47 protein-coding genes, 3 tRNA genes, 1 other RNA gene and 1 pseudogene (1 of these 52 running past the window's edge) are annotated in these 57671 nt (G+C 68.0%); 21 read left to right on the top strand and 31 right to left on the bottom strand.

Annotation, left to right across the window (positions count from 1 at the left end):
- On the top strand, nt 1–992 hold the 3' portion of the coding sequence (locus F8S13_07565; GenBank protein ID KAB8143760.1) for a fumarylacetoacetate hydrolase family protein. It extends 34 nt beyond the left edge of the window; only the last 992 of its 1026 coding nucleotides appear in the window; its start codon lies off the left edge, out of view; its stop codon occupies nt 990–992.
- Nucleotides 993–1045: 53 nt separating this feature from the next.
- Here F8S13_07565 and F8S13_07560 read toward each other — a convergent pair whose 3' ends face one another.
- From F8S13_07560 to F8S13_07545, 4 genes are all read right to left on the bottom strand, one after another.
- The gene (locus F8S13_07560; GenBank protein ID KAB8143759.1) at nt 1046–1726 is read right to left on the bottom strand and encodes a response regulator transcription factor; all 681 of its coding nucleotides are present in this window, start codon (nt 1724–1726) and stop codon (nt 1046–1048) included.
- Nucleotides 1727–1932: 206 nt separating this feature from the next.
- Nucleotides 1933–3873, bottom strand: a complete 1941-nt coding sequence (locus F8S13_07555) for a YegS/Rv2252/BmrU family lipid kinase (protein KAB8143758.1) — start codon at nt 3871–3873, stop codon at nt 1933–1935.
- 47 nt (nt 3874–3920) lie between these two features.
- The gene (locus F8S13_07550) at nt 3921–4448 is read right to left on the bottom strand and encodes an NUDIX domain-containing protein (protein ID KAB8143757.1); all 528 of its coding nucleotides are present in this window, start codon (nt 4446–4448) and stop codon (nt 3921–3923) included.
- A 74-nt stretch (nt 4449–4522) separates the two neighbouring features.
- Entirely contained in the window at nt 4523–5974 is a 1452-nt protein-coding gene (locus F8S13_07545; GenBank protein ID KAB8143756.1) for a HAMP domain-containing protein, read from the bottom strand.
- 261 nt (nt 5975–6235) lie between these two features.
- Between F8S13_07545 and F8S13_07540 the strand changes: the two genes are divergently transcribed.
- On the top strand, nt 6236–8989 hold the full coding sequence (locus F8S13_07540; GenBank protein ID KAB8143755.1) for a beta-galactosidase: 2754 nt from the start codon (nt 6236–6238) through the stop codon (nt 8987–8989).
- 75 nt (nt 8990–9064) lie between these two features.
- On the opposite strand, the gene F8S13_07535 is transcribed toward F8S13_07540, so the two are convergent.
- The 3 genes from F8S13_07535 to mnmE form a co-directional block, all read right to left on the bottom strand.
- A complete protein-coding gene (locus F8S13_07535) occupies nt 9065–10012 on the bottom strand; it encodes a class I SAM-dependent methyltransferase (protein KAB8143754.1) in 948 nt (315 codons plus the stop codon).
- A 509-nt stretch (nt 10013–10521) separates the two neighbouring features.
- Complete coding sequence (locus F8S13_07530; GenBank protein KAB8143753.1) at nt 10522–11784, bottom strand: DUF58 domain-containing protein; 1263 nt, start codon at nt 11782–11784, stop codon at nt 10522–10524.
- 278 nt (nt 11785–12062) lie between these two features.
- Nucleotides 12063–13436, bottom strand: coding sequence for a tRNA uridine-5-carboxymethylaminomethyl(34) synthesis GTPase MnmE (gene mnmE / locus F8S13_07525; GenBank protein KAB8143752.1), 1374 nt, complete (start codon nt 13434–13436; stop codon nt 12063–12065).
- Between the two features lie 323 nt (nt 13437–13759).
- Here mnmE and F8S13_07520 point away from each other — a divergent pair, with 323 nt between their 5' ends.
- The 15 genes from F8S13_07520 to F8S13_07450 all read left to right on the top strand — a co-directional run bounded on the left by F8S13_07520 (nt 13760) and on the right by F8S13_07450 (nt 35220).
- Entirely contained in the window at nt 13760–15052 is a 1293-nt protein-coding gene (locus F8S13_07520; GenBank protein KAB8143751.1) for an AAA family ATPase, read from the top strand.
- 2 nt (nt 15053–15054) lie between these two features.
- A complete protein-coding gene (locus tag F8S13_07515; GenBank protein KAB8143750.1) occupies nt 15055–15813 on the top strand; it encodes a hypothetical protein in 759 nt (252 codons plus the stop codon).
- 1096 nt (nt 15814–16909) lie between these two features.
- Nucleotides 16910–18415 carry an alpha-N-arabinofuranosidase gene (locus F8S13_07510; GenBank protein KAB8143749.1) on the top strand — a complete coding sequence of 502 codons (1506 nt, stop codon included), beginning with the start codon at nt 16910–16912 and terminating at the stop codon, nt 18413–18415.
- 112 nt (nt 18416–18527) lie between these two features.
- Complete coding sequence (locus tag F8S13_07505) at nt 18528–18926, top strand: hypothetical protein (GenBank protein ID KAB8143748.1); 399 nt, start codon at nt 18528–18530, stop codon at nt 18924–18926.
- 51 nt (nt 18927–18977) lie between these two features.
- On the top strand, nt 18978–19820 hold the full coding sequence (locus tag F8S13_07500) for a maleylpyruvate isomerase family mycothiol-dependent enzyme (protein ID KAB8143747.1): 843 nt from the start codon (nt 18978–18980) through the stop codon (nt 19818–19820).
- A 157-nt stretch (nt 19821–19977) separates the two neighbouring features.
- Entirely contained in the window at nt 19978–22764 is a 2787-nt protein-coding gene (locus tag F8S13_07495; GenBank protein KAB8143746.1) for a DUF4132 domain-containing protein, read from the top strand.
- Nucleotides 22765–23197: 433 nt separating this feature from the next.
- A complete protein-coding gene (locus tag F8S13_07490) occupies nt 23198–24454 on the top strand; it encodes a DUF4132 domain-containing protein (protein ID KAB8143745.1) in 1257 nt (418 codons plus the stop codon).
- 51 nt (nt 24455–24505) lie between these two features.
- Entirely contained in the window at nt 24506–26029 is a 1524-nt protein-coding gene (locus F8S13_07485; GenBank protein KAB8143744.1) for a DUF4132 domain-containing protein, read from the top strand.
- Complete coding sequence (locus F8S13_07480; GenBank protein ID KAB8143743.1) at nt 26030–27136, top strand: AAA family ATPase; 1107 nt, start codon at nt 26030–26032, stop codon at nt 27134–27136.
- Between the two features lie 501 nt (nt 27137–27637).
- Nucleotides 27638–27988, top strand: coding sequence for a hypothetical protein (locus tag F8S13_07475; protein ID KAB8143742.1), 351 nt, complete (start codon nt 27638–27640; stop codon nt 27986–27988).
- 1 nt (nt 27989) lies between these two features.
- Complete coding sequence (locus F8S13_07470; GenBank protein ID KAB8143741.1) at nt 27990–30290, top strand: hypothetical protein; 2301 nt, start codon at nt 27990–27992, stop codon at nt 30288–30290.
- Nucleotides 30283–31404, top strand: coding sequence for a VWA domain-containing protein (locus F8S13_07465; GenBank protein KAB8143740.1), 1122 nt, complete (start codon nt 30283–30285; stop codon nt 31402–31404). The genes F8S13_07470 and F8S13_07465 overlap by 8 nt, the downstream gene beginning before the upstream one ends.
- A 1-nt stretch (nt 31405) precedes the next feature.
- Nucleotides 31406–33409 (top strand): hypothetical protein, encoded by a 2004-nt coding sequence (locus F8S13_07460; protein KAB8143739.1) that lies wholly within the window; start codon nt 31406–31408, stop codon nt 33407–33409.
- Between the two features lie 399 nt (nt 33410–33808).
- Entirely contained in the window at nt 33809–34105 is a 297-nt protein-coding gene (locus F8S13_07455) for a hypothetical protein (GenBank protein KAB8143738.1), read from the top strand.
- Nucleotides 34106–34113: 8 nt separating this feature from the next.
- Complete coding sequence (locus tag F8S13_07450; protein ID KAB8143737.1) at nt 34114–35220, top strand: hypothetical protein; 1107 nt, start codon at nt 34114–34116, stop codon at nt 35218–35220.
- A gap of 81 nt (nt 35221–35301) precedes the next feature.
- Here the strand turns inward: F8S13_07450 and F8S13_07445 are convergent, their stop codons facing one another.
- The 14 genes from F8S13_07445 to F8S13_07380 form a co-directional block, all read right to left on the bottom strand.
- The gene (locus F8S13_07445) at nt 35302–36195 is read right to left on the bottom strand and encodes a radical SAM protein (GenBank protein ID KAB8143736.1); all 894 of its coding nucleotides are present in this window, start codon (nt 36193–36195) and stop codon (nt 35302–35304) included.
- A complete protein-coding gene (locus tag F8S13_07440; GenBank protein ID KAB8143735.1) occupies nt 36192–37511 on the bottom strand; it encodes a coproporphyrinogen III oxidase family protein in 1320 nt (439 codons plus the stop codon). The genes F8S13_07445 and F8S13_07440 overlap by 4 nt, the downstream gene beginning before the upstream one ends.
- The gene (locus tag F8S13_07435; GenBank protein ID KAB8143734.1) at nt 37508–38314 is read right to left on the bottom strand and encodes a sulfatase-like hydrolase/transferase; all 807 of its coding nucleotides are present in this window, start codon (nt 38312–38314) and stop codon (nt 37508–37510) included. The genes F8S13_07440 and F8S13_07435 overlap by 4 nt, the downstream gene beginning before the upstream one ends.
- A gap of 4 nt (nt 38315–38318) precedes the next feature.
- On the bottom strand, nt 38319–38957 hold the full coding sequence (locus tag F8S13_07430) for a class I SAM-dependent methyltransferase (GenBank protein ID KAB8143733.1): 639 nt from the start codon (nt 38955–38957) through the stop codon (nt 38319–38321).
- 99 nt (nt 38958–39056) lie between these two features.
- Nucleotides 39057–39380, bottom strand: coding sequence for a carboxymuconolactone decarboxylase family protein (locus F8S13_07425; protein ID KAB8143732.1), 324 nt, complete (start codon nt 39378–39380; stop codon nt 39057–39059).
- 304 nt (nt 39381–39684) lie between these two features.
- Nucleotides 39685–40242, bottom strand: coding sequence for a hypothetical protein (locus tag F8S13_07420; GenBank protein KAB8143731.1), 558 nt, complete (start codon nt 40240–40242; stop codon nt 39685–39687).
- A 502-nt stretch (nt 40243–40744) separates the two neighbouring features.
- Entirely contained in the window at nt 40745–41893 is a 1149-nt protein-coding gene (locus tag F8S13_07415; protein ID KAB8143730.1) for a hypothetical protein, read from the bottom strand.
- The gene (locus tag F8S13_07410; protein KAB8143729.1) at nt 41890–42822 is read right to left on the bottom strand and encodes a hypothetical protein; all 933 of its coding nucleotides are present in this window, start codon (nt 42820–42822) and stop codon (nt 41890–41892) included. The genes F8S13_07415 and F8S13_07410 overlap by 4 nt, the downstream gene beginning before the upstream one ends.
- Before the next feature lie 20 nt (nt 42823–42842).
- On the bottom strand, nt 42843–43781 hold the full coding sequence (locus F8S13_07405) for a hypothetical protein (GenBank protein ID KAB8143728.1): 939 nt from the start codon (nt 43779–43781) through the stop codon (nt 42843–42845).
- A 68-nt stretch (nt 43782–43849) separates the two neighbouring features.
- On the bottom strand, nt 43850–45229 hold the full coding sequence (locus F8S13_07400; GenBank protein ID KAB8143727.1) for an SDR family NAD(P)-dependent oxidoreductase: 1380 nt from the start codon (nt 45227–45229) through the stop codon (nt 43850–43852).
- Nucleotides 45230–45291: 62 nt separating this feature from the next.
- A tRNA-Asp gene (locus tag F8S13_07395) sits at nt 45292–45363 on the bottom strand.
- A 46-nt stretch (nt 45364–45409) separates the two neighbouring features.
- Nucleotides 45410–45482, bottom strand: a tRNA-Cys gene (locus F8S13_07390).
- 16 nt (nt 45483–45498) lie between these two features.
- Nucleotides 45499–45570 (bottom strand) — tRNA-Met (locus F8S13_07385).
- A 104-nt stretch (nt 45571–45674) separates the two neighbouring features.
- Entirely contained in the window at nt 45675–46343 is a 669-nt protein-coding gene (locus F8S13_07380) for a GntR family transcriptional regulator (protein ID KAB8143726.1), read from the bottom strand.
- A 68-nt stretch (nt 46344–46411) separates the two neighbouring features.
- On the opposite strand from F8S13_07380, the gene F8S13_07375 reads away from it, so the two are divergent.
- The gene (locus F8S13_07375) at nt 46412–46825 is read left to right on the top strand and encodes a DUF2000 domain-containing protein (GenBank protein ID KAB8143725.1); all 414 of its coding nucleotides are present in this window, start codon (nt 46412–46414) and stop codon (nt 46823–46825) included.
- Between the two features lie 115 nt (nt 46826–46940).
- Here the strand turns inward: F8S13_07375 and F8S13_07370 are convergent, their stop codons facing one another.
- Nucleotides 46941–47768 carry a TIGR02452 family protein gene (locus tag F8S13_07370; protein KAB8143724.1) on the bottom strand — a complete coding sequence of 276 codons (828 nt, stop codon included), beginning with the start codon at nt 47766–47768 and terminating at the stop codon, nt 46941–46943.
- A 73-nt stretch (nt 47769–47841) separates the two neighbouring features.
- On the opposite strand from F8S13_07370, the gene F8S13_07365 reads away from it, so the two are divergent.
- Complete coding sequence (locus tag F8S13_07365) at nt 47842–48546, top strand: hypothetical protein (GenBank protein ID KAB8143723.1); 705 nt, start codon at nt 47842–47844, stop codon at nt 48544–48546.
- Between the two features lie 49 nt (nt 48547–48595).
- Here F8S13_07365 and ssrA read toward each other — a convergent pair.
- The 7 genes and pseudogenes from ssrA to F8S13_07330 all read right to left on the bottom strand — a co-directional run bounded on the left by ssrA (nt 48596) and on the right by F8S13_07330 (nt 53202).
- Nucleotides 48596–48961: a transfer-messenger RNA gene (gene ssrA, locus F8S13_07360) on the bottom strand.
- Between the two features lie 42 nt (nt 48962–49003).
- The gene (locus tag F8S13_07355; GenBank protein KAB8143722.1) at nt 49004–49759 is read right to left on the bottom strand and encodes a class I SAM-dependent methyltransferase; all 756 of its coding nucleotides are present in this window, start codon (nt 49757–49759) and stop codon (nt 49004–49006) included.
- Nucleotides 49756–50220 (bottom strand): hypothetical protein, encoded by a 465-nt coding sequence (locus F8S13_07350; GenBank protein ID KAB8143721.1) that lies wholly within the window; start codon nt 50218–50220, stop codon nt 49756–49758. Before F8S13_07350 ends, F8S13_07355 begins: the two co-directional genes overlap by 4 nt.
- Before the next feature lie 10 nt (nt 50221–50230).
- Nucleotides 50231–50905, bottom strand: coding sequence for a thiamine diphosphokinase (locus F8S13_07345; GenBank protein KAB8143720.1), 675 nt, complete (start codon nt 50903–50905; stop codon nt 50231–50233).
- A gap of 3 nt (nt 50906–50908) precedes the next feature.
- Nucleotides 50909–51199 carry a thiamine-binding protein gene (locus F8S13_07340; GenBank protein ID KAB8143719.1) on the bottom strand — a complete coding sequence of 97 codons (291 nt, stop codon included), beginning with the start codon at nt 51197–51199 and terminating at the stop codon, nt 50909–50911.
- A 616-nt stretch (nt 51200–51815) separates the two neighbouring features.
- Nucleotides 51816–52280 (bottom strand): annotated as a pseudogene (locus F8S13_07335) (hypothetical protein).
- Nucleotides 52273–53202, bottom strand: coding sequence for a UV damage endonuclease UvsE (locus F8S13_07330; protein KAB8143718.1), 930 nt, complete (start codon nt 53200–53202; stop codon nt 52273–52275). The pseudogene F8S13_07335 and the gene F8S13_07330 overlap by 8 nt, the downstream one beginning before the upstream one ends.
- 179 nt (nt 53203–53381) lie before the next feature.
- Between F8S13_07330 and F8S13_07325 the strand changes: the two genes are divergently transcribed.
- Nucleotides 53382–54209, top strand: a complete 828-nt coding sequence (locus F8S13_07325) for a metallophosphoesterase family protein (protein ID KAB8143717.1) — start codon at nt 53382–53384, stop codon at nt 54207–54209.
- Nucleotides 54145–55038 (top strand): DMT family transporter, encoded by an 894-nt coding sequence (locus F8S13_07320; protein KAB8143716.1) that lies wholly within the window; start codon nt 54145–54147, stop codon nt 55036–55038. Before F8S13_07325 ends, F8S13_07320 begins: the two co-directional genes overlap by 65 nt.
- Here the strand turns inward: F8S13_07320 and F8S13_07315 are convergent.
- A complete protein-coding gene (locus F8S13_07315) occupies nt 55035–56024 on the bottom strand; it encodes a GDP-L-fucose synthase (GenBank protein ID KAB8143715.1) in 990 nt (329 codons plus the stop codon). The genes F8S13_07320 and F8S13_07315 overlap by 4 nt on opposite strands.
- Before the next feature lie 166 nt (nt 56025–56190).
- Nucleotides 56191–57321 (bottom strand): glycosyltransferase family 2 protein, encoded by a 1131-nt coding sequence (locus F8S13_07310; GenBank protein KAB8143714.1) that lies wholly within the window; start codon nt 57319–57321, stop codon nt 56191–56193.
- Between the last annotated feature and the right edge of the window lie 350 nt (nt 57322–57671).

The following is a 57671-nucleotide window of genomic DNA, read 5'->3' as shown; positions in this document are numbered from 1 at the left end:
GTCCGCGCGTGGGGGTGCAGCTTGGCGGCGCCGTGATCGATCTTTCTGCTGCCGCCCCGCTGGTGTTCGAGCATCTGGAGCGCCCGCACTGGACGCTGCTGGACATCTTGCAGGGCCAGCCCGACGGTATGGGCGTTGATGGGGCCGCCGAGATTGCCGCTGCGGTGCTCGATCAGCTGGGGATCTATGGGGCGGATGCGCTTCAGGAAGCGCCAGATCTGGTGGAGGACATGTCGAGCGGGCCGCTCTCGATTGGCGGGGCCGAGATGGTGCTGCCGCTGGATGAGGTGCGGCTGCTGGCCCCGCTGCCGCGCCTCGGCACGCTGCGGCTGTTCAATGTGTTTGAGGAGCATGCCCTGGCAGCGGCCAGCCTGCGCCACGGCGGGCTGCTGCCCGAGTGGTATGAGCAGCCGCTGTTTGCCTTTGGCAACCCCAATGCCATCCTCGGCCCCGCCGAGGAGCTTGACATGCCGCAGACCGCGGCGCTTGACTATGCGCTGGGCGTGGCCTGCGTGATCGGGCGCGCTGGCCGCGATATCGGCGAGGATGAGGCCGAGCAGCATATTGCGGGCTATATGGTGATGAACGGCTGGTGCGCGCGCGACCTGGAGCGGCTGGAGCTAGCGGCGGGCTATGGCCCATCCAAGAGCCGCGATTTTGCCAGCTCGCTGGGGCCGGTGCTGGCCACGCCCGACGAGATCGAGGAGCGCCTGCTTCCCGATGGCCGCTATAACCTGGCCATGGTGGCGCGGGTCAACGGCCAGGAGGTCTCGCGCGGGAACATGCGCGACGCCTCGTTCACCTTCGCGCAGATGATCGCCAGCGCATCGCGCGATGCCACGCTATACCCCGGCGATGTGCTGTTCAGCGGGGCGGTGGGCGGCGGCTCGCTGCTGGAGCAGACCGAGGGCCGTGGGCCGTGGCTTGAGCGCGGCGACGAGGTGGAGCTGGAGATCGGTGGGCTGGGGGCGCTGCGCACGCCGATCCGCTAGGCATCCGATGGCAGCACAAAGGGGGCGCGTACACACGCGCCCCCTTTGTGCTGCTAGGCGCTGAGCACATAGGGTGTGGCGATCGTGGGCACCTCGTCCTCTTCGTCCTCTTCGTCCGCAAAGGGGATGGGATCGGCCAGCGACCAGCGGGTCCACCACATCACCAGCGACACCGGCGAGTTCACGCCGACCTTACGGCAGGCTCGGCTCAGCGTGTCTTGCACGGCCTTGATCGAGATGTTTAGCTCCTCGGCCACGGCGCTCTCGCTGGCCCCAAGCGAGTAGAGCGTCACCACCTCCTGCTCGCGCTTGGAGAACTCGAGTGGCCCGCGCAGCATGGACTGGGCCAGCTGGTGCGAGCGCACGCATGTGGCAAAGCCGCCCTGCACCGCGATGTCGAGCAGCGGCAGTAGCTCGGGGATGGTGATGCCGGGCATAATGTAGCCATTGGCGCCGGCGTGAAAGGCGTTCATCTGCCGGTTGAGCGCTGGTGCGGTGTCGAAGATCACCATGGGGATGGATGCCACCGAGGTGAAGAAGCGGTGCATCTGCAGCGATGGCGTCTCCTGTGCGGCGACGACCAGCAGCGCCGCGCTGGGATCATGCCTGGTTTTGTTGTTGATGACATTCCAGCGACGGCTAGTCTGGAGATGGGTGCGGAGTTCGCCAGGGAGCAGCTGGTGAGGGTCTAGAATAATAAGATATGAGCGTTGGTTTGATGTATGTGTTGTCATGAAGACCGTACCTACGAAAACGTTGACAGCCTCATTAGTATAGCACTCTGCTTGTTTTATTACTAGAACCTAACCGCATATCCTTTTATCGATACGGGCTTGGTTGGCCATACGCTCTTCTAGCTAGGATGTGTCAAGCGATATATGAGTTCCTGCCATGCCAAGCCCGAGTGTTACTTAAATTTATGCCTAACTATGTTTATAGCCTAGCGCCGTATCTGTCGCTTCACACCCTTCCCCACCAGCCGGAACAGCTCGGCCAGGGCCATGCCCACCCCCGCGCCGCTCACCACATCGCCAGGGTAGTGCGCGCCCAGGTAGACCCGCGAGAACCCGACCAGCCCGGCTAGGCCAAACAGCAGCGGCGCAAGCCTGGGGTGGTGGCGCGCCAGAAGATAGGCACCGCCAAACGCCGCCGCGCTATGCCCCGAGGGGAACGAGTAGTTGCCGGGCTTGCGCCCCACCACCACCGCCCGCACCACCGAGATAAACGGGCGCTGCCTGCGGAACACCTGCTTGATCGGCCCCTCCACGGTGGCGGCGGTGAGCCAGAGCGCGGGCAGCACCTCGCGCAGCACCTCGCGCTGGCGCGAGTCGCGCAGCGATGCCGCGATCAGGCCTGCGGCCCAGGCGTCGCCGCGGTTGAATGCGGTGGTAAGGCCGATAAAGAAGGCGTCGGCCAGCGGCGGGTGCGGCAGGCTGTTGATGGCAAGAAACACGGCGGTATCGAGCTTGCGCAGCGGCCCAAGCCGCCGCAGCAGCGCATCCTGCAGCAGCTGCCGCTCGTGTGCGGGCGCGGCGGGGTGATCGGCGCTAGGCTGGGTGGCCTGCTGCACCCCCTTGGAGAGCGCCTCCTGATCCTGCGGGCTGGGCGCGGCGGCGATCTGGGCGGCCACCTCGCCGATCACGGCCTGGGGGCGCTGCTCGGCAGGTGCCTTGGCTGCCTGCTCCACCTGCTCGGCGGCGGCCTTGGCGCTCTCGGGTGTGGGCACCTGCTGGGCCACGGTGTGCTCGCTCACGCCCTTGGACATCTGCTCAAGGTCGTCGATCACCTTGTCGGCCTGCTCGGGCGTGCGGATGCTGCGCAGGGCCTGCTCGATGCTGTGCTGGGTCTGCTGGGCCGCCTGCTCGTCCTGCTGGGTCATGCCATCTTCCCCTTGCTGTTGGGCCTGCCCGGCCCGCCGCATCATGCCGATGATCGGCGAGGCCTGCGCCGCGTGCGGCACCACCACGCGCACGGCCTTGGGCACCACCGAGACGGTGATCGGCGTGGTGCCGATGATCTCGCCGTCGGCCTGCACGGGCAGCGGGCGGTCGCTGGCGATAGTCGCCGAGCGAAAGATCTTCTGGTAGGCGATGTTGGTGCTGTTGGGGTGTCGCCCGCTGAGGAACTGGTAGATCACGCGGGGGTAATCCACTAGCGTCCGCACTTTCACCACACATAGGTCGAGGTGGCCGTCGTGCGGCTGGATGTGCTCGCCCCAGGTCAGCGGCTTGGCCCCCAGCGTGCCGGCGTTGGCCACCAGCACCTGGGCGGCCCGTGGCCGCAGGCGCTTGCCATCCACCACGATCGTGAAGCGCGGCGATTCGAAGCCGAACACGTTGCGGGCCAGCGTGCGCATGTAGGCCCAGCGCCCCAGGGCGCGCTTGGCCTCGCGGTCGGTGTCTTTGATCATCAGCGCATCCAGTCCCACCCCGATCTGCAGGATGAAGTGCTGCTCGCCCAGCTTCATCATGTCTAGCTGGCGCTGGGTATGATCGCCCGCTAGCAGCGCCGCTGCCTCGGGGATGGTGCCTGGGATGCCCAGCTCAAGCGCCAGCACATTGGCGCTGCCCGCCGGGATGATGCCCAGCGGCACATCGCTGCCCACCAGCGCATCGGCGACCATCGAGACCGTGCCGTCGCCGCCGGCGGCCACCACGATATCGCAGCCCTCGTCGAGGGCGCGGCGCACTTGGCTGCGCACATCGTCCTCGGGCTGGGTCTGGTAGATCTGGTAGGCCCAGCCCTGCGCGGGGAATGCCTGCTCCAGCGCCGCCGTCACCGCATCGGGCGTTGTCCTTCCCGCCACTGGGTTGAGCACCACAAACGCCCGCCGCACCGCCACATCTTGCTCGGTCATCGCGCTTCCTCCCGCACAGAGCATCGCTTCTGGCTGAGCTAGAAAGCAAATAGAGTGCCACAGAGCGCAGGCTATGCCTCTAGCGGTCGCACCTCGCCATGCTCGCGCAGCTGGTGGAAGTAGAGCGCGGCGGCCTGGGTGTGCAGCGGGAAGGCCAGCTCGGCTGGCGCGCTGAGGATGGCCAGCTCGCTCACTTCGTCGTTGGGGGCCAGGGTGGGCAGGGCCTCGCCGGGCAGGGGCGGCGCGACCCCGAAGACCAGAAGCATACCGTCGTCGGCGCTCAGCACGGTGAGCGGGCGGATCTGGGCCGGGTCGGTGGCGATGCCGGTCTCCTCGGCGAGCTCGCGGGCGCAGGCGTGCTGCCACGACTCGCCCGCGTTGATGAAGCCGCCGGGCAGGGCCAGCTCGCCCAGCTTGGGCGGGATGGAGCGGCGCACCAGCAGCAGCCCGCCGCCCACCGGCAGCAGGGTGACGGCCACCGGCAGTGGGTTGACATAGGTGGTATTGGCGCAGGTGGGGCAGCGGCGTGGCCAGGCCATGCCCTCGGGGTAGACAGTGCCGCAGAACGAGCAGTAGGTATGGCGTCGGTAGACGGTCATGGGCTGGCTCCTTGTGTGCGATCGTGTCCTATAACCATACCAAAAGATTGGGCCGTTCACCAGTGCGGGCATGCTCACATCACGGCCTGAAGCCCGCTCTGCAGCGTGCTGTAGGTCTGGATGCCGCGCAGGTCGATATTGAGCGCCACCATGGTCTGCGCCACCTCGGGGCGCAGGCCGGTGATCACCACATCGGCCCCCAGCAGCCGCACATTCTTGATGATCTGGATGAAGGCGATGCCCACCTGGGTGTCGATCACGGGCACGCCGGTGATGTCGATGATTACGTGGCGGGTGTCGGCGCGGGCGATGGCGTCCAGCACCATCTGCTGCACGCTCTGGATGCGGCCCTGGTCGAGCGCGCCGATCAGCGGCAGGATGATCACGCTGTTGGAGAGCGGCAGGATGGGCACGCTCATCTCGCGGATGGTGTGCTGCTGCTGCTCGATGGTGGCCAGCTGGCTGGCGCTGGCGGCCTGGGCCTGCTCGGCCAGGGTGCGGGCCCGCTCGGCCTCGCGCACCTGGCTGGCCAGCCGCTGGGTCTGCTGGCTCACCACGCTGGCCATGTGGTTGAAGGTGTCGCCCAGCAGCCCGAACTCGTCGCCGGGTGGCACCTTCACCACCGTGTCGAGCTGGCCTGCGCTGAGCGCCCGCGCCCCATTGGTGAGCGCGCGCACTGGCCGTCCGATCGCGCGTATGAAGTAGATCGCCTGGAAGCTGCTCCACAGCAGGGCCACCACGATCATGACCAGCAGAGCGAGGAAGGTTCTCTGGAGCATCTTCTTGGTCGTGTCGATCTCATCGTCGGCGGCGCGGCGCTGCAGGCTGATCAGCAGCTCGAGCGCGCTGACCGCCTTCTGCCCGTCGGGGAAGATCGTCTTGGCCCGCCACGCGGCGGCCTCCTCGACCTTGCCCTGGGCCTGCAGCTCGAACCAGCGCGGGCGGGCGGCGGCATACTTCTGATAGTATTCCTGCCAGACCTGGTAGCCGATCTTCTCTTCGTCGGTCAGGTCGGTGGATGCGTAGGCCTCCAGCGATGTATCGATCTGCGTGTACCACTGCTCGCTCTGCGCGGCAATCTTGGCGCGGTCGTCTGCATTGGCGCTCAGGTACTGCGAGACCCCGTAGCGCAGCTGCCAGAGCGCGTTCTGCGCGTTGGCGAGGTGGATGGCCCCCTGCAGGTGCTCGGCGGTGATGTGGTTGAGGCTCTCTTTGGTGCGCTTGAGGATCTGCCAGCCAAGCAGGCCGATGATCGCCAGCAGCACGATGATGATCATGTTGCTGATGATCAGCTTGGTCTGCACGCGCAGGCGAACGCTGGGCGTGGGCGGGACGGTGGGCATTGCGCCCTGGTAGCGGGTCTGGCTGCTCATGGAATTCGCACTCCTGACTGCGTTGGGCGGGTGCTTGTCCAGGATTAGGTTGCGCGAAGGGCTGCCGTGGGGTGGTCTGCTCACCCTCAGTATAGCCGATGCGTCGCGCGGCTGCCAATGCATTATGCGGGATGCAATCGGCTGATAGGACATGGCGCGCGGCGGAACTGTGATCGGCTTGTCATCACTTGTGACAAGGATGTACCCAGCTAAATATGGTACTCGGCCTAACAATCGCTGATTCTGAGCAGCGCAATGCTGTATTTGACGCGCTCCCTGATCGGTAGTACATGGGCTTTACGGTGGCAGGCGCTCTTTCGCATAGCCAAACGGTATGCTGTCCGTGCGCTTCCTCATGCTGCCGGGCTGCCGGTCGCCGAACGACCCTCATCCATAGGACAAAGGAGTTCGCCCATGGCCCCGATCTTCCAGAAACGCGCTGCTCTGGCGCTGCTGGCCTGCCTCATGTTTGCGGCGCTGCTGCCGCTGGGTGCGGCGCAGGCGGCTATGGTGCCCAAGGTTCCCCCGCTGGCCACGCCGTGGACCGCGCAGGTCTCGGCTTCCAACCCGCTGCCCGAGTATCCGCGCCCGCAGATGACGCGCGGCGCGTGGCAGAGCCTAAATGGCGAGTGGCAGTTCGCCACGGCCACCGCTAGCCAGACCCCTCCCTTCGGCCAGACGTTGGCCGAGCGCGTGCTGGTGCCCTTCCCAATCGAGTCGGCGCTGTCGGGCATCATGCGGCACCACGATCGGATGTGGTATCGCCGCACCTTCACCCTGCCCGCCGCGTGGGCGGGCCAGCGCGTGCTGCTGAATTTCGGCGCGGTCGATTGGCAGGCCAGCGTGTATGTGAACGGCCAGAGCATCGGCGCACACCAGGGCGGCTTCGATGCCTTCAGCTTCGACATCACCGCCGCGCTTATGGCGGGGGGGAGCAACGAGCTGATCGTGGGTGTGTATGACCCCACCGACAGCGGCGGGCAGCCCTTGGGCAAGCAGCGCAATAGCCCCAGCGGCATCTGGTATACGCCCGCCTCGGGGATCTGGCAGACGGTGTGGCTGGAGCCAGTGGCGGCGGCCCACATCACGCGGCTGGACATGACCCCGGATATCGCGGGCCAGACGCTGCGGCTGGTGGTGCGGGGCGAGGGCATCGCCGGGCAGACCGTGCAGGCCACGGCCTCGGCTGGGGGCCTGCCGGTGGGCAGCGCCAGCGGCGCGGTGGGGGCCGAGCTACGCATCCCCGTGCCCAGCCCGCACCTCTGGTCGCCCGAGGATCCCTTCCTCTACGATGTGGATGTGAAGCTGGTGGGCGGCGGCTCCACCGTCGATCAGGTGGGCAGCTACTTTGGCATGCGCTCGATCGGGCTGGCCACGGTGGGCGGCGTGCTGCGCCCTGTGCTGAACGGCAGCTTTGTGTTCCAGGTCGGCACGCTCGACCAGGGCTACTGGCCCGACGGGATCTACACCGCGCCCACCGATGAGGCGCTCAAGTTCGACATCCAGAAGGATAAAGATCTTGGCTACAATATGCTGCGCAAGCATATCAAGGTCGAGCCGCAGCGCTGGTACTACTGGGCCGACAAGCTGGGCATTTTGGTGTGGCAGGACATGCCCTCCATGAACACGGTGGCCCCATCCGACAGCGCCAAGCAGGAGTTCGAGCGCGAGCTACGCGAGATCATCGACGAGCACCGCAGCTCGCCCGCCGTGATCACCTGGGTGATCGAGAACGAGGGCTGGGGCCAGTTCGACCAGGCCCGCATGGCGGATGTGGCCAAAGGCATGGATCCCAGCCGACTGGTGGACAATATGAGCGGAATCAACTGCTGCGGCGCGGTAGATGGCGGCAACGGCGACATGGCCGACTGGCATGTGTATGTGGGGCCTGGCTCGCCCACGCCGTCGGCCACGCGCGTGGCGGTGCTGGGCGAGTTCGGCGGCCTGGGCCTGCGCGTGGCGGGCCACGAGTGGAGCGCGGGCAACGGCTTCGGCTACGAGATGGTGAGCGATGGCGCGGCGCTGACCAGCCGCTATGTGGCCATGGTGCAGCAGCTCCAGTCGCTGATGCAGAAGCCCGGCCTGAGCGCCGCCGTCTACACCGAGATCACGGATGTGGAAAATGAGGTGAACGGCATGCTCACCTACGACCGCGCGGTGATGAAGGTGGATGCCAGCGCGGTGAAGGCCGCGCACCAGAGCCTGATCAGCGCCTCGCGGCAGTTCGGCACGCTGCTGCCGGGTGCCTTGCTCTCGCTGCAGGTGACAACGGCGGGCTATACCGACCGCTATGTGCGGCATCAGGATGGCGTGGCCAGCACGGCGGTGGTGGCGGGCAGCAGCGATGGGCTGCTGAAGCAGGATGCGACCTTCAAAGTGGTGGCGGGGCTTGCCGACGCCAGCTGCTACTCGTTCGAGTCGCGCAATTACCCCGGCCAGTACCTGCGCCACTGGAACTACCGCATCCGCAAGGATGCCCGCGATGGCTCGGCGCTTTTCGACCAGGATGCGACCTTCTGCGCACGGCCTGGGCTGGGCAGCGCGCCCGGCTTCTCGCTTGAGTCGAAGAACCTGCCGGGCTACTATGTGCGCCACCGCAATGCCGAGGTCTGGCTGGATGCCTTCGCCGACACCGCCGGGTTCCGCGCCGATGCCACCTGGGCCGCCGCACCCGCGTGGTGGCGCAGCGGTGCGAGCCTAGCCAGCGGCGCATACCAGTCGCTGCAGGTGACGACGGCAGGGCTGACCAACCGCTCCATCCGCCACAAGGATGCGCTGGGCTATACCGAGGTGGTGGAGAGCGGCAGCGATGGGCTGCTGAAGCAGGATGCGACCTTCAAGGTGGTGGTGGGGCTTGCCGACGCCAGCTGCTACTCGTTCGAGTCGCGCAACTACCCTGGCCAGTACCTGCGCCACAGTGGCTACCGCATCCGCAAGGATGCCCGCGATGGCAGCGCCACCTTCGATCAGGATGCGACCTTCTGCGCTCAGCCGGGATTGGCTGGCGCGGGTGTCTCGCTGGAATCGTACAACTACCCCAATCGCTACATTCGCCACCGCAACGCCGAGCTGTGGATCGCCAGCAACGGCGGCCCCAACGCGTGGGATAGCACCGCCTCGTTTGTGGCCGATGTGACGTGGGCGGTGGTTGCGCCCTGGGCACCCTAGCTACCCAGCACACAGCCGAGCAAGCATGCCACGGCCCTGGCGAATGCTCGTCGGGGCCGTGGCATTGCTCGTGGGCTAGGCGCGCGCATCCAGCAGCGTGGCCGCGCCCCACCAGTATGGGTAGATGGCGTGCGCGTCAATCGCGCCAAAGCCCGCCGCCCGCAGATCATCGGCCCAGGCTGCAATCGGCTGCTCGTAGTTGGTGCGCAGGGCGCTGCGGTCGAAGTAGCCAAACATCACCGGCATCAGGAAGCCCTGGCTCACCAGCCCGTGGTCGCTGGCGTACTCGGCCAGGCCCTGCTCGTAGCGCTCCAGCACATAGCGCACATAGCTAGGCTCGAAGAAGTTGCGCACGGCAGGTGCGTCGAACTCGGCGATCAGCAGCCGGTCGGTGTGCTGCCGCAGCCAGCGCAGCATGGGGCCGCGCTCGGCGGGCGGGATAGACTGCAGGCTGTAGGTGGCCTGGATGAGATCCCAGCGCTGGCCGTGCTGGCGCGCGAAGTCCTGCAGCGTGCTGGGGTAGATGGTGTGGGCTACGCCGCGCTGTTCGAGCTTGGCCCCCAGCTCGGCGGAGAGCGCCGCCGATGGTTCGACCACGCCCACATGGGCGACCTGTGGCACCAACGCGGGGATGAGCGCGTGGCCGTTGCCTGCCCCCACATCCAGCAGCCGCAGCTGGTCGTGCTGCTCGTAGATCTGCCGCAGCAGCCGGCTTGTCTCCACATACAGCGGCACATTCCCGCCGCTGGTGATGAAGGCGGTGAAGGCCCCGCCATCGACATAGACCTGCTGTCTGCCCTGCTGGGCCACGCGCCCCAGGTAGATGGCGGCCTCGGCGAATACCCGGCTGTCGGGCTGGGATGCGGCGGCGGCCTGGGCGGCCTGCTGCGCGGCGGCTATGTCGTCGTGGGCGAAGGCAATCAGTGCGTAGTAGAGCTGGGCGGATGCTGTGCTGGGGGCGATCAACCGCAGCGCGGGGTAGCCCTGTGCGGCGTAGACCTGCCAGACCTGCTCGATCTCCATCGGGGTTTCCTTTTTCTTGTGCTGAAAGCGCCCGCGTGCTGGTTTGCATCGCCTGGGCGCGGGTGGCTACTGCGCCGCCGCCCGCTGCGAAGCCTGCGCGGGTGGCATGCGGGCCTGATCGTTCGGCTCGGGCTGCTGGTATTCGGAGCTGACCGCTGCGCATTGGGGTCTGGTTTGCTTCCCAGCGCGCGGGCAATGGTGTGCCCCTCTCGAAGGTTCCAAGCGCGCGTGTTTGGAATGGATGCGCCCCCCTCGAAGGTTCTTCACACCCCCCTCGAAGGTTCCAAACGCGGGCGTGAAGAATGGATGCGCCCCCCTCGAAGGTTCTTCACACCCCCCTCGAAGGTTCCAAACGCGGGCGTGAAGAATGGATGCGCCCCCCTCGAAGGTTCCAAACATGCACGGTAAGAACGTTCAGCGGCAGCCCTGAAAGGCCTTCCGATGGGCGAGAAGGCGCACGGTGGAAGTGAGGCGTGTATTTGCGCTGAGCGGGGACTTCGAGGCAGCGCTTAGGCACGGCCCGCCGCCACCGGCTCGCGGAACAGCTCGGGCGTGGAGAGCGCATCCTCCAGGCGCTGGCCGTAGCGGTAGAGGTAGGTGGGCGTCCGCAGCTCGGCCAGGCGCTGTTGCACCGCCAGGGTATCGCGCCAGCCGCCGAAGGACTGCGGGTCGACCAGCACCACCACCGCGCGCACGCCACGGTAGCGCAGCTGCTGCAGGCTGGCCACCCAGCGCTCATCGAGCGAGGGCGTGACGATCACCAGCGTGCAGTTGCGGCCAAAGCGGGCGCTCTCTGCCGCCAGCACCTCGGCCAGCGGCTGGACGCCGTGGGCGCGCAGCACCGCCAGCGCCTCCAGCATCTTGAAGATCTGGCGCGACTCGCGCTCGGCGGGGATCACCTCGCGGTGCTGGCCCCAGGCCACCAGCCCCACGGTGCGATTCTTCTCGATCAGGTGGCGCATGATCGAGGCGGCGGCCTGCACGGCGTACTCCTCGGTCGACTCGCTGATGCGCGGCTCGCCCTCGCCCCTGCGGCGCTGCCCGGCCAGGGCCTGGTGCACGCGCTCCTGCATGTCGAGCACCACATAGATCTCGGCGGTGGGGTCTAGCTCGAACTCCTTGACCATCATCCTGCCGGTGCGGGCGGTGCTGCGCCAGTGGATGCGGTTGAAGCTATCGCCGGGCTGGTACTCGCGGATGGAGGCGACGTTGGGCGTCACGTGGTAGGCGCGGCTCTTCACATCCTGGCCGCCGGGCAGCTCGGCGCTGGGCATGCTGAACTCGGGCAGCGGCGTGGTGCGGGGGTAGACCAGCACCTCGCTGGTGGCGTCGAAGCTGCGGGCGAACTGGAAGATGCCGAAGGGGTCGCCGCTGACCAGGGTGGTGGGGCCGAGCGTGAACTTGCCGCGCATGGTGCAGGGCGTCTTGGCCGTCCAGCGGCGGCGCTCGCGGGGCGGCAGGTAGGCCACGAAGCCCGGAGCGTGCAGCGGCATGTCCGAGTGGTCGCGCAGCTCGATCCAGAGCTTGGGGATGGGCCAGAGGTTCTGCACCGAGATGCGCTCCTGGGCCACGCCGCCCACCTGGGTGCGGCTGGTGAAGGTCTCGCGCTGCACGCGCAGGCCGCGCAGGTTGACCCAGGCCCACACCGCCGAGATCGCCAGCAGCGCCAGCATCATGTAGAACAGGTGGAAGAACAGGCGGATGCCCGTGCCCTGCGCCACCAGAAAGCTCAGCAGCGCGAGCGCGAGGATGCCCAGCGGTCGCAGGTTCATCGGCGGTCTCCTTGTGCTACGTCCCCACCCCAGGCGGTAGGGACGATGCGTTCTCGCTCGGCAGAGCGTTTTTACCACCAAGACTCCAAGACACCAAGGGACGAAAAGAAACGAATACCACGAAGGCGCGAAGACACAAAGGGAGACCGCAACCGATCTTGCGGGGGCTGCCGCGCTGGGGCGAATGTCGGCGCGGCTTCCAGCGTGGCCCGTTCGCCCCGGCGCAAAGCGTAGAGCGCCTAGCCCCAGCCCAGGCGGCTGCCGAGCGTGCGGGGCCGCTACTTCCCAATGCAGAACCGGCTAAAGATCGCGGCCAGCAGGTCGTCGCCCACGGCCTCGCCCGTCACCTCGCCGATGGCGGCCAGCGCCGCCGTCAGGTCGATGGACAGCAGGTCGGGGCTGATGCCGCGCTGGTGGCCGCGCAGGGCGTCGCGCAGCAGCTGGGCGGCGCGGCCCAGCGCGTCGCGGTGGCGCGGGCTGGTGATCAGCCGCCCCTCGCCCAGCGAGATACCGCCCAGCAGCTGGCTGGCCACGGCGTCGCGCAGCGCATCCAGCCCCTCGCCCGTGGTGGCCGAGATGTGCACCAGCGGCGCGGCGGGCAGCAGGGCCTGGGCCTGGGCCACGCGCTCGCTCGGGGCATCGCCGCCCAGCAGGTCGCGCTTGTTCAGCACCACCACGGCCTGCTTGCCCTCGGCCAGCACCGCGATCTGGCGCTCGTCCTCGCCTATGTCGGCGGTGGCATCTAGCACCAGCAGCACCAGCTCGGCGCTGGCCAGCGCGGCGCGGCTGCGGCCCACCCCGATCTGCTCCACCGGGTCGAGCGTCTCGGTGATGCCCGCCGTATCCACCAGCACCACAGGGATGCCGCGCACGTTGGCGGTCTCCTCCAGGGTGTCGCGGGTGGTGCCGGGGATGGGGGTGACGATGGCGCGCTCGGTGCGCAGCAGCGCGTTGAGCAGGCTGGACTTGCCCGCGTTGGGCCGCCCGATCAGCGCGGCGCGCGCGCCCTGGCGGTAGATCACGCCCTGGTCGGCGGTGGCCAGCAGCGCGTCGAGCCGGGCCAGGGCGGCGCGCACGGGCCGCTCGACCTCGTGGGCCTCCACCTCGTCCTCGGGGAAGTCGATCAGCGCGGTGACGTAGGCCAGCGGGGCCAGCAGCTCCTCGCGGATGGCGGCCAGCTCGGCGGAGAGCCAGCCGCCCAGCTGGGCCTGGGCCAAGCGCAGGGCCGCGTCGGTCTTGGCCTGGATGACATCGAGCGTGGCCTCGGCGCGGGTCAGGTCGATCCTGCCGTTGGTGAAGGCGCGCATGGTGAACTCGCCCGGCTCGGCCAGCCGCGCGCCGTGGGCCAGCGCCAGCCCCAGGGCGCGGGCCAGCACCAGCGGCCCGCCGTGGCACGAGATCTCGGCCACATCCTCGGCGGTGAAGCTGCGCGGGCCGCGCATGAACACGGCCAGGGCCTCATCCACGCGCTCGCCGTCGGCGGCCACCACGTGGCCGTGGCGCATCTGGTAGCTGCGCCAGCGGCCAGGGCGGGTAGGCGCGAACATGGCCTGCAGGATGGGCATCGCGCCCCTGCCGCTCAGGCGGATGATGCCGATGCCGCCCTCGCCAGGCGGGGTGGCGATGGCTGCGATAGTGTCGTCGTAGAGCATGCGGGGATTATAGCACGGGCGGGCGGGGCAGGGCCGCGAAGATGTTTAACCACCAAGGCTCCAAGGCTACAGAGGGGGATGCCAGGAAGAGGCGAAGGGGAAAACGATTTGCCCCCACCATATCAAGACGCGAAAAGAACACATAGGCCCTGTGATCGAGGCGCGGCCCTTTTGTGTTGACTGGCGAAAATAGTCCGCCATATAATGAGCACGCAATACAGTATATGTGAAGACAGTAGTTGTGTTGTTTTGATCGAGAGGGCAGTAAGGGTGCTCTTTTTCTGACAACATATCAAACATATCGATGAGCAGTAGGAGCGTGTATGTACCTGCACCGAGTGATCCTTGATCATATTCGAGGCTTTGAGCATCTTGATTTCACCCTTGCCCGACCAGATGGCAGCTACGCTGGCTGGACGGTGTTTACGGGCGATAATGGCGCAGGGAAAAGCACGCTCCTCAAGGCCATCGCGATGGGGCTGACAGGCCGCGATACCGCGCGGGCGCTTCAGCCAAATCTCAATCAGTGGGTGCGGCATGGGTCGCCAGATGAGAAAGGCAGCATTACGCTAGAGATCAGCCGTGTTGCGCAGGATGATACCTTTGTTAGCACGGGGAAGACGCCAGTCTCGCGCTTCAGTGCGAATCTGCTGCTGCGGAATACGTCGAGAGAAACGATTATAGAGATACCCGCGAAGAGAAAATCTTTGCTGCCTTCGGAACGAAGCATCTGGGCGGTCGACGCACCGGGCTGGTTTTCCTGCGGCTATGGGCCATTTCGTCGAGTGTTTGGTGCGTCATCAGAAGCAACTCAATTGATGATGGCCCCCAGAACGCAACGATTTGCCACCATGTTTCAAGAGGCGGCGTCGCTCCAGCAGGCCACCCAATGGCTGCGCGAGCTGCGCTATAAGGCGCTTGAGGGAAGGCGAGTCGATCAAGAGCAGCTTGATATGCTCCTTGAGCTTTTTAATGATTCGCTGCTGCCCAATCAATTGCGGATTGATCGGGTTGATTCGGATGGGTTGTGGCTAGAGGATCGGCATGGTATCCAAGTAGTGTGGGAAGATATGAGCGATGGATACCGTGCGATGCTCGCACTCCTGACTGATATCCTGCGACATCTGATTGATACATATGGCACGCAGGGCCTTTTTGCGCATGACTCGGAAGGAAATGTGATCATTAATCGCAGTGGTGTGGTGCTGATAGACGAGATCGATGCGCATCTCCACCCCGAGTGGCAGCGTGAGATAGGCTTTTGGCTCAAGCAGCGTTTTCCCCACATTCAGTTTTTGGTGAGCACCCATAGCCCGATTATCTGCCAGGCTGCCGATCCGAATGGCCTGTTTGTTCTGCCCGAGCCTGGGGGTGATCAGCAGCCCATGGCGCTGAGTGAGGATGACTACCAAAAAGTCATCGCATCGCGGCCCGATACGATTCTGCTCACCTCGGCGTTTGGCCTAGAGAACACGCGCTCGCCACGGGCGGTGCAGGCCCGCAGCGACTATGCGCGCCTCCAGGCCAAGCAGCGGGCTGGCGCAAAGCTGACCGCCGATGAGCGCCGTGATATCGAGCAGCTTGCGCTGTTTGCGCAGACTGATGAGGAGCTATAGCGATGCGCCGTGTTTTTCGCATAGCTCTATCGGAGGGTTCGTCGAGATCATTGGATGAGCGGCAAGCGAGAGCAGATGCGAGCCATCAGCAGAGAACTTTAGATATTGAGCATACATGGCAGACTGCGCGCCGCACCAAGCCGCTAAAAGAGGCATTACGTGTGCTTTGCTCTATGGCGGGGCCGCGCGAGCGCTGTATGTACTGCGGTGATTCGCATGGCACTGACATCGAGCATTTTTGGCCCAAGGCTGACTATCCGCAGCGCATGTTTTCATGGCCCAACATGCTGCTTGGCTGCGCCGAGTGTAATCGGCTCAAGTCCAATACTTTCCCGCTGATTGATGGCGCTCCTGGCCTGATCGACATTTCGGCTGAGAATCCTTGGGACTTTCTCGACTTTGATCCGGTTACAGGCAACATTGCCCCTCGCTATAGCGCTACGGGCGAGCCTTTCATCAAGGGCGAGCATACCACTAGCATTTTTCATCTTGATCGGCGCGAGGCTCTAGCGCGTGGCTATAGGAAGACCTTTCTGCGCCTTTGTCGTGTGGTTCAGCAGATGTTGGAGGCACCTGAGCAGCAGTCGTACGCTATCATCGGCGAGCTATTGGAAGAGGACGACCACGGGCTGCTTGGATGGTGCTTCGAGGGCACTGGCTATCTCGTCGCGCCCTTCTGCGATCTGCGTGAGCAGTATCCGGCGCTGTGGCAAGCCTGTTTCGAGGCATACAGACAGAGCCAGAATCTGCCGCAGGTGTAGCAATTCGTACTTGGTGCCACTTCTGGGGCTGTTTCCGCATCGTTTCCGCGTCGCTCCAACCGTAGGCAATGCTTGGAGGGTTGCACGGTTGGGGCGACCGGCAGCGGCTTCGATGGGGAGGGTTGCTCGTGGTTGCTGGGTGGATGCCCTGCGCGGGCGGCGGCTAGGGGCCAGCCCTCGCCTGGTGTTTGGGGCTGTTTCCGCGTCGTTTTGGGGGCGCTTCAACCGTAGGCAATGCTTGGAGCGTTGCACGGTTGGGGCGACCGGTTGCGGCTTCGATGATGACGGTTCCTCTTTTGCGCTGGGTGGATGCCCTGCGCGGGCGGCGGCTAGGGGTCAGCCCCTAGGTCGACCGGGCACCAATGTGCCATTCACGATAGCGGTTGCTCTTTTGCGCTGGGTGAATGCCCTGCGCGGGCGGCGGCTAGGGGCCAGCCCCTAGCGACCCCGCGATGGGGCGATGCCCCCTTCGAACCCCCAATTTTGGGCGTTCCCGTGCTGCAAGCTAGCGGCTGGTGTTCGTGCATATGGCCAGTTTGCATGAGTGGCACCTTCGCCGCATGGGCCGGGTGGGTAGAGTTCTGCGTCACGCCGGAAGGGGATTGCGTCACGCCGGGAGCCAGTTGCGTCACGCCGGGAGCCAGTTGCGTCACGCCGGGAGCCAGTTGCGTCACGCCGGAAGCCAATTGGGTCACGCCGGAAGGGGATTGTGTCACGTCGGAAGGGGATTGTGTCACGTCGGAAGGGGATTGCGTCGCGGCGGAAGGGGATTGTGTCGCGTCGGAAGGGGATTGCGTCGTGTTGGCTTGGCCCATCCAGCGAAGGTGCGCCCCTCTGCCTGCTGGCCATGATCCTGACCGTAGCGGGAAGGCCTTGCCCAGCGCAGGCAGCGCGTTTTTCTCCTTGGAGTCTTGGTGTCTTGGTGGTGAATCGCGCTCTCTCCTTCGCGTCCTCGTGGTATTCGTTCCGGTGTTTTCTTGGCGTTTTGGCGGTGAAAAACTCCCCCCGAACTGCCGCTTTTCAGCTTCCCCCCGCTCGTGTATAACAGAGGTGCGCGTGCTGCACCGCTGCGCACGCAGACAGAGGAGCCAGAGCTATGAACGCCACCCCCCAGTCCGCCCGCGTCTCTATCGACTTCGACCGCGTGATCGCCCCGATCTCGCCGCTGCTGTTCGGCGGGTTTGCCGAGCACATGGGCCGCTGCATCTACGAGGGCATCTACGACCCGCGCTCGCCCCACGCCGACGAGGACGGCCTGCGCACTGATGTGCTCGATGCCCTGCGCGAGCTGAACTACCGGATCATCCGCTACCCGGGCGGCAACTTCGTGAGCGGCTACCGCTGGCTCGACGGCGTGGGGCCGAGGGATGAGCGCCCGCGCCGCCGCGAGCTGGCCTGGCACTCGATCGAGACCAACCAGTTTGGCACCCACGAGTTCATGCGCTTCTGCCAGAAGCTGGGCACCCAGCCCATGCTGGCGGTGAACCTGGGCACCGGCAGCATCCAGTCCGCCGCCGACCTAGTGGAGTACTGCAACGCGCCCGTGGGCAGCTACTACGCCGACATGCGGGCCAGGAATGGCCAGGCCGAGCCGTGGGGCGTGAAGTACTGGTGCCTGGGCAACGAGATGGACGGCCCATGGCAGATCGGCCACCGCGAGGCCGCCGACTACGCCCACACCGCGCTGGAGGCCGCCAAGCTGATGAAGATGCACGACCCCAGCATCAAGCTGATCGCCTGTGGCTCCTCGAACAGCACGATCGCCAGCTACCCCGCCTGGGATCGCACCGTGCTGGAGACCTGCTGGGAGCAGATCGACTACCTCTCCATGCACTACTACGCCAACAACAACGCGGGCGATACCGCCAGCTACCTGGCGCTGGCCCGCCAGTTCGAGTGCCACATCGACACGCTGGCCGGGGCGATGCGCTACGCCAAGGCGGCGCGGCGCTCGAAGCACGATGTGCACCTGTGCTGGGATGAGTGGAACGTGTGGTACAAGGCCGATATCGAGTACGACGGCTGGCAGGAGGCCCCGCACCTGATCGAGGAGATCTACAACCTGGAGGATGCGCTGGTGGTGGCGCAGTGGCTGGGCGTGTTCCTGCGCCGCGCCGATGTGCTGAAGATCGCCTGCGTGGCCCAGATCGTCAACATCATCGCGCCCATTCTCACCACCGCCGATGGCCTGCTCAAGCAGTCGATCTTCTACCCCTTCCAGCTGTTCAGCCGCTACGCCAGCGGCAACGCGCTGGACCTGGGCGTGCGTGCGCCGACCTACGAGACGCGGCAGTTTGGCGATGTGGAGCTGCTGGATGCCTCGGCCAGCCACGACCCCGAGACGGGGCGCAGCGCCCTGTTTCTGGTGAACCGCAGCCAGGATGCCGACCTGCCGGTGGAGCTGCGCTGGCAGAACGGTGCGCCCCAGCGCATCACGGGCATCTACCGCGTGGCGGGCGGCGACCCCAAGCTGGTCAACAGCTTCGCGCAGCCAGGCGCGCTGGGCATCGAGCGGGTGGACGCGCCCGCGCAGCCCGCCGAGGCCGCCACGATCACGCTGCCGCCGCTCTCGTTCAGTGTGGTACTCTGTGAGGGCGCGTAGGCAGCCCCGGGTAGCGCCTGCGAGCGGGGCGCGGCTTGGTGGCGTGCCTCCCCCTCTCTTTTTCTGGGCTGGAAATCATCATACTCTCACATTGAAGCATCGGAGGATGGCTATGCAGAAGGTCGTGCGGGTTCTGATCTGCGGCGGGTTTGGGCTGGGCGTGTGCGCGCTGGCGAGCTGCCTGCTGTTTTTTGCGATCGCGGTGTTTGGCGGCACGCGGGCGGGCGAGGCGTTTGCCTTCAGCCTGCTGGTGGGGCTGGCGGGCGCTGGCGCTGGCGCGGTGGTGGGGCTGGCGGTCGCCTACTTTGGGGTGGATGCGCTGGGCGGCTTCGCCATCGGCGCGGCGGTGTCGTTTGCGATTGCGGGCATCTACGTGCTGGCGGTGGGCGAGCCGGGGCGCTACGCCTACTTCGTCAGCGAGTCGCGCCTGATCTTTCTGGTGATGTGGCTGCCGGTCTGCACGGCGGGCATCAGCACGTCGCTATTCAGCGGCTTTCTGGCCGCGCGATGACCGTGCGTGGGCGTGGTGCCCGCCCCGCCCACGCGCCTGAAAGGAGCGGAGATGCTTCGCCCGGTTGAGCCGATTCTGATCGCCCATATGCTGCCCGAGCTGCACGGCGAGCTGATGCAGCTGCTGCGCCCGCTCTCGCGCATGGGCTGGCTCTGGCCTACGCCCGTGCCGGACTGGGATGTGCACGATGTGGTCGCCCACATGCTGGACACCGACCTTCGCAGGGTCTCGTCGCAGCGCGACGGGTACCGCCCCGCGCCTATCGGCCCGCCGCCCGCCAGCTACGCCGAGCTGGTGGCGCTGCTGAACCGCCTGAACGAGCAGTGGGTGGTGGCCGCGCGGCGGCTCAGCCCCGCCATCCTGCTCGATATGCTCGACCTGATCGCGCCGCAGGCCCACGCGCTGCTGGCCGCGCTTGACCCGATGGCACCTGCCGCCATCGGCGTGGCCTGGGCGGGCGAGGGGGAGTCGGCCAACTGGTTCGATGTGGCCCGCGAGTACACCGAGAAGTGGCACCACCAGCAGCACATCCGCGAGGCGGTGGGCGCGCCGCTGCTGGTCGAGCGCCGCTGGCTCTACCCCGCGCTGGACACCTTCATGCGCGGGCTGCCCCACACCTACCGCGATCTGACCGCGCCAGATGGAACCGACCTGACGGTGGCGATAGCGGGCGAGGCGGGCGGCGAGTGGACCCTGGGCCGCCGCGATGGCGCGTGGCGACTGTTCTGGGGAGCCTCGCCAGCACCAGCCGCGCGCGCCGAGCTGGATGATGATACGGCCTGGCGTCTGTTCACCAAGGGCCTAGAGCCGGAGCACGCCGCGCCGTACCTGACGGTGGCGGGCGATGAGCAGCTGGGCAGGCAGCTCCTTCACCTGCTGGCGATCATGGCCTGAGCCATGTGACACACTCTGTCACATGTGCGGGGTATACTCTTCCTAGAAACAGCGCACGAGCACCATAGGAATGGAATGTCGGTATCGCGGCGGTGGCAGCGCCGCCGCGATACCGCGCCGCGCTGTGCCGCTGGAATGCGCGAAAGGCACTGGGAAGATGACCGCAACCGCGACCGACCATGATCGCATCCGGCTGGAGCTTGCGCCCACCGACTGGTTTCGCGCCCCCTGGCGCAACACCCCGCCGCTGCCGCGCCCGCCCGCGCCGCCCTTCGACCGCGAGCAGGCCCTAGAGTCGATCGTCAAGCATGCCAAGTATGGCACGTTCTGGTATGCCAAAAAGATCAGCGTGGCCGCCACACTCACGCCTCGCGAGGCCCATTTCTGGCTGCTGGTGGGCGCGGCGCTTTCCGACCGGCGCTACGATGGCAGCGCGCTCTATCAGCAGCTGATTGCCCACCCGCTTGCGGGCGATCTGGGCGCGGCGGATGTGCTGGCCATGCTGTCCCAGGTTGTCTACCAGCCCATGCCCTGGATGATCGCGGCGGCGCAGTCGTTCTGCGCGCCTGCCGAGCTGGTGCAGTGGCTGATCGATAGCGATATGCTTCGTGGCAAGACCATCCACGAGCATGCGGTTGTTGTGCGAAGTGTGGTCAATGGCTTCGGCCAGTATGTTATCCCCTACCTTAGCCTCGTGGAGCGGCGCGCCATCGGTCAGCAGATCCGCCCGCACCTGCTGCTCGCCGATTTCCCCAGGCCGCGCGCAGCGGTGTCGTTGTACGAGCGCACCGACCCTATTCCCATGGTCTTCTACCTTGCGGCGCTGTTTGGCGGCAGCGAGGACGTGCTGTGTGAGGTGCTGGAGCGCCTACCCGACAATATTGCCGCCACCGAGAGCTGGAGCGAGGGCTGGGTGCTTGAGGCGCTGCTGCTGGGCCTGGGTGGGCCAGAGCAGATCATGCGCCAGCGGCAGCGCTTGGGCATCGTGCTGCGCGGCGGGTTCAATGCGCGGCTCTGGCTGGCCGCGACAGCGGGCGAGGATCTTGCGGGCATCTACAGCGGCATGAAGCAGCTGAATAGCGATGGCTGGGGCCGTAGCTGCTTTCTGGATATGGCCGGCGCGCTGCCGCTGGTGATCTGCCCCGAGACAGCGCGGATCATGCTGGAGCTGGAGCAGGATCCCCAGCTGATCAGCATGGCCCGCGAGTGGCTGGATGCGCATGTGGAGCAGGCCATCGCCGGCCTCGCGCCGCTGGCCGCTGCCGACCACGAGCTGGCTGCGGCGGCGATGGATCGGCTGCGGCGCTACGCGCGGCGCGGCCACGGGGCGCTGGTGGCGGCCCAGCTGGGCGCGCTGCCGCCAGCCCAGGCCCAGCGCATCCGCGAGCAGGCGCTGGCCGATGCCTGCGATCTGCCGCCCATGGGCCAGCGCGACACGCCCGCCTGGCTGGCCGCTGCGGCGGCGTCCGCCCCCCGCCTGCGGCCAGTGGCCTGGCTGAAGATGCCCGATCTGCCGCCGCTGGTGGTGGGCGGCCATCGGCTCGCCCCCGAGCACGTGTCGGCGGTGGTGGCCGCCATCCAGTCCAGCCCCATGGGTGCGCGCCCGCCCCTGGTGGAGCTGCTGCGCCAGCACGCCTCGCCCGCATCGTGCGCGGCCTTCGCGTGGGCGATCTTCGAGGACTGGCTGGCGGCGCGCGGGCCGAACAAGGACAAGTGGGGCATCGGCGTGCTGGTGCAGCTGGGCGGCGACGGTGTGCCCGCGCGGCTCGGCCCGCTGGTGCACGAGTGGCCCGCCCAGAGCCAGCACGCCCGCGCCTGGCTGGGCGTCGACTGCCTGCGTATGATCGGCAGCGATGCCGCGCTTAGGCAGCTGAGCAGCATCGCGAAGACGGTGAAGTTTCTGGGCACGCGCAAGCGCGCCTCGCAGCATATGGATGCGATCGCCAGCGAGCGCGGGCTGACCCGTGCCGATCTGGAAGATCGGATCGTGCCCGACTGCGGGCTGGATGCGGGCGGCGGGCGCGTGTTCGACTACGGGCCGCGCCAGTTCCGCTTCATGCTGCGGGCCACCATGCGGCCCGCCCTGCGCGACGACCGAGGCCGCGTGCTGGCGACCCTGCCGCGCCCCAACGCCAGGGATGATGCCACCCTGGCGGCCACGGCCATGGCCCAGTGGCGGCAGCTGCGCGAGCAGGTGGCGGCTGTGTCCAAGGCCCAGGCGGTGCGCCTGGAGGAGGCCATGGTCGACGAGCGCCGCTGGGGTCGCGAGGCCTTCGCGCAGGCGCTGGTGCGCCACCCGCTGCTGGGCCACCTGGTGCAGCGCCTGGTGTGGGCGGCCTACGATGCCCAGGGCCAGCTGGCCGCGACCTTCCGCGTCGATCAGGATGGGGCATATGCCGATAGCAGCGACCGCCCCATCGATCTGGCGGCCTACCCCAGCGTGGGCATCCCGCACCCGCTGGCCTTGTCCAAGGGCGAGCGCGCGGCCTGGGGGTCGCTGCTGGCCGACTACCAGATCTTCTCGCCCTTCCCCCAGCTTACCCGCCCCCACGACCGCTTTACCCGCGCCCAGCGCGGTCGCGGCGATCTGAATCTGTTTGGCCGGGTCGCCATCCCCGCCGCCGATCTGCAGCGGGGCCTGGAGCAGCGCGGCTGGCTGCGCGGCGCGCCGGGCGACGGCACGTGGTTTAACTACCACATAAAGCCGCTGTCGCTGCCGCAGATGGACATCACTGCTATCGTCAAGTATGATCCTGGCGTGCATCTGGGTACGGCGGAGGCCGAGGATCAGCGGCTGGCCTTCTTGACCTTTATGCCGAGCCTCTGCGAGCCGAGCTATGGCCTCGATATGTTTAGCCATATTCCGCTCGGCTATGTGCCCAAGGACGCGGTGGTGGAGATGATGGAAGAGCTTGCCGCCGTGATGGAGTATGGCCACACCTAACATGTTTTGGACGAAACCCAGGCTGTAGGCTGAGGCGCAGCCTGGCGATCGGTGGCACAATAGCCGGGTACCCGCAGCCAGCCGGAGATGACGCTGAGCGAGCGATGAGCGAGGATCCACACCACGCTATCGACCCTGACGCTGGCCAGGCCACGCCGAGCATTGGGCTGAAGAATCTGCCCTATCGGTTCTATCGCTACCTTTCTGCCCATGGGCGCTGGAGATGAGTAGGTCACCCAGCTCTCGCTATAGATCACCCATGGGCGCGGCGGCGCTCTTCCGCCCGACGTGCTGCGGTCGCCGATCTTCCAGGGCGGGCTGTGCGAGGCGCTGTGGCACCTGACGCAATTGTCAGAGAAGCCTCAGATTCGGCTCTAGCGCGAGCTGGGCTGGTGAGCGATACTGGGAGAATCTGCATGGGGACGAATGCTGTATGGAACGTGCCAGCCTGCGCCGAGGTGAGCACATGATCAGGGCATTCTGGGAGCGCGTCACCGGCAGGGCGCCAGCCGTCGGCCCCGATTCCACGGGTGTCCTGCGCATCCCGCGCCAGATGGTCTACGGCCTCTCTCGTTTCGTCGATGCGAACGCCCTGCTGGATGGCGATGACTACCCGCAGATCGAGCGCCAGTTCTACCGGATGCTGCACGGCGAGCGCGGCGAGCATATCAGCCCTTCGCTGGCGGGGTCGGCGGCCTTTGTGGGCGCGCTGTGCGATGCGGCCTACCTGGCCCCCATGGCCTCGCAGCGCCAGAGCGCCCACACGCTGATCGACCAGATCGCGGCGGCGCGCGGGGTCGATCGCCAGCGCTTCGAGCTGGACTGCCTGCCGAACTGCGGCCTGGATGGCGACATCCGCTTTGTGGGCGCGCGCGGGCACGTGTACGCGCTGACCATCGGCCTGGGGCACAGGCCGCTGCTGCGCGGCAGGGGCGGGCGCATGCACACCGGTGCCCCCCACGATCTTGACCACGAGCAGCGCCAGCTGCTGCGGCGCGCCAAGCTGCTGCTGGGCCACAAACTGCGCGCCCAGCGGCGGCGTCTAGAGCTTGCCATGCTCGGCGGGGATCGCTGGGATGCCCAGTTCTTCCTTGGCGAGATGCTGCCCCACCCGCTGCTGGCCTGGCTGTGCCGCCACGTGCTGTGGGCTGGATACGACCAGGTCGGCAACCTGATCGAGGCCTTTATCGTACAGGAAGATGGCAGTCTGACCAGCGAGACCTACGGTGCCGCGCGCGTGGGCGAGTACGCCACGGTGGGCGTGCCGCACCCGGCGGACATCCCGCCGGAGCGCCTGGCGGCCTGGGTCGAGCTGCTGGATGATTTTCCCTACCAGCCGCTGTTCCCCCAGCTGCGCCGCCCGGCCCCGACTGTGCGCCGCAGCCCTGCCGAGCTGACCGCGCTGCTAGCGACGCTGCGCTTTCAGGCCGAACCGCTGTGCGCGGCGCTGCGCGCCCTGGGTTGGGATGTGCGGTATCCCATCCTGCAGGTGCGCTATGCCCTGCCGCATATGGACGTGGGCGCACTGGTGGAGATGCAGGCCCAGGTGGGTGTGGTTCAGCTGCTGCGCTACAGCTTCGAGCGCGCCGGGCTACCTGTGACGCCCGATCAGGTTCCGCCCCGCTTGATGAACGAGGTGCTGTGCCACCTGGGGCTGCTGGTCGAGGATACGAGGCTTCGTGCTGGATAGCGGGGCCGGGCGGGCCGCACGCTGCTCACGATTGGGAAGAGGATTGACGCTATGACCGAGAGAGCCTTCGAGACCCGCGATGCGGCGCAGGAGCTGCACGATCTGCTCGCCAGCGCCGCGCCGATCGGGCGGCTGCGCTGGCTGCACCCCGAGGAGCTGCCCGCGCTGGTGCTGGGCGGCCAGCAGCTGGGCTCGGTGGTGCGCCTGCTGGGCGCGCTTCAGCGCGGCGACCTCCGGCTGCCGCAGGTGGCGGCGCTGCTGCGGGCGCACGCCGACCCCCACACGCTGCGCGCCTGGCTGCTGCGCCTGCTAGCCCAGTGGGAGGGCAGCCGCACGCCGGGCCAGTGGGTGTTTGGCGCGCTGGGGCTGCTGGGCGATGGCGCGCTGGCCGCCGAGCTGGCCAAAAAGCTCTACCTGTGGCGCGGTGCCAGCAAGTACGCATGGGTGCGGATGGGCATGGGCGCGATCGCCACCATCGGCAGCGATGCCGCGCTGCGCCAGCTGAACCTGCTGGCCGCGCAGGATGAGTTCCGCTCGCTGCGCTCCAGCGCTGGCGAGCACATGGATCGGATCGCCGCCGCGCGCGGTGTCTCGCGCCAGCAGCTTGAGGACATGATCGTGCCGCGCTTCGGCGTCGACACGGGCGAGCTGCAGCTGGCCCTAGGCGCGCGCCGCTTCCGTCTGGTGCTCGACCCCGATCTGGCCCCGGCCCTGGTGGAGCAGGATGGCCGCCACTACCGCGCCATGCCGCGCAGCGCCCCCGGCCTGCCGCCCGAGCAGATCGCCGCCGCGCAGGAGGCATGGCGCACCCTGCGGCGCGAGGTGAACCACGAGATCCGTACGCAGTCGCGTCGGCTGGAGAGCGCCATGGTGGAGGGGCGGCGCTGGGCGGCGGGCGACTGGCGGCGGATCTTCCTGGGCCACCCGCTGCTGGAGCCGCTGGCACGCCAGGTGCTGTGGGCTGGCTACGATGATGCTGGACAGCCGATCGAGGTGTTCTGTCTGGCGGGCGACGGCAGCCTGACCAGCGAGAGCTATGGGCCGGCCATGCTCGACGCCTACGCCGCCGTCGGCATCCCGCACCCGGTCGATGCCACGCCCGCGCGCCGCAGGCAGTGGGATGAGCTGCAGCACGATTTCGACATCCTGCCGCTGTTCCCCCAGGCGGCGCGCACGATCTACACGATCAGCGCTGCCCAGGCCAGCGAGACCAGCATCCCCGGCCTGCCCGAGGGCAAGCTGCGCGCCGGGGTCTCGATCTCCACCGCATCCAAGGGCTGGCGGCACAGCGCCTACCAGACCTACGATGCGTTTTCGCAGATCGTGATGACCCGTAGCTTCGCCGGCCCTGGCATCACCGCTGTGGTGGTGTGCCAGATCTGCCCCGAGCAGCACTACGAAAGCTCGCAGCGCTGCTCGGAAGGCTACTTTGTGGCGGGCGGCGTGCCCGATCTTGAGTCCGGCGTGCTGCCACGGCGCATCCCGATGGGCCAGGTGCCGCCCGCGCTGATCAGCGAGGTGCTGTGCGACTGGCACGATCTGTTTCGCAACCCGCGCCACCACTATGAGGGATAGATGACACACGCTTCCAACGCCGACCCCATGTCCCACATCCAGCGCCCGCCCGCCGAGTCGCTCTACGCCGATGAGATGGCCCGCCTGGCCGCCGCCGAGCGCGGCGCGCCCCGCCCCCAGGGCTGGCGGCTGACGCCGCGCTCGGTGCTGTCGTTCGTGCTGGGCGACGAGCGCCTGGGCATCTCGCCCAAGTTTGTGGGCAGCCGCAGCCTGGTCGAGCGCTGCGTGGTGTCGCTGGCCACCAACCGTGGCCTGATGCTGATCGGCGAGCCGGGCACCGCCAAGAGCTACCTGAGCGAGCTGCTGGCCGCCGCGATCTCGGGCGACTCCACATTGATCATCCAGGGCAGCGCGGGCACCACCGAGGATGCGATCAAGTACTCGTGGAACTACGCGCTGCTGCTGGCCGAGGGGCCAAATGAGCGCTCGCTGGTGCCCGCGCCGCTCTACCGGGGCATGAGCGAGGGCAAGGTGGTGCGCTTCGAGGAGATCACCCGCTGCCCGCTGGAGATCCAGGATACCCTGCTCTCCATCCTCAGCGACCGCGTGATGGCGGTGCCCGAGCGCGAGGACGCGGGCCGCGTGCTGTTCGCCACGGTTGGCTTCAACATCATCGCCACCGCCAACACCCGCGACCGTGGCGTGAACGAGATGAGCGCCGCGCTCAAGCGCCGCTTTAATTTCGAGACGATCCCGCCCATCCAGGACATCCGCCAGGAGATGCGGCTGGTGCAGCGCGAGACCGAGCGGCTGCTGCAGCGCTCGGGGGTGCCGGTGGCGCTGCCGCCCGACCTGGCCGAGCTGCTGGTCACCACCTTCCACGAGCTGCGCAGCGGCAAGACCGCCGAGGGCAAGGGCATCGACCCGCTTAGCTCGGTGATGAGCACCGCCGAGGCGGTGTCGGTGGGCTACGCGGCCTGTGTCCACGCCTACTACTACGCGGGCGGGAAGGTGGCCCCTAGCCACCTGATGCACAGCCTGCTTGGCTCGGCGCTGAAGGACACGCCCGAGGATCGCGAGAAGCTCCAGCACTACCTCACCCACGTGGTGAAGGAGCGCAAGGGCGCGGCCTGGCGCGCGTTCTATGAGGCCCGCCAGGAGATCTAGAGCGCGGCGCTTGCCCATGATATAGGGCCTCTCCTGGCGTTACTTTTGGGGTGCTTCCGCGTTTGGCCGACCGACGGGACTGGTTGGGGCTTCGATGATGAAGGGTGCTTGCGCTTACTGGGTGGATGGCCTGCGCGGGCGGCGTTTGGCCGACCGACGGGAGATGAAGGGTGCTTGCGCTTACTGGCTGGATGCCCTGCGCGGGCGGCGTCCGGGGGCCAGCCCCCGGAACCCCGCCAGGGGCATCGCCCCTTGGAACCCCAATTTGCAGCGTTCCTATGCCGAATACTGGCGGCTGGTGTTCGTGCATATGGCCATCAAAACATAAGCAGCGCCTTCGCCGCATGGGCCGGGTGGGTAGGGTGGCGTAGTGTCGCCAAGATGCGAGAGGTCCGCAGCAAGAGCGCATAGCCTTGCACCATGGCGGGTCCGGCTTGCAGTGTGGCAGAACAGCGACGATTAACCAATGGCCGAACATCAATAACGAGAGAGGAATGACGGATGTCAAACGGATATGATGACTTCTCCATGCTCACGACCTTTTTCTCGCAGCTGGTGTCGACCGTACCGCTGCTGGTGATCTGGATCATCGGCCTGGTGCTCTCGCTGACGCGCATGGGTCAAGATCGACGCTACCAGCTGACGGCGGTGGCCTTTGGCATCTTCCTGCTGGCTGGGCTGGCCGGGTCGTTCAGCGGCGTGCTGATTGCCTCGGTCGCAGCGCGCTCGGATATTACCACTGCCTCGTGGGTGATTGGCCTGTTTGGCCTGGCGATCATGGCGGTCAACTGTGTCGGCTGGGTTCTCCTTCTGCTGGCGCTGTTCCGCCGCCCTGCCCCTGTGGACGCCTAGCATGCACCCTGGCATCTTCTCCACCGCTGGCGACATGGTGTTTTTGCCGGTGCGGCACCACAGCCCCGCGTGCGCCCGCGCGGTGCGGGAGGTGATTGTCGCGCTGCGCCCCGCCGCCATCCTGATCGAGGGGCCATCCGATTTCAACGACCGGATGGGTGAGCTGGCGCTGCCGCACACCCTGCCGATCGCGATCTACAGCTATGTGCAGCTGGGTGGGGTGCGGCGCGGTGCGTTCTACCCCTTCTGCGAGCACTCGCCCGAGTGGGAGGCGCTGCGGGCCGGGCGCGAGCTGGGCGCGGCGCTGCGCTTTATCGACATGCCCTGGGCCGACATGGCCGCGCCCGATGTGGCGGCCCACCGCTACGCCGACGCCGAGCTGCGCGAGAACCCCTACATCCCCGCGCTCTGCGCCCGCGCGGGCGTGGATGATTTCGACGCCCTGTGGGACACCCTGGCCGAGATCGACCCCGCGCTGACGCCCGCCCAGCTGTTCGAGCGTGTCCACCGGCTGTGCTACCACATCCGCGCCAGCGGTGGGCCATCCGCCGAGGATCTGCGGCGCGAGGCCTTCATGGCCCAGCAGATCCGTGCCGCCCGCGCCGAGCTGGCCGGGCCGCTGCTGGTGATCACGGGCGGCTTTCACAGCTACGCGCTCTACGCCCAGCTGCACGGCCTCGCGCCGCTGGAGGCCGCCGCCCCGCCCGATACCGCGCCTTCCCCCACCCCCGACGAGCGCGGCATCGCGCTGACGCCCTACACCGAGCTGCGGCTCGACAGCCTGAGCGGCTACGAGGCGGGCATGCCCAGCCCCGGCTTCTACCGCCAGATCTGGGGCGACCGGCAGCGCGGCGAGCGCGGCACCTACCGCACGCTGCTGGCCAGCGCCGCCGTGGCCCTGCGCCGCCGTGGCCAGATCGCCAGCACGGCGGACCTGATCGCGGTGGAGACCAGCGCCCGCGCCCTGGCCGACCTGCGCGGCCACGCCGAGGTCTGGCGGCAGGATCTGATCGATGGTATCATCAGCGCCCTGATCAAAGAGGCCGCCGAGCCGGGCCACCGCAACCCCTTCCTCGATGCCCTGCGCGAGATCCTGCGCGGCGACCAGCGCGGCAGGCTGGCCGATGGCGTGGCCCTGCCGCCGCTGGTGGGCGACATCGAGCGCCAGCTGCGCGAGCACGGCCTGACGCCGGGCGAGCAGCAGCGCAGGGTGCAGCTCGACCTGGAGCAGCCCGCTGATCTGGCGCGCAGCCGCGTGCTGCACCAGCTGCGGGTGATCGGGGTGAGCGGCTTTTCGCGTGCGGGCGGCACCGACTTTGTGGCCCGCGACGATCTGGTGACCATCTGGGAGGACTGGCAGATCGTCTGGACGCCCGATTTCGACGCCAACTGCATCGAGTCGGCTATCTACGGCACCACGCTGGCCGAGGCCGCCTGGGCGCGCTTGATCGAGCGGGCGGGCGGGATCGAGCGCAGCGCCGCCCAGGCCGCGCTGGCCCTGCTGGATGCCTGCCTGATGGGCCTGGGCGAGCGCACCGCCGAGCTGATCGCGCTGCTCTCTGGGCTGGTGGGGCAGGATGGCGACTTCTTCAGCCTGACCGCCGCGCTGGGCCACGTGCTCTACCTCTATCGCTACGACCATACGCTAGGTGCGGTGGGCAGCGCCCGTATCGGCGGCCTGCTGGCCGAGATCTTCGAGCGCTCGCTGTGGCAGCTGGCTGTGCTGGGCCGCCCCCAGGGCCAGGACCGCGAGCTGGTGGCCGGGTTCCAGGTGCTGCTGCGCAGCTTCGAGTCCTGCGAGCACGCGCTGGGCCTCAGCCGCGCCGATCTGGTGGCCACGCTGCGGCAGGTGGCCGCCTCGACCTCGCACGCCAGCCTGGCGCGCGGCGCGGCCACCGGGGCCATGTGGGCGCTGGGCGAGGCCCCGATCGACCAGGTGCGCGCCGACATGCGGGCCTTCGCCGCGCCGGATGTGCTGGGCGATTTCCTGGCCGGCCTGTTTGCGCTGGCCCGCGAGACCGTGCAGCGCCACGCCGAGCTGCTGGCGGGCATCGACGCGCTGCTGATGGACTTCGACGGCGAGGAGTTCCTGCACGCGCTGCCCGCCCTGCGGCTGGCCTTCTCGTTCTTCACCCCGCGCGAGAAGGCCCAGATCGCCCAGACCCTGGTGGGCGACGCCGACAGCTGGGAGCTGACCCACTTGGATGTTGACATCACCACCGCCGCCCGCGCCCACGCCGCCGAGCGCAGGCTGCTGGCCATGATGGCGCGGTTTGGCATACGCGGAGGCGAGCATGGATAGCGAGCAGGAGCGGCGGCAGCGCTGGCGGCTGGTGCTGGGCGAGAGCAGCGAGCAGGCGCTGGGCGGGCTGCAGGGCGAGTGGCAGGGCCGCGACACCGCGCTGGGCTACCTCTACGACCGCGAGTATGGTGCAGATCGCAACACCCGCGCGGGGCACGGCTCGCTGGATGCCTCGCAGCTGACGGTGCCCGACTGGATCAATATGGTGCACGAGCTGTTCCCGCGCCGCACCATCGAGCGGATCGAGCGCGACGCGCTTGACCGCTACCAGCTTGAGGAGATGGTGACCAACCCCGAGCTGCTAAAGCGCGCCCAGCCGAACCAGACGCTGCTGAAGGCCGTGCTGCGCACCAAGCACCTGATGAACCAGGAGGTGCTGGCCCAGGCCCGCCGCCTGGTGAACGCCGTGGTGCAGCAGCTGATGGAGCAGCTGGCCCGCGAGATCCGCACGCCCTTCAGCGGCGCGGTCGACCGCCGCCGCCGCTCGTTCCTGCGGGTGGCGCGCAATTTCGACGCCCGCACCACCATCCGCCGCAACCTGGCCAACTACGACCCGCAGCGCCAGCAGATCGTGATCGGCCAGCCCTACTTCTTCTCGCGCGTGCGACGCCAGGTCGACCGCTGGCAGCTGATCATCCTGGTGGATGAGTCGGGCAGCATGGCGGGCAGCGTCATCCACGCGGCGGTGACGGCGGCGATCTTCTTCGGCATCCAGGCGCTGCGCACCCACCTGGTGCTGTTCGATACCTCGGTGGTGGATGTGACCGAGCACTGCACCGACCCGGTGGAGACACTGATGAAGGTGCAGCTGGGCGGCGGCACCGACATCGGGCAGGCGGTGCGCTACGCGGCCCAGCTGGTGGAAAACCCGCGCCGCACTATCGTGGTGCTGATCAGCGATTTCGAGGAGGGCGCGCCGGTGCAGCAGCTCTACAGCGCGGTGAAATATCTGACCGAGAGCGGCGTGACACTGCTGGGGCTGGCCGCGCTGGAGAGCGACGCCAGCCCCCGCTACGACCACGGCGTGGCCGCCCAGCTGGTGAAGCTGGGCGCGCATGTGGGCGCGATGACCCCCGGCGAGCTGGCCGCGTGGGTCGCGCAGAAGGTGGCCTAGCATGCGCGCCGACCTTCTTGCGCTCACCCACGACGATATGGCGCTGCTGGCCAACCGCGGTCTGCTGAAGCGCGCCCTGCAGGAGCTGCAGTCGGGCGACCTGAGCTACGAGCTGGAAGAGGATGCCGAGCAGAATGTGACGGTGCGCTGGTCGGATGGGGTGGCGTGCGATCTGCCGGGTGGCGTGACGCTAGGCGGCGGGCGCTGCAGCTGCGCGTCCAGCGGGATCTGCCGCCACCTGCTGCGCTCGGCGCTGGCCTACCAGCAGCAGCACGTCCAGCAGGCGGGTGCGCTCGCCGCGCCCAGCGGCCCTTGGGATCCTGGCCAGATCGCGGATGTGGAGATCGGCGCGCAGCTCTCGCGGGCCGCGCTCACGTGGGCCAGGCACGCCTATGAGGCGGGGCACGTGGTGGAGCTGGTGCGCAGCGCCAAGCCGAGCGCCACCATCCACTCGCTGGCCTGCACGGTGCGCTTTCTGGTGCCCGGCGACCTGCGCTACACCCACTGCGACTGCGCCGAGGCTGCGCCCTGCCGCCATGCGGCCCTGGCGGTGTGGGCCTTCCGCCTGCTGGATGCCGCCGCCGCCAGCGGGGTGGTGGAGACCGCGCCTAGCGCGGGCGAGGCCCCGTTGCCGCTGCTGGACGCGCTCGACGCGGCCCTGGCCGAGCTGGCCGCGTGCGGCCTGAGCGCCGCGCCCCAGCCGCTGGTCGAGCGTCTGCGCCGCTTGGATCTGCGCTGTCGCGAGCAGGGCCTGATCTGGCCCGCCGACACGCTGGCCGAGCTGGCGCTGCTGCACGCAGCCTACGAGCGCCACGATGCCCGCTTCAGCCCCGGCGAGGCCGCCGCGCTGGTGGGCGAGCTGTGCCTGCGGGCCGACGCCATCCGCGCTGGCACCGGCGCGGTGCCGCAGCTGTTCATCCGCGGCTCGGCCAGCGACCACGAGACCGCGCTGCGCTCGGCCCATCTGATCGGGCTGGGCTGCTCGGCGCGCTTCCGACGCGGCGGGGTGGAGCTGGTGGCCTATATGCAGGATGCCGCGACTGGCGCGATGATCGCCATCCCGCGCAGCTGGGATGACCCCACCGACCCGGCCAAGCAGCCGCCCGCGCTGTGGCAGCTGGCCCAGCAGACCGTGACGCGCGGCGCAAGCCTGGCGGCCTTCGGCGGGGGGCAGGCGCTGGTGCGCGGCGGGCGCAGGCAGCCCAACGGCAGCTACGCCCCGGCTGGCCAGATCGCGGTCAGCCCGCAGCACTACACCTGGGAGCGCCTGCACGCCCCGCTGCTGGCCGAGGACTTCGCCGAGCTGTCGGCGCGGCTGGCCGCGCTGCCGCCTGCGGCGCTGCGCCCGCGCGTGCTGGCCGATGGCCTGTTTGTGTGCGCGGTGGCGGGCTGCCGCGATGCCAGCTTTAACCCAGCCACCCAGGAGGTGCAGGCCACGCTGGTGGACAGCGCGGGCGCGGCGGCGGCCCTGATCCACCCCTACACCGCGCGCGGGCGCGGCGGGGCCGAGCAGCTGCTGGCCAGGCTGCGCGATCAGCCCGACGCGCTGCGCTTTGTGGCCGGGCGCGCGCGGCTTGGCCCCGGCGGCCCCGTGTTCGCGCCCACCGCCCTGGTGTTTCAGGATGGCCCGATGCGCAGCGCTCTGCTGCCCTGGGTTGCCCCCGACATCCCCAGCATGGCCGCGCTCGGCCCTAGCCCCGCATCCCAGCCCCACACCCGCGACCCGCTGGCCGACTACTGGGAGCAGGTGGACGAGGCGCTGGGCGAGCTGCTGGTGGTGGGTCTAGCCCGCGCCGACGCGCGCATGGCCCAGCGCTGGCGCGCCTTGGTCCAGCAGGGCAGCCAGCTGGGCTTTCGCCACGCCCTGGCCCCCGCCGAGCTGCTGGCCGCCCTGCTCGACGAGAAGGCACACCGCATCCGCTGGGATGCCGCGCCTGCCGCCCGCGCCGCCCTGGCCCTGGCCCGCGTGGCCGCGCTCGCCGCCGACGCTGTGGCCCAGGTCTAGCGCGCCGGTTTCCGCAGTTGAGGGCCTATGCATCTCTAAAACCACTGGGCTGGGCGAATGGGCAAGAAGCATTGCCGACGTTCGCCCCCAGCACGATACGCCCCGGGGTAAGCACTTTTCTTCGTGTCTTTGTGGTATGCGTCCCCCTTTGTTCCTTGGTGCCCTGGAGCCTTGATGGTAGAGATCGCCAGTGTGTCGCATAGGCCCTGTTCCCAACATGCCCCTGAATCTGTTTCCGACCATATCATGGTACAATACGATCATCCAGCCTTGGTTTGCCCTCGCACTACACCGCACCCCAATGCCAGATTTCACTGGATTGATCTGTGACAGCAGCTGTCACATGTGTGTGCTATGCTCGACCTGTAACGACACGAGACGAACGTCAAGGAGGCCCCTATGTGGCGACATGGTGATGTGATGATCGCAGCCGCCCCCGCGATCCCCGAGGGCGCGAAGCTTCAGCCCAATACCGTTCTGGCCTACGGCGAGATCACTGGCCACAGCCACCGCATCCAAGATCCGCGCAGCGCCCAGCTGTGGGAGCACGGCGGCATGCTGTTCCTGCATGTCACCGCCGAGAGCGCGACGGTCATCCACGAGGAGCACAAGCCGATCACCCTGGGCCGCGGCCTCTACCGTGTCTGGATGCAGCGCGAGTACACGCCCACCGCCATCCGCCGGATCGTGGACTAGGCGCGCCCGTGAGCAAGAAGAACCACGAGCCTGCGTTCACGCCCGGCCAGCCCATGCGCGCCGAGGACGCCCAGAAGCTGCTGAACCAGCGCCCGGCGAGCGAGCTGGCCGGGCTGGTGGTGAAGGGCCATCTTTCGCTGGCCAATAACCCCACCCGCACCGAGCTGCCCGCCGACCTCGCCGCCGATAGCCTGGATGTGAGCGGCTGCACCAGCCTGCGCGCTCTGCCGCCCGGGCTGAAGGTGCGCCGCCTCAATGTGAGCGGCTGCACCGCGCTGGAGGCCCTGCCCGAGGGCCTGCAGTGCTACGAGCTGGTGGCGCGCAGCACCACGCTGCGTAGGCTGCCCGCCAGCCTGCGCGTGGGCTACCGCCTCGACCTTGAGGGCAGCGCCAGCCTCACCGAGCTGCCCGAGGGGCTGAAGGTCGGCTCGCTCATCCTGCGCGACTGCACCGCGCTAGAGCAGCTGCCCGAGGGGCTGGATGTCTACTTTTTGGACATCGCGGGCTGCACGCGGCTGGCGCGCTGGCCGCAGCAGGCCGCCGTGCGGGTGGGGCGGCTGAATGCGCGGGGCTGCCTGCGCCTGACCACCCTGCCGCCCTGGCTGCGCGAGCTTTCGCAGCTGGATGTGAGCGGCTGCGAGGCCCTGAGCGACCTGCCCGCCGAGCTGACCATCACCTCGTGGCTGGACATCGCGGGCACACAGATCGGCTGGCTGCCTGTGGCCGCGCGCGGGGCGCAGCTGCGCTGGCGCGGCGTGCCGATCGAGCCGCGCGTGGCCTTCCAGCCCGAGACGATCACCGCCGCCGAGGTGCTGGCCGAGCAGAACGCCGAGCTGCGCCGCGTGCTGCTGGAGCGCATGGGCTACGAGCGCTTCCTGGCCGAGGCCGAGGCCACCACGCTCGATACCGATACCGACCCGGGCGGCGAGCGGCGGCTGCTGCGCGTGGAGCTGGAGGGCGACGAGCCGCTGGTGTGCGTGGCGGTGCTGTGCCCCTCCACCGGGCGGCAGTACCTCATCCGCGTGCCGCCGACGATGCGCACATGCCACCAGGCCGCCGCCTGGATCGCTGGTTTCGACAACCCCAACGACTACCACCCTATCGTGGAGACGTAGGGATTTTTAACCACGAAGACGCGAAGGCTCGAAGATTCTTAAGAATCTTCGAGCCTTCTTTTTTGCTGAGGCGAGCTCTTTTTACCTTCGCGTCTTCGTGTCTTCGTGGTTTGGTTCAAGCCAGATAGGGTTATGGGGAACCCGCTCCAGCAGGCCGTCGCCGAAGACCTGCTGGAGGCCCAGGTGGGGCATGTGGATGTAGCCGATGTGGCAGCCGCAGGTCTCGTTGGCGCAGGGGCGCGGGCGCAGCGCCTGGGCGAAGCCGGGGTCGTAGATGTTGCCAATCGGCTGCTTGATGAAGTGGCAGCGGCGCATGGTGCCGTCGCCGTCGACCGAGATCACGGTCTCGCCCGCGTCGCAGGGCTGGCCAGCGCTGGGGTGGCGCTGGTTGTTCACGGGGAAGAGCGGGTCGACGGCGGTGAGGCGGCGCACATCCTCGGCGCTGTAGTAGCCCGGCTCGCGCTTGTAGGCGTTCACCCACAGGTAGATCTCGGGCGGCAGCTCGGCCCGCAGGGCCTCGATCTCGGCCTCGTGCTCCTTCATGCCCACCACGCCCACGCTCAGCCGCACGCCGCGCCGCAGCAGCTCGCGGCACTTTCCCACAAAGCTGGCCCGCGCCACCTGCGTGGGGTGGTAGGTGGCCCAGATGCCCACCCGCGCCTTGTCGCATCGCTCCAGCCAGTCGAGCCGCGAGGAGAGGTTGGTCTGAATGGCCACCTTGGCCACGTGCGGCATGTTCGTCAGCGCCACGAAGGCCATCTGGTAGCGCCTGCGGTTCAGGGCCTCGCCCCAGGGCGTGAAGAACACCGAGATGGTGTCGCCCGCCCGCTCGCCCACCCAGCCCACGAAGCGCTCCAGCGCCTGCCTATCGCGCTCGTGCTCGGCGCGGGTCTCGGTGTGTTTGGCGAAGGGGCAGTAGCTGCAGCCGTAGTTGCAGCTTGAGAGCGGGCCACGGTAGAGGATGCTCAGATTCATGTGAGGTCGAACTCCTCCATCTGCCGCTGCACAGACTCGGCGTAGAGCCACGGCCCGATGGCGTCGGAAAGCTCCATGCCGCGCTCGGTGAGCCGCATGCGCTCGGGCGAGAGCGTGGCCATGCCGCGCTCGGCCAGCGCAGCCAGCTCGGGCAGGTGCGCGGTGGCCGCGCCGCCGAAGCGGGCCTGGTAGGCCGCCATGTCCAGCCCCTCGGCCTGCAGCAGCGACTGGATGACGTAGCGGCGGCGCGAGTTATCCTGGCCCATCAGGAAGCCGTAGTGCGCGCTGGCGAATGAGGCGTCGTCGCGCCGAATGTAGTCGGCCAGGATGGCGCGCACGCCCGTCGCGCCCACGGCGTACTCGCTGGAGTAGTGGGCGGCGCTGGTGTACGACCTGGCCCCGCAGCCCAGGCCGACCATGCCATCCTGCTGGCAGCAGTAGACCGGCCCCTCGCCCGCCGGGGCTGTGGGCGAGCGGAACATGCGCATGGAGAGCTGCACATAGCCATGCTCGCGCAGGAAGTCGCGCCCGGCGCGGTAGCAGGCCAGCCGCACGTCGTCCCACTCGCGCTGCCTGCGGCCAAGGCCGGTGAGCGGGCGCACATACAGCGGGTAGAGGTAGAGCTGCTCGGGCTGGTAGCGCAAGGCCGCGCGCAGCGTCTCCAGCCAGCTCGCCACGGTCTGGCCGTCGATGCCGTAGATCAGGTCGATATTCAGCGTGGGGAAGCCGAACGAGCGGATGCGGTCGAGCGCTCGCTCCACATCGGCGGTTTTCTGCGGGCGGCCTGCGGCGGCGGCCTCGCGCTCGATAAAGCTCTGCACGCCGATGCTGATGCGGTCGGCCCCGCGCTCGCGCAGCACGGCCAGCCGCTCGGCGTCGGCGGTCTTGGGCGAGGTCTCGACCGAGACCGGGATGTCGTGGGGGCGCACGCGGTACCCGCGCTCGGCGATGTCGAACAGGCGGTGCAGGTCGGCGGGGGGCAGGTAGGTCGGGGTGCCCCCGCCGATGGCGAAGCGCGCAAACTGGGCCTGGCCCAGCGCCTCGCGCACCTGGGCGGCCTGGCGCTCCAGCGTGTCCATGTAGGCCCGCTCGATGTCGATGGCCGGGTTCACGGTGGTGAACAGGTTGCAGAAGCCGCAGCGCATCTCGCAGAAGGGGATGTGCATGTACAGAAACAGGGCATCACGCTGCTCCTGCGCCCACAGATCGCGCAGCGGGATGGGCCGCTCGAAGCGGCGGTAGGCCGTCTTGTGCGGGTAGGCGTAGGCGTAGGAGCGGTAGGGCACGCGCTCGATCTCGTCGATGGGTCGGGTCATGCGCGCACCTCCGGCAGCACGAACTCGGCGTAGGGCACCTCCCATACCACCGGGTGGTTGATCCGGTGGCCGGTGTAGCCATCCTCGCCGTAGGCCGTGCCGTGGTCGGCGCAGATCACCCAGAGCGAGGGGCCGCGCCGCCGCAGCGCCTCTACCAGCGGCGGCAGCTGGCTGTCCACATAGGCCAGGGCGGCGGCGTGGCTCTCTAGGCTGTCCTCCTGCGCGCCGGGCAGGTACATGCGGTTGGGCTGGTGCAGTGCCGACACGTTGATGAACAGGAACACCCGCCGCCCCCTCGGCTGGCGGGCCAGCGCGTCGAGCGCCACCCGCACCTGGCTGGCCGTCGAGTCGGGCGCGGTCACGCCCAGCGCGGGCGACCAGTGGCTCTCGGCGAACAGGCCGGGCAGCACGCTGCTCAGCGCGTTCTGCTTGTTGAAGAAGCCCACCCCGCCCACGCAGATAGTGTGGTAGCCCTGTGTGGCCAGCCCGCTCACCATGTCGGCCTCGTCAAAGACGAAGGTACCCTCCGCCGTGGTCTCGCTGCCGGCGAAGCGCGCGGCGAACAGGCGCGGGTGCCGCCCCGGCGCGGCGGGCGTGGGCAGGAAGCCCGCGAAGAAGGCCTGGTGTGCGGCGTAGGTGAAGCTGCCGGGCGTGTGGCGCTTCTCCCAGCCGCCTGCGGGCAGCAGCGTGGCCAGGTTGGGCGTGCGACCCTCGCGCAGCTCGGCTGCGGCCACATCGTAGCGCAGGGTGTCGAGGGTGATCAGCACGATGTCGTGGCTGCCCACGAGCTTGTTTGCGTCCATTGGCTCACCGCCTCTCTAGCACGATCGCCAGGTTGTTGAACTGGCGCGAGTCGGGGCCGGTGGCCAGCTGGGCGCGCACCCCGGGCGTGCGGCCCAGTTCCTCCGCCAGCGCGGCGGCCTGGGCGTGCAGCGGCCAGTAGGTGCGCTCGCCCGTCGGCTCGGTGCGGGCCGTGGCGAAGATGGTGGCGCTGCGCCCGCCAGGGGCCAGCAGCCCGATGATCCGCTGGAACACCGCCATGGGCTCGGGCCAGAAGTAGAGCGTGTGGATGCTCAGCACCTTGTCGAACTGCGCGTCGCGCAGCGGCAGCGAGGCCAGGTCGCCGCGCATCAGCGCCAGCCGCCCCTCGGCCAGGGCCGCGCGGTTGCGCCGCGCCGAGGAGCGCAGCATCGTGGGGGAGAGATCCAGCCCCACGATGTGCTCGCACAGGCTGCACTGCAGCGCCAGCGCCAGCCCCAGGCCCGGCCCGCAGCCCAGATCCAGCACGCGGTCGCCCGCGCCGATCTGCAGCAGCCGCATGGCCCAGGCGTTCTCGGGGGCGTGCTGCCGCACCATGCGCTCGCCGATCACCCGCCCGACTGGCCCGCTCGGCTGCTGGTGCTGCCGGTCGATGTAGCTTGTCCACCGCTCGCGTAGGGATGTCATCGCGTCTCTTGCTCCATGTCTGTATGTGCTCGTGATGGCCCTATCGTACCGCGCGGCGGTGACAGGTTGTGTCACAGGCGGGGTGGTTTTCTGCGGTGCCTACTCCGCGTCGTACGCGGCCAGCGCGGCGGGTAGCGACTGGGTGACGCCGTTGCCTGCGGCGGGTAGGCCCAGCAGCACCGCGCTCACCACCTCGCCGCGCGAGGCCCCGGCCTGCTTGGCGCTCTGCACGTGGAAGGGGATGCCCGACTCCATCCGCAGCGCGGCCAGCACGGCGATGTAGGCCAGTTCCTCAGTCTTCTTGTCGAGCGCGCTGGCCTCGTCGAGGCCGTGCACGGCGGCCATCCAGGCCTGGGCGTGCGCGGGTGCCTCGCTGAGGAAGAGCTGGAAGGCGTTGCTGATGGCGGGTTTTGGCTGCGACATGGGGTGCCTCCTTAAAAGATTGGCTGTACCCCTGTATTATAGTACGGATGTGCGGGTGCGGTGCTATTTGGGGCATCATGAATAAGGGCAGGGATCAGGAATGGAAATTGGGTCGAGCCTAATCCATCGATATTGCTGCATTCCACAATGCCGTAGGGGCGGATCTCGTGCCCGCCCGCTATGGTTTATTGGGTGCATTGACTCATCGTGTGGCATCCGATGCATACAATGCACTGTGGGCGGACATAAAATCCGCCCCTATAACTGTGGGGTTGCATCGTGATCATTGAGTGAGTTCTGCCCGCTACTCCTCCTTGGTGGGCAGCCGGGTGGCCTTGCCGTGCGGCTCGCGCGCGATGATCTGGCCCTCCCAGCGCTCCTGCACCAGGGCGGCGCAGGCCTCCGGCAGCGCCTCGCCGGAGAGCGCCATGGCGGGCAGGTCGGTGCCCACGCATGCGGGCTGGTCCAGCTCGGCCAGGGCCAGCAGCTCCTCCAGATCCTCGCCCTCGGCGTCGGCGGCGAAGGGGTTCACCACGCTGTCGACCACGATGCGCACAAACAGGATCTGCGGGTCGGCCCCCAGCACGTTGCGGCAGTAGGCCTCGCTCAGGTCGGCGCTATCCGGGTCGAGCAGCCGCACCTGGTCGCGCTCGTCGGCAGCGATGACCTGGGCGCGGGCGAAGATCGCCGGGCTGCCCTGCTCGCCCGCCACCACGATAAAGGCCGTGTCGCCCACGGCGATCTTGCGGTTTGCGCCGCATGGCCAGCGGTCGGTCCACTGCTCACCATCCAGTGCCGACTCGAACATGTCGAAGATATCGTAGAATAGCCCGTGTGGGTCGCTCAGCAGTCGCACGCTCATGTGGGCCTCCTTGCGCATAGCGCTGTGTGCTTTTCGGGTGGGGTCGAGATAGGTCGACCGTAGGCAATGCTTGCAGCGTTGCCCGGTCGGGCCGACCGTTGGCGCTTCGATGATAATGGTTCCTCGTGATTGGTTGTGTGTGCCCTACGCGGGGTTCATAGGGGCTGGCCCCTATGAACCCCGCGAGGGGACGATGCCCCCTTCGAACCCCCAATTTTAGGCGTTCCAGTGCCATTTCCTGGCTGCTGGTGTTCGTGCATATGGCCATCAAAACTTCTGCGGCACCTTCGCCGCATGGGCCGGGTGGGGAGGGCTGGCCCATCGCCATTTTCTATTACCGTTTGTTTCCTTGGTGTCTTGGTGGTAAAAATCTTTCGCGTCTTAGTGATGAATCGCTTCTTTCATCCCCTTCGTGCCTTCGCGTCTTCGTGGTTAACGGTTTCCCCTTCTTGGCGTCTTGGAGCCTTGGTGGTACATCGTTCTGCCCTTCGCGCCTTCGTGGTTAGCGGCTCTCCTCCCCCAGCGCGGCCAGCAGCTCGGCGGTGTAGGTGTCGTGCCCCTGGTGGGTGATGCCGGGCAGCAGGTCGCCAAACGCGTTGATCTCCAGCACGGCGTGGCGGCGGAAGTCGGGCGCGATCAGCAGGTCGACCCCGGCGTGCAGGCTGCGCGGGAAGCAGGCCGCCGCCCGCTGGCAGGCGGCCATGGCGGCGGCCCAGGCCGCGCCGCCCATGCGCTCAGCCACCGCGCCCGCGTCGCCCCGGCTGTTCAGCAGGTGCAGGTTGGTCATGGGGCTGCGGCTCATGCGGGCCACCGTGTGGCGGGCCTGGCCTGCCACCACCAGCACGCGCATGTCGAAGGCCATGCCCGCCATGCCCGCCTTGGGCAGCCACTGCTCCACGTGGGCGCGGTGGCGGCACAGCGCGTCGATCAGCGCCGCGATCTCGCGCTGGTCGCGGTAGCTGCGGATGCGGCGGCTGTTGAACAGGCGGATCGCGCCATCGCCGCCGCGCTGCATCTCCACCGTGGTGGTGGCCATGTGCTGCCCGCCGCCCACCTGGTAGGCCACCACGCCCGACGCGCTGGAGCCGTGGGCCAACTTCACAAACACGCGGGGGCAGCGCTCGCGGGCCATGGCCTCGGACAGCTCGTCGTAGCAGCGCGGCGTGCCCAGGGTGCGGGGCACGGCCACCTGGGCGGCCAGCATGCGGCGGTGGCTCTCGGGCTTGTCGAACATGGCGGCGATGTCGTCGGGGTCGGCCATGGCGCGGTGGGGCGGGCACGCTGCGATCTGGCGCTTCAGCAGGGCCAGCGCGGCCAGCAGGCCGTGGTACCACTGGCGGGGCAGCAGGATCTCGCCCTTCTCGTGGGCCAGCGCGGCCAGCTGCCGGGCGTCCATATGCGCGAACGCGCCCTCCTCGGCGGCGGCCCGCGCGCCTGCGGCCAGCAGCAGCCGCTCGACCTCGTCATCCTTCCCCGGCGACTCGATGCGCAGCAGGTCGCCTGCGCACATGTGCTGGGCCAGCTCGGCGCGACCCTGCAGCAGGTCGGCGTAGCTCACCAGCGCGGCGGGCGGCATGCCCAGCCCGGCCAGCGCGGCCTGGAGCAGCTCCACCCGCCTGCTGCCGGGGTTGCCGACGACCACCACCTTCATTCGCTTACCGCCACGTAGCGCCACAGCTCGCCGCTGTGGTTGTAGGGCTTCTGCTGATCGCTGACATCCACCTGCGGCCCGAGCTTGGACAGCTGCTCCATCATCGCGTCGGAGCAGTAGTGGTGGTGCAGATCGAGCTTCTGCAGCTTGGCGATGACGGGGCTTTCCAGCAAGGCCTGCGCGCCCGCGTCGGTGAGCGTGCCGAGCGAGAGATCCAGCACCTGGATGCGCTGGGTGATCGGCGCGCTGGCCACCAGCGGGGCGATCTGGTCCACGATCTCGCTGTCGCGCAGGCCCAGGTAGCGCAGCTTGGGGAAGCCCTGGCCTGCCAGCAGCGGGGCCACATCCTCGGGCGCGCTGGTGCCGCCGTAGCGCTCGGTGCCCAGCCATAGCTCTAGGTGCTCCAGCGCGGGCATGTCGGCGGCGCAGCAGGCTCGCGCCACATCGCCCGGCAGCCCGCCCGTCTCCACGATCAGCGTCTTCAGGCTGGCGTGGCGGATGCTGCCCACCGCCAGGCCGCCGCCGCCGCGCACCCGCAGGTACTCCAGCTTCGGGAGCGCGCCAAACAGCGGCGAGATGTCGGTCTGCTGGATCCACGAGATCTCGCACTCCTCGCCGGTGATGTCGCCGAAAAACAGGGCGCGCAGGTTGGGCAGACGCTCGCTGGCGCTCACCAACGCCTCGACTATGGCCTCGGAAGCGCCGTTATCGAAAGCCTCTTCCCAGCATCCCACCACCATGCCCTGGATCTGCTCGTTTGGCACGCTGTCGAGCAAGCTGGCGAAGACATCGACCCAGGTGAGGCCTTCCTCGGCTTGGTCGTAGTCGATGCGGATGGCGTAGGCCACACCATCGCAGCCTGGCTCGTCGGGGTTCCACTCGGTGACGGGCAGCCCGTCGATAGTGTCTGCGTGCTCGTAGATGGTCACTGGCCCCTCCTTGGCTCTCGCTACTCGCTTACCGCCACGTAGCGCCACACATCGCCGTCGCCGTCGTCGTCGGTCTCTTCTTGATCGTCCAGGTCGACCTCCGGCCCGAGCTTGGCCAGCCGCTCCATCATCGCATCCGAGCAGTAGTGGTGGTGCAGGTCGAGCTTCTGCAGTTTGGCCACGGCGGGGCTTTCGAGCAGGGCCTGCGCACCCGCGTCGGTGAGCGTGCCCAGCGAGAGATCCAGCACCTGGATGCGCTCGACAATCGGCGCGCTGGCCACCAGCGGGGCGATCTGGTCCACGATCTCGCTGTCGCGCAGGCCCAGGTAGCGCAGGCTGGGGAAGCCCTGCCCGGCCAGCAGCGGGGCCACATCTTCGGGCGTGGCGTCGCCGCCGTACTCGGCGGTGCCCAGCCAGATCTCCAGGTGCTCCAGCGCGGGCAGGTCGGCGGCGCAGCAGGCCCGCACCACTGCGCTGGGCAGGCCGCCCGCCTCCACGATCAGCGTCTTCAGGCTGGCGTGGCGGATGCTGCCTACCGCCAGGCCGCCGCCGCCGCGCACCCGCAGGTACTCCAGCTTCGGGAACGCGCCAAACAGCGGCGAGATGTCGGTCTGCTGGATCCACGAGATCTCGCACTCCTCGCCGGTGATGTCGCCGAAAAACAGGGCGCGCAGGTTGGGCAGCTGCTCGCTGGCGCTCACCAGCGCCTCCACGATCGCCTCCGCTGCGCCATTGGCGTCGTAGGCCTCCTCCCAGCAGCCCACCACCATGCCCTGGATCTGCTCGCCGGGCACGGCCTCTAGCAGCCCGGCGAAGGTGTCTACCCAGGTCGCGCCGCGCACTCCATCGTCGTAGTCGAGTGCGATCGAGTAGGCCTCGCCGGTCAGGTCTGGCTTCTCCGCATCCCAGGCGGTGATGCGGATGCCGTCGATCGTGTCGGGGTGCTCGTAGATTCCCATGTGTGTTGCTCCTTGGCTGAATGACGGCCAAAATCTAGCATGGCCCTGTGTCAGCTAGGGTCACAGGGCTACCAGGGGAAGGGGCGGAAGTCCTTGAGAAAGTGGCCGTAGAGCGGCGTCTCGGCGCTGCCCACGCCCTGGGCGATCGGGTCGTAGATGCGGGCCATGCCGTCGATATTGTCCAGCGGCGGGGTGAAGCCGCTGCGCTCGATGATGCGGTCGCGCTTCTCGGCGGGGTTCTCGTCCGTCACCCAGCCGGTGTCCACGCTGTTCATGTAGATGCCGTCCTGGGCATAGTCGGCGGCGGATGTGCGGGTGAGCATGTTCAGCGCGGCCTTGGCCATGTTGGTGTGGGGGTGGTAGACCGTCTTGCTCGCGCGGCTGAACTGGCCCTCCATGGCCGAGACATGCACCACGAAGCGGCGGGCGTGCGGCGAGCGCAGCATCAGCGGCTTGAGCTGGGCGGCCAGCACGAACGGCGCGATGGCGTTGACCAGCTGCACCTCTAGCAGCTCCACCGTGCCCACCTGGTCGAGCCGCAGCACCCAGCTGTTGGTGGGCGTGTGGTCTACCTGCTGCCCATCCAGGTCCAGCAGGCCCTCGGGGAAGTAGTCGCGCAGGGCGGGCAGCGCGCCCTGGTAGCCCGGCGTGGCCTCCAGCAGCGGCGCGCTGGGCATGGGCGCGGCGGGCAGCAGCGGCGCGACATGCGCGGGCGCTGGCTTGCCCTCCTGCTCCAGCAGGTGGCGGTAGAACCCGGCGGGGCGCTTGATCGTCTGCGCGGCGTTGTTGATCAGGATGTCGAGCGCTGGCTCGCTGGCGGCCAGGTGGCGCGCGAAGGCCTCGACGGTGGGGATGTGGCGCAGGTCGAGCGCGTAGATCTGCAGCCGCCCGGCCCATGCCTCGAAGTCGGCCTCGGCGGCGAAGCGCATCGCCGCGCTCTGCGGGAAGCGCGTGGTCACGATCACCCGCGCGCCGTCGCGCAGTAGCCGCAGCGCCACCTCGTAGCCGATCTTCACCCGCCCGCCGGTGACCAGCGCGACCCGGCCCGCGAGGTCGGCGCGCTGGTGGCGCTTGGCGTAGTTCAGCGCCGCGCACTCGGGGCAGAGCATATGGTAGAAGAAGTGCACCTGGGTGAACGGGCGCTTGCAGCAGTAGCAGGGGCGCGCGGCGTGCAGCGTGGCGGGCTGGCTCGGCTGCGGCGCGGGCAGCGCGGGCGGCCCGAGCTGAAGCTGGTGCCTGCGCATCTGGGCCGTGCCCAGCGCGGCGCTGTCCTGCGCGGTGCGCTCGGCGGCGCGGGCGGCGCGCTGCTGGCGCTTGCCCACCTGGTGGATCTTGGCCACCAGGGCCTTGAAGCGCTCGTGCTCGTTGATCATGGCCGGGTCGTCGGCCACGGCCTGCAGCACCCGCAGGCATGTCGCTAGCTCATCCTGGCTGAAGGGGTAGGTCATCGTCGCTCGCTCGCTCGTGCTGGTATGGCTGCGCCTTTTGCCTGGGCGCGGTCCCCAGGGGGAGGGGCCGGAAGGACTTGAACCTCCACGCTCCACCTTGACATGGTGGCGTTCTTCCCTTGAACTACAGCCCCCTAGATACTACCTTAGGGCGGGATGATCGCTAGGCTCCCGCGAGGGAGGGGCTAGGAGGACTTGAACCTCCACCCATACGCTTTTGCAGAGCGCTGCTCTTCCTTTGAGCTATAGCCCCGTATGTGTCGATTGGGCGGGACGCGGGGGACTCGAACCCCCACCCCTCGGGTTATGAACCCGCCGCTCTTCCTTTGAGCTACCGTCCCAGCGGGAGGGGCTGGAAGGACTCGAACCTTCACCCTTTCGCCTGAGCAAGGCAATTGTTCTTCCGTTGAGCTACGGCCCCGTGAGGCGAGGCAAGTATAGCATGCTAGCGCGGGATACGCACCTGGGCGCTGTATCTGGCCACCACCTCGCCCGCGTGGCGCAGGTGCTCGGCCAGTGCCTGCGTGGCCTGGGCGGCGTCGCCCGAGCGGCAGGCGGCCAGCAGGGCGCGGTGCTCGGCCTGGCAGCCTGCGCGGTAGTCGCTGGGGCGGTGGGCCAGGTAGTAGAAGTGGTTTACGCGCCGTCGCAGCGCGGCGATCAGCTCCAGCAGCTGCGGGCGCTGGGCGGGCTGGTAGAGGATGGCGTGCAGCTCCTCGTCCAGCTGGCTCCAGGTCGCGCTGTCCTCGGCCTCATCTAGCAGGGCCACGCGCTGCTCGGCCTGGCGCATGTCGTAGGGGATGTGGTTTGGCAGGGCCAGCCGCAGCGCCTCGCACTCCAGCAGGGCGCGGATCTCGTACAGCTCGCGGATGCTCTCGGGGGCGGGGATGGTGACATACGCGCCTCTGCTGGGGTAGATCTTCACCAGACCCTCGGCCTCCAGCAGGCGCAGCGCCTCGCGCACAGGGATGCGGCTGGCCGCGAAGCGCGCCGCGATCTCCTCCTGGCGCAGCGGCTCGCCCACGCCGATCATGCCGCCCTCGATCTCCTGCCGAATGGCGGCGGCGATGCGCTCGGCGGCAGTGGCGGGCGCGTTCTGCGATGCGAAGATTGACATATCGGGTGCTCTTTTCTACAATAGGTTTGGATTGGATACAATTTTAACATATAGCAGGAGAAGCAACCATGTCAGGCGAGACCAAGTCAGTGATCGTGGTGGATAGCGAGCTGCCGGTGGGGATTGTGGCCAACACCGTGGCCTACCTGGGCGTCACGCTCGGCCAGCGCATGGAGGACTGCCTGCGCCCCGATGTGGTGGATAGCGCGGGCCAGCCCCACACAGGCATGGCCCAGGTGGTGCTGCCCATCCTGCAGGCCCCGCGCGAGGCGCTCACCCAGATCCAGCGTCGCGCCGCCGCCGCCGAGGATGTGCTGGTGATCGGCTTTAGCAACGCCGCCCAGTCCAGCGGCCTCTACGAGGAGTACGCGGCCAAGATCGCCACCATGCCGCTGGAGGAGCTGTTCTTCCTCGGCCTCGCCATCCATGGCCCCAAGAAAGCCATCAACAAGCTCACCGGCAGCCTGCCGCTGCTACGGTAGCGGTTTTTCAAACCTTCGTATCGTCGCACCTTCGTGGCTAGGGTTGCCCATGTTCAAAATCTTGGAGTCTTGGTGGTAAAAAGGTCTTCGCCTTCGCGCCTTCGCGTCTTCGTGGTTAACGTTGCCCTCCAAACGCCCGCTCGAACGGCCCGATGAAGCGCCGCTCCGCCGAGGAGTCGAGCACGGCGAACACCACCTGGGCGAACGCGCCCCGGAACGGCCCGGCCAGCGCCTGGGCGAACATGTTCGCCACCGCCGCCGGGTCGTTGCGGAACACCCCGCAGCCCCATGCCCCCAGCACCAGGGCCGGGCAGCCGTGGGCTGCGGCCACCGCCAGCACGCGGCCCACCCGCTCGCGCATGGCCGCCGCTATCTCCGGCCCGCGCTGGGGCGCGCGATCCAGCACCACCCCGGCGTTCACGGCGGGCGCGGTGATGAAGTCCACCAGATACGGTGTGTCGAGCAGCAAGCCCGCCGCGTCGCGGAACACCGGCACATCGGGCGAGTAGATCAGGCTGCTGGTGTAGAGCGCGTCGCTCATGTGGCGGTGGCGCTCGTACATCGGGTCGCCCTCGATGCAGGGCACCAGCGCCGAGGCCCGCGCCAGCGACTCCTCCTGGGCGCGGGCACCACCCAGCCAGCCGCCGCCGGGGTTGCGCGCCGAGGCGAAGTTCAGCACGGCGCAGCGCCTACCGCTGGCCACCAGCCCCTGCGCCGCCGCCAGCGTGCTCTCGTTCACCACCCGAATGCTCGTCGGGTGATCCCCCGGCTGGGCGGCGGGCAGCGCGCGCTCGGCGGGGTACGATTCGGTCGCCGCCCTGGCGCGCTCGATCAGTGGGCGCAGCTCCACATCCGCCCCGCCCGGGCTGCGATAGCCGCCCTGGCGCAGGATCTCTGCCGCCTCGCGCCCCAGCGTGGCCGCGCGGTCGCGTGATGGGTACATAACGATCACCTCCCGATCTTGGGTACAATAGCGCCATATCGCCGTATCGTAGCACAAGCGCAGAGGACGCAGGATGGAGCCATATCTCGATTTTAGCGACGAGGAGATCCAGTCGCTCAACCCCAAGGGTCTGGGCAAGCTGCTGCTGGTGCGGCGCGAGATGATCTACCTCAAAAACATCATGCGGCAGGCCACCGCCGACCGCGAGCGCGCCGAGGCGCTGTTCGCCACGCTGGGGGTGGGCTGGCCCGACTACATGCGGCTCATGTCGCTGCGCATGCGCAAGGTGCTGAAGGCTCGCCGCGTCATCCCCGGCTTCGAGCGCGGCGAGCACATGGCGGCGTTTCAGGATCACGACGCGCTGGCGCTGCTGCGGCAGCACGCCCTGCCGTTCATGGCCGTGTTCGACTTCGACCGCACGCTCACCAGCAAGGCCTTCCACCCGGTGGCCAAGGATCTGCTGCGCCAGTATCAGGATGAGGGCCAGTTCTGGGTGTGCAGCGCCCACGGCCAGCCCGAGGTGCTGCTGGACTACCTGCGCAAGCACCAGCTGGCCATCCGCCAGAGCCGTGTGCGCGCCGCAGGCGGGGTGCCTGCCAAGCTCCAGCTGCTCTGGCAGCTGGCCATGTCCAGCGACCGCGCCCTGATGCTGCATTTCGACGATGAGCTGGAGACATGCACCAGCGCGCTGCTGATGGGCTACCACAGCTACCGTGTGCAGAAGCCGCCCGCCCCAGTGCTGCGGGTGGTGGGCTTCGACCGCGAGCATGTGCGCTAGGCGCAAAAAGGCGGGCAGCCCGACCGTGGTGGCCGGGCTGCCCGCTGTTTGGTGGAGATGGGGGGAATCGAACCCCCGTCCAGAAGATTTAGACGCAGGCGTCTACAAGCGTAGTCCGTTGTTTCATGTCGCTCGCGGCCACACCCCGAACAAGGCGACCTTTGAGCCATCCCGCTTATCTTAGCTCAGCTTAGCAGGCGATACACTGAGAGCAGCCCGACTGTCTGCGTTCGCTCCGCCCCATCGGGCTGAGGGCGGGCGAACGGGCTACACTAGATTAGGCAGCCATCGCGAATGCCGGAGCGGCAACGCGAGTGTTGTTCTTGTTGGCAGTTAAGCCGTTGCCCCTTTAACGAGACTGGGCGGCTCGGCTTGCAACCTACGACATCGTCCCCTGTCGAAGCCAGGCATCCCCGAATGTCGCAAGGAGTATATTATACCACGCCAGAATCGGCTGTCAAGGCTTTACCGCCACGGCCAGCATCAGCGGGCTGCTCTGGTCGTAGTCGTCTAGCTCGTAGCTGCCGTACAGCGCCTCTAGCTCCAGCCCGCAGCGGGCCAGCAGGTGCTCTAGCTCGAAGCGGTAGAGCCAGCGCATGTCGAAGGGCAGCGTGGTGCGCCGCACGAAGCCATCCACCAGCTCGTCGTAGATGAAGGTCACATGGCTGATCTGCTCGGCCATATCCACGCTCTGCGACACGAACTTCTGCACCGGCGTGCCGTCCTCCATCACAAAATCCTTGTCGAGCACCAGCTCGCCGTTCTGCCGCAGCAGCTCGCGCGGGTCGGGGTTGAACAGGTCGAGCGCCAGCACGCCGCCGGTGTCCAGCGCCTGCGCCACGCTGGCGAGCGCGGCCAGCTGGTCCTCGCTGCTGCCCAGGTGCATGAACGAGTTGATCGCCACGAAGGCCAGGTTGTACGGGCCGCCGGGCAGCGGCTGGCGCACGTCGCCGATCTCCAGCGTCACCTTCTTGCCCAGGCCCAGCGCCTCCAGCCTGCGCCGCGCCGTGGTGAGCAGCGCGGGCGAGATGTCGACGCCGGTGATAGCCACGCCCTCCTGCGCCAGCGGGGCCAGCAGCCGCCCGCTGCCGCACATCAGCTCGATGGCCGGGCCTCCGGTGCGCCGCGCCAGCGCGCGGTAGAAGGGCAGGTCGTCCAAAAAGCTGCCGTAGTCAGCGTCGTAGAAGCGCGCGAAGGCGTCGAATTCGCTCATATGCCTGCCTGTGGGGTGAGGAGGATGATAGCCAGCAGCCCGAGCAGCACCAGCCCCGCCGCGCCCACCAGCAGTACAGGCCGCGAGACCAGCGGCTCAAATGTTGGCGGCCTGGGCATGGGGCTGGGCGGCGGCAGCCGCTGCGCCGTCGGGTAGCGCGGCGCGCTGGGCGTGGGGTAGCTGGATCGCGCGGTGTACTGCGCGATGTCGGGCGCGGTGGGGCTGGATGCGTTGATCCGCCGCACCACCAGCGCGGCCACCACGCCCACCCCCACCAGCGCGGCGATGCCGCCCAGGATGAGCGGGACATTGCTGCCCATGCCCTGGATGTTCTTGAACAGCGACATGGCCGGGCGGGCCAGCACAAACACCAGGAAGATGATCGTGCCGAGCCACGAGCCTTGCTTCTGCGGCTTCTTCTTTTTCTGGTCGGGTTGACCTGACCTTGGCGCTTGTGTCATGCCCTCTCTCCTACCCGCGTTGCGCGTTCCACTGGTGCGCGCCGCCGTCGCTGTGCTGCACCACGATCAGCGCGCCCTCGCCGGTGGCCACGCCGCCCGGCGGCTCGATCAGCACGTTGCTGATGCCGCGCGCCTGGTTGGCGTAGAGCGTGGCCTGGGCCAGCGGGTAGAGCATACCATAGGTGGTCACGTTGTGCACGGCGGGGCTGAGCGGCAGCAGCGAGATGGTGTCGCCCTGCGCGCCGCCGAACTCCACGCGGGTGTGGGGCGGCACCAGGTAGAGCATCTGGCGCGGGGCCAGCAGCCGCACCCTGCGCCCGGCCAGGGCGGGGTGGGCCAGCAGCCCGATGTTGGCCAGGGTGTGGTCCCAGCGCCCGCCGAGCGCGCCCAGCACGTCGATCTGGTCCGACCCGATGGTGGCGGCGTGCAGCAGCGCCAGCTCAAGGTCGGTCTCGTCCTTCTCGCGGGCGTAGCGGCGCAGGTCGACCTTGCGGGCGGTCAGCTCGGCCTCGCTGGCCTGGTCGAGCGAGTCGAGGTCGCCGATCACCACCTGGGGCAGCACGCCCGCGCGCAGCAGGGTCTGCCCGCCGCCGTCGGCCCCGATCAGGTAGTCGGCGCTGCGCACCATGTCGAGGTAGGGCGTCAGATCGAGGTCGGGCGCGTTGGCGACGATGATGGTGTGCATAGCCTAGCGGTACTTCTCTAGCTTTTCGTCGATGCTGGTGCCCTGGGGGTTCCAGTCCACGCCGATCTGGGTGAAGATGCGCGGCGCGGCATCCAGCGCGGCCAGCTGGGCCTGCTTGACCACGGCCATCACCTCGTCGTACTCGCCCTCGATGGTGGTCTCGCTGGGGCCGACCAGGTGGACCAGGCCGGATGCCTGCACCACGGCGATCGCGCGGTCCACGGCGGCGTACACCTCGGCCTTGCCGACAAGGCCGCCCGGCAGAACTTTCAAGCTCACAGTGATCGTGGCCATAGGTCTTCCCTTTGCTGTGTTTCTGTATCCTAGCATGGTGTGTAGTAGGCGTCAAACCTCGCTGTTAGGCGGTGCGATGCCAATCGTTTTGCCACCAAGGCAACGAAAGAAAACGAATACCACGAAGGCGCGAAGACGCGAAGGGAGAGAACTGTTTACCACAAAGGTACAAAGGCACCAAGGAAAATCGATCTGCCTGCATTTGGCGAGGCCTTCCCGCTGCGGTGCAGATCATGGCCAGTAGGCATATGGGTGCACCTTCGCTGGATGGTCGAGGCCGGTGTGCTGCAATTGGGTTCCGGGGTGACGCAATTGGGTTCCGGGGTGCTGCAATTGGGTTCCGGTGTGCTGCAATTGGGTTCCGGGGTGACGCAATTGGGTTCCGGGGTGCTGCAATTGGGTTCCGGTGTGCTGCAATTGGGTTCCGGTGTGCTGCAATTGGGTTCCGGTGTGCTGCAAACGGCTTCCGGCGTGACGCAAACGGCTTCCGGCGTGACGCAAACGGCCCATCCCATCCGGCGAAGGTGCTGCGCTGGCGCACGGGTCATGATCTCTACCGTAGAGAAGGTGTGGCGTGGTGAGGCGGGCTACTTTTTTCCTTCTCTTGGGCAGTGTGGATGCTGCGGCCCGCCAGACCCGCGCCCCAGACCTCGGCGGCGGCGGCGTCCTCGGGGTGCCAGAGCTCGCGCACATCGGCGGCGCGCAGCAGCTGGCCCAGCGTGGTGGGTATGAAGCTGATGCGGCGCAGCCTGGCGCTGGGGATGGGTGCTGGCAGGGGCAGCAGCGGGCCGATGTCGTAGCGCAGGTATAGCTCAGCGGCGCGGGGGTGGCGCGGCTGGCCGGGCAGCAGCTCGGCCCTGGTGCAGGTGCGAATGCCGCGCACCTCGGCGGCCCAGCGCACCGACCAGCGCATTGGGCCGAAGCACGCGGGCAAGTAGAAGGCCAGGATGGCCGCGCCAGCGCCAGTGGGGGTGCGGCGCAGGGGGATGCGGTACCAGCCCGCGTCGCGCGCCAGCGCGAGGTCGGCGCGGCGCGGCAGGATGGCCACTAGCGCGGGGGTGGATGGCGGGTGCTCAAACATGGGGCGGCTCTTCCAGCGCGGCCACGTCGGGGGCCAGTGTGCGCAGATCGTCGCGTAGGCGCAGCAGGGCCAGGTCGGCGGCCTTGGCCTCGATCATGATGTCGAACTGGCCGAGGCCGTGGGCCTGCCGCAGCAGCGCGGCCACCTCGAAGGGGTTGAGGAAATCGGCGTGCTGGCCGCGCCGGGGCGGGATGATCTGGTCGCCCCGCCCGCCCCGGCCAGGGCGCAGGTGGGCCTCGGTGCGCTGGGTGCTCAGGTGGATCTTGGGCCGCCTGCCCGCGGGCCAGGTGGCGAGGGCTAGCCCCAGCGCCTCGTCGAGCCGCAGCCGCTGCGGGTTGTGCAGCTGGAAGTGGAGGCTGTCGAAGATCAGCGGTACGCGGCAGGTGCGGGCCAGCCACAGCAGCGCGGCGATGTCGAAGCTGTGGTCGTCGGCCTCGACGGCCACGTAGTGCCTCGCCCGCGCCGACAGCGCGGCATGGCGGGCGGCGAAGCGCGCCAGCGCCGCCTCGTGGCCGCCCTGCGCCCCGCCCACGTGCAGCACGATCACGCCGTCGGCGGCGGCCAGGGCGTCGAGCAGTGCGGCGCAGCGCTCGACCTCGGCCAGGGCGGCCTGGGCCACGGCAGCGTCGGGGGCGGCCAGCGCGGTGTGCAGGCCGGGGTGGAAGGAGAGCCGGATGCCGCACGTGCGGGCCTGCGCGCCCAGCGCGGCCCCGAGCGCGGCATCCGGCTGCGTGCCGTCGGGCGCGGCCAGCGTGTCGGGCAGGCGGTAGCCGCCTACGCCTAGCCCGCCCAGGTAGCGCAGCGCGTCGCGCAGCTGCAGCTGCTGGCTGGCCTGCGGGCCTGGCTCGCCCTCGCGCGGCTCGGTCTGGCGGCGCAGCGCGGCCCTGCCGAGGATTCGCGGGCCGATGCCGAGGCGGAACATAGGCGTGTCCTTACACGATTCCGGTACACGTTTTAGTATACGCCGCTTTGCTGCTAGGGGCAAGTGCTATACTATTGACATGGCAATGCTCCCCCGTGTGATGGCCCCGTGTTGCCCCTGGCACCGCCGCCAGCCGTGCGCGATTCTACCCTTCCTCATGCTGAATACAAGGACTAGCTGTGAAACTTGCGGTTCTCTCCGATATCCACGCCAACCTGGCCGCGCTGCGCGCCGTGGCCGATGATATCGCGCGCTGGCACCCCGATGCGGTGGTGGTGGCGGGCGATATCGTCAACCGCGGGCCGCGCTCGCGCGAGTGTCTGGCCTTCGTGCTGGAGCGCCAGCGCCAGGATGGCTGGCAGGTGCTGCGCGGCAACCACGAGCAGTATGTGATCGACATCGCGGCCAACCCTGCGCCCGCCCAGGACCTAACCGAGGCGGTCCGTGCGCACGTGCGCTGGACAGCGGCCCAGCTGGGCGACGCGGGCGTGCTGGCGGCCATGCCGACCATCATTCGGCTGGAGGCTCCCGACGGCGGCGAGGTGCGCGTGGTGCACGCCTCCATGCTGCACGACCGCGCCAACATCCTGGTGGACACGCCCGACGAGGTGCTGCGCCAGCAGATCGCGCCGCCGCCGCCGCTGTTTGTGTGCGGCCACACCCACCGCCCGCTCATCCGCAGCCTGGATGACACGCTGGTGGTGAACTGCGGCGCGGTCGGCATGCCCTTCGATGGCGACGCGCGGGCCTCCTACGCCCGCATGACCTGGCTGGGCGAGCGCTGGCACGCCGAGATCCAGCGCTTGCCCTACGACCGCGAGCGCGCCGCCGCCGACTTTGTCGACTCGGGCATGCTGGCCTGCGGGGGTGTGGCCCGCATCATCTTTGCCGAGTTCCGCACCGCCACCCCCATGCTCGCGACCTGGAAGCGCACCTACAACGATGCCGTTCTGGCGGGCGCGATCACGCCCGAGCAGTCGGTGGAGGAGTTTCTGCGTGGGCGATAGCACTGCGGCGGTTTTGGGGCTGATCTCGGCGCTTACATGGGGCGGGGGCGATTTCTGCGGTGGGCTGGCGGCGCGGCGAGTGGCGCTGCCGTGGGTGCTCACGCTCAGCGCGGCGTTTGGCATAGTCTGTCTGGTCGGGCTGGCGCTGGCCACCGGCGAGCCGCTGCCCGCCGGTGGCCAGCTGCTGTGGGCGGCTGCAGCGGGCGTGGGTGGCGCGCTGGGCCTCGCCATGCTCTACCGCGGCCTCGCGCTGGGCCAGGCGGCGGTGGTGGCCCCCACCTCGGCGGTGATCGCCGCCGCGCTGCCGGTGCTGTTTGCCGCGCTCACCGTGGCGCTGCCGGGGCCACAGCGCCTGCTCGGCTTCGCGGTGGCGCTGCTGGGCATCTGGCTGGTCTCGCAGTCGGGCGCGCGCGGCGCCTCGCCCAAGGGGCTATGGCTGGCGGTCGCCGCCGGCTGCGGCTTCGGCACCTTCTTCATCCTGATCAACCACGCGGGCGCGGCGGGCGGCACCTACTGGCCGCTGGTGGTGGCGCGCACGGTCAACCTGCTAATCAACGCCAGCACCGTGCTGGCCCAGCGCCGCCGCCTCGCGATCTCCCCGCCTGCGCTGGGCATTATCGCGCTCAGCGCGCTGCTCGATATTTTCGGGAATGTCTTCTTCGTGCTGTCCAGCCAGCTCGGCGGGCTGGATATCGCGTCGGTGCTGTCCTCGCTCTATCCAGCCTCCACCGTGCTGCTGGCCTGGGGCGTGCTGCATGAAAAGCTGCGCCGCAGCCAGCTTTTTGGCCTGCTGTGCATCCTTGCGGCCATCGTGCTGATCGTCGGCTAGGGCTGCAGCACCTGGGTTTCGGCCTTGTGCTGCTGGATGTACCAGTCGATCGTGTCGCGCAGGCCGCGCTCGAACGGCGTGGATGAGCGGAAGTCAAAGCGCGCGGCGGCCCGGCTCACATCCAGCTTGCGGCGCGGCTGGCCGTTGGGCTTCGATGTGTCCCACACGATCTTGCCCTCGTAGCCGGTCAGCCGCGCGATCAGCTCGGTCAGGTCGCGGATGCTGATCTCGAAGCTGCTGCCGATGTTCACCGGCTCGCTCTGGTTGTAGCGCTCGGCGGCCAGCGCGATCCCCTCGGCGGCATCTTCGACATACAGGAACTCGCGCGTCGGCGAGCCGTCGCCCCAGGCCTCGATGCTAGGCGCACCCTTCTCCTTGGCCTCTAGGCACTTGCGGATGATCGCTGGGATGACGTGCGAGCTGGCCGGGTCGAAGTTGTCGCGCGGGCCATAGAGGTTCACGGGCAGCAGGTAGATCGAGTTGAAGCCGTACTGCTGGCGGTAGGCCTCGCTCTGCACCAGCAGCATCTTCTTGGCCAGCCCATAGGGCGCGTTAGTCTCCTCGGGGTAGCCGTTCCACAGGTCTTCCTCGCGGAAGGGCACCGGCGTGTGCTTCGGGTAGGCGCAGACCGTGCCGATCGCCACGAACTTCTCGATCCCGGCCTTGTAGCTCTCGTGCATCAGCTGCGCGCCCATCATCAGGTTGTCGTAGAAGAACTCGGCGGGGTAGAGCTGGTTGGCCCCGATCCCGCCCACCTTGGCGGCCATGTGGATCACGATATCGGGCTTGGTATCGCGCAGCAGCCGCTGCACCGCATCCAGCTGCGTCAGATCGTACTCGCGGCTGCGCGGCACGAACACCTCGCCCGCCCCGCGCTGCCGCAGCTTCGCTACCACAAAGCTGCCCAGGAAGCCAGCGCCGCCAGCCACCACCACGCGGCGCTTGCCCCAGAATGTGCGGCTATCCGGCCATTCCTCTGTTGTCATAATAGTGCCTTCCTCAGGATCTCGAATTGCCACCACGCGGCGCGGACACCCGCGAGCGCGGCGCGAAAGGCGTGTCGCTGTGGGCGCACGCGCGGCCTCTTCTTTTCCAGCTCGACGTCTCGGCTCAAAATTATACCGACATTTTGCGCCGGGTGCGCGCTGCGGCCTAGCCCTGCTGTTCGCGCCGTACCCAGTCCTCGTAGGCGGGCGAGACCACCATAAAGCCCTGGTCGATCAGGTCATCCGCCGAGCGCAGCTGCAGCGAGCTTGGCTGGCGAATGCTGAGGTTCGGGCTGTGCTCCAGCACCTTGTGGTAGAGCCGATACTCCGCCGATCCCTGCCAGTACTGGCCCTCCTGGATGGCGCTCACGGTCTGCTCGGGCAGCGCGCTGATGAACTTGTAGTGCAGCAGCACGCAGCTAAAATCGGCCACGCGGGCATTGCGGATATCGTGGGTCGTCCCGTCGAAGGCCACCATGTCAGGCGTCATAAGCATCAGCGGGTGCTTGATCAGCAGGCATTCGGCCCCAAATAGCAGCTTGCGGATACCACCCATGTGGATTTTGATCGCCGGATTCGAGGCCGTGTTCTTGCCCGTGTAGCGCGAGCTATACTCATACTTCTCGATCGCGCTCAGGTCGTAGAACTGGTAGAAATCGGCCAGCCGATCATCCACACTGCTGCGGTGCGCCTGGAGCGCGTCGCCCGAGAACATATCGAGCATCTGCGCGACCACTGCGGTGTAGCCGTGCTGGTTGAGGTAGCGCAGCAGCTCGCGGATCGGCAGCCTGTCGGCGTGGGGGTAGTAAAAGTGCTCATCGATATCGGCGTACAGCACCCAGCCGCGCCTGCTGTAGCGCCGCACCATCGCCTCGCGCATGTCGAACTGGAACCGCTTGAACGGCAGGTCGCAGCGCAGGATCGAGACCTGCTGGTAGCGGCGGGCGATCTCAACGGTTTGATCGGAGGGCCGGTTGACTAGAAGCACTATCTGGCGTGCGCCTAGGGCGATATAGTGCTCTATGAACGATCGGACAAACAGCTCGCCATTGCGCACCAAGCATACCACCACCAGCGCATCCTCGGCGGATGCGCTAGCGGTCGGTCCCGCGATATGCCGCGTGGAAAGCTCGACCAGCCGCCGCCGCGCCGCGTAGTAGGCGGGCTGCCCTTTGACCCACGCCTTCAGAGAATTAAGAAGCTGCACGATCACCGCCGTTCGGGTTTCAAAAAGCGAAAGTCTCGGCCAAACGTGCTTTAAGCATAGCCTAGATTGTCGCAGATCGGTAGAGATGATAAAAGGCCCGCCTTACGCCGATTTGACAGCATCGCGGTGGAGTGCTATAGTACGCCTCGTTGCGAGCGGCGGTGCCGCCCGGAACCCGAACAACCAAACAGCGCCGCGCACCGAGCCGAATGGCCCGTTTGACACAAACGACCAACGGTGGTATGCTACGCCGGTTGCTCACGAGCGACCAAACGCCCGTCGGACCCACCGCCAGTCGATTTGACAAGAACGGCTGACTGTGGTAGACTAGCGAAGTTGCTCAATCAACACCCGCGACCATCTGAAGGTCTCGCCCTCGCGGCAGACCCAACAGCTACAGAGTTTCTGGCTCGACAATTTGCACCCTCGGGTGCCAGGGG

It is taken from the genome of Chloroflexia bacterium SDU3-3 (assembly GCA_009268125.1).
Lineage (GTDB): Bacteria > Chloroflexota > Chloroflexia > Chloroflexales > Roseiflexaceae > SDU3-3.
Note: the sequence above shows the minus strand (reverse complement) of the source record. Positions and strands in the feature narration are given on the sequence as shown.

Coding starts and splice junctions, on each gene's coding strand:
- F8S13_07455 (KAB8143738.1), top strand. CDS start 33,809: ATGTGGCGACATGGTGATGTGATGATCGCAGCCGCCCCCGCGATCCCC.
- F8S13_07490 (KAB8143745.1), top strand. CDS start 23,198: ATGGAACGTGCCAGCCTGCGCCGAGGTGAGCACATGATCAGGGCATTC.
- F8S13_07515 (KAB8143750.1), top strand. CDS start 15,055: ATGCGCCGTGTTTTTCGCATAGCTCTATCGGAGGGTTCGTCGAGATCA.
- F8S13_07530 (KAB8143753.1), bottom strand. CDS start 11,784: ATGAACCTGCGACCGCTGGGCATCCTCGCGCTCGCGCTGCTGAGCTTT.
- F8S13_07400 (KAB8143727.1), bottom strand. CDS start 45,229: ATGACCTACCCCTTCAGCCAGGATGAGCTAGCGACATGCCTGCGGGTG.
- F8S13_07485 (KAB8143744.1), top strand. CDS start 24,506: ATGACCGAGAGAGCCTTCGAGACCCGCGATGCGGCGCAGGAGCTGCAC.
- F8S13_07435 (KAB8143734.1), bottom strand. CDS start 38,314: ATGGACGCAAACAAGCTCGTGGGCAGCCACGACATCGTGCTGATCACC.
- F8S13_07425 (KAB8143732.1), bottom strand. CDS start 39,380: ATGTCGCAGCCAAAACCCGCCATCAGCAACGCCTTCCAGCTCTTCCTC.
- F8S13_07355 (KAB8143722.1), bottom strand. CDS start 49,759: ATGAGCGAATTCGACGCCTTCGCGCGCTTCTACGACGCTGACTACGGC.
- F8S13_07420 (KAB8143731.1), bottom strand. CDS start 40,242: ATGAGCGTGCGACTGCTGAGCGACCCACACGGGCTATTCTACGATATC.
- F8S13_07350 (KAB8143721.1), bottom strand. CDS start 50,220: ATGACACAAGCGCCAAGGTCAGGTCAACCCGACCAGAAAAAGAAGAAG.
- F8S13_07440 (KAB8143735.1), bottom strand. CDS start 37,511: ATGACCCGACCCATCGACGAGATCGAGCGCGTGCCCTACCGCTCCTAC.
- F8S13_07405 (KAB8143728.1), bottom strand. CDS start 43,781: ATGGGAATCTACGAGCACCCCGACACGATCGACGGCATCCGCATCACC.
- F8S13_07345 (KAB8143720.1), bottom strand. CDS start 50,905: ATGCACACCATCATCGTCGCCAACGCGCCCGACCTCGATCTGACGCCC.
- F8S13_07470 (KAB8143741.1), top strand. CDS start 27,990: ATGCACCCTGGCATCTTCTCCACCGCTGGCGACATGGTGTTTTTGCCG.
- F8S13_07550 (KAB8143757.1), bottom strand. CDS start 4,448: ATGACCGTCTACCGACGCCATACCTACTGCTCGTTCTGCGGCACTGTC.
- F8S13_07555 (KAB8143758.1), bottom strand. CDS start 3,873: ATGCTCTGTGCGGGAGGAAGCGCGATGACCGAGCAAGATGTGGCGGTG.
- F8S13_07460 (KAB8143739.1), top strand. CDS start 31,406: ATGCGCGCCGACCTTCTTGCGCTCACCCACGACGATATGGCGCTGCTG.
- F8S13_07340 (KAB8143719.1), bottom strand. CDS start 51,199: ATGGCCACGATCACTGTGAGCTTGAAAGTTCTGCCGGGCGGCCTTGTC.
- F8S13_07520 (KAB8143751.1), top strand. CDS start 13,760: ATGTACCTGCACCGAGTGATCCTTGATCATATTCGAGGCTTTGAGCAT.
- mnmE (KAB8143752.1), bottom strand. CDS start 13,436: ATGCTCTACGACGACACTATCGCAGCCATCGCCACCCCGCCTGGCGAG.
- F8S13_07380 (KAB8143726.1), bottom strand. CDS start 46,343: ATGTCAATCTTCGCATCGCAGAACGCGCCCGCCACTGCCGCCGAGCGC.
- F8S13_07445 (KAB8143736.1), bottom strand. CDS start 36,195: ATGAATCTGAGCATCCTCTACCGTGGCCCGCTCTCAAGCTGCAACTAC.
- F8S13_07320 (KAB8143716.1), top strand. CDS start 54,145: ATGCCGTTCTGGCGGGCGCGATCACGCCCGAGCAGTCGGTGGAGGAGT.
- F8S13_07375 (KAB8143725.1), top strand. CDS start 46,412: ATGTCAGGCGAGACCAAGTCAGTGATCGTGGTGGATAGCGAGCTGCCG.
- F8S13_07330 (KAB8143718.1), bottom strand. CDS start 53,202: ATGTTCCGCCTCGGCATCGGCCCGCGAATCCTCGGCAGGGCCGCGCTG.
- F8S13_07545 (KAB8143756.1), bottom strand. CDS start 5,974: ATGTCCTATCAGCCGATTGCATCCCGCATAATGCATTGGCAGCCGCGC.
- F8S13_07510 (KAB8143749.1), top strand. CDS start 16,910: ATGAACGCCACCCCCCAGTCCGCCCGCGTCTCTATCGACTTCGACCGC.
- F8S13_07365 (KAB8143723.1), top strand. CDS start 47,842: ATGGAGCCATATCTCGATTTTAGCGACGAGGAGATCCAGTCGCTCAAC.
- F8S13_07560 (KAB8143759.1), bottom strand. CDS start 1,726: ATGACAACACATACATCAAACCAACGCTCATATCTTATTATTCTAGAC.
- F8S13_07495 (KAB8143746.1), top strand. CDS start 19,978: ATGACCGCAACCGCGACCGACCATGATCGCATCCGGCTGGAGCTTGCG.
- F8S13_07430 (KAB8143733.1), bottom strand. CDS start 38,957: ATGACATCCCTACGCGAGCGGTGGACAAGCTACATCGACCGGCAGCAC.
- F8S13_07315 (KAB8143715.1), bottom strand. CDS start 56,024: ATGACAACAGAGGAATGGCCGGATAGCCGCACATTCTGGGGCAAGCGC.
- F8S13_07505 (KAB8143748.1), top strand. CDS start 18,528: ATGCAGAAGGTCGTGCGGGTTCTGATCTGCGGCGGGTTTGGGCTGGGC.
- F8S13_07465 (KAB8143740.1), top strand. CDS start 30,283: ATGGATAGCGAGCAGGAGCGGCGGCAGCGCTGGCGGCTGGTGCTGGGC.
- F8S13_07475 (KAB8143742.1), top strand. CDS start 27,638: ATGTCAAACGGATATGATGACTTCTCCATGCTCACGACCTTTTTCTCG.
- F8S13_07500 (KAB8143747.1), top strand. CDS start 18,978: ATGCTTCGCCCGGTTGAGCCGATTCTGATCGCCCATATGCTGCCCGAG.
- F8S13_07415 (KAB8143730.1), bottom strand. CDS start 41,893: ATGAAGGTGGTGGTCGTCGGCAACCCCGGCAGCAGGCGGGTGGAGCTG.
- F8S13_07480 (KAB8143743.1), top strand. CDS start 26,030: ATGACACACGCTTCCAACGCCGACCCCATGTCCCACATCCAGCGCCCG.
- F8S13_07540 (KAB8143755.1), top strand. CDS start 6,236: ATGGCCCCGATCTTCCAGAAACGCGCTGCTCTGGCGCTGCTGGCCTGC.
- F8S13_07370 (KAB8143724.1), bottom strand. CDS start 47,768: ATGTACCCATCACGCGACCGCGCGGCCACGCTGGGGCGCGAGGCGGCA.
- F8S13_07535 (KAB8143754.1), bottom strand. CDS start 10,012: ATGGAGATCGAGCAGGTCTGGCAGGTCTACGCCGCACAGGGCTACCCC.